Raw genomic sequence first — 57,671 nt, 5'->3', positions numbered from 1 at the left:
GCGGGTGATCAGTCCGGCGTGCTGGAGGCACGCGACCTGGTAGGTGAGCCGGGTCTTGGGACGGCCGAGGCGTTCGGCGATCTGCGTCATGCGCAGGCCGGTGGCGGGCCCGTCAGCCAGGAGGCACAGCACGAGGAACTCGTCGTGGGAGACCCCGAGCGTCTCCTTCACGCGGGCACGAAGCTGCTGCTCGATCGCGCCGGCCGCGGCCAGCAGCCCCATCCAGGCCCGCAGTTCGGGCGGCAGCAAAGGGGACTCGCCGGTCGCATCACGTCCGGGCAGGTCGTCGGGGACGGGGAGGGTGGCCATGGTGCCCCAGTCTACCTGTTGTTCAAATTTGGAGTATCGGCTAGCCTCCAGTCATCCAAATTTGGATGACTGGAGGGGAGGCGTCGCGCCCAGCCTCCGTTCCACTCACCTCAGGCATCCCATCAGGAGGACCGCATGTCCATGGCAGTCGAAACCGGCACCTGGCAGCTCGACCCCGCCCGTTCCACTGTCGGCGTCCGGCACAAGACGATGTGGGGCATGGTCACCGTGAAGGGCACCTTCACCGGTCTCACGGGTGGGGGTGAGGTCGACCCCGACGGTTCCGCCAGCGGTTCGATCACCCTGGACGCCACCTCCCTGGACACCAAGAACGCCAAGCGCGACACGCACCTGCGGTCCGCCGACTTCTTCGACGCGGACCGGCACCCCGAGCTCACCTTTGCCGTGCACAGCGCGACTCCCGGCGACGACAAGACGGTCCAGGTCGCCGGTCAGCTGACCGCGCGGGGCATCAGCCGTCCACAGTCCTTCACCGCGCACCTCACCGAAGCGAGCGCCGACGTGGTCACGCTCACGGCGGAGTTCACCGTGGACCGGGAGCAGTTCAGCATGGGCTGGAACCAGCTGGGCATGATACGCGGCCGCACCACCGTCACCGCATCCCTCCGCTTCGTCCGCGCGACATCCTGAGAGAGTCCCGCCTGGCCGAGGCACTGCTGTCGGCGTATCAGGTCGGCCGCCAGGTTGGCGTGCTACGTCGGCGGGCCAAGGATGCGCGAGGAAGCGGCCGCCTGTCGGGCAGGGGCGCGATTCATCCCGGTGACGGTGCCGCTCCCACTCCATCCCACGCCTGGAGGCGCTCGGCTATATCGATGCCGCCGTCAACCATCCGTTTCACGAGCGGCAGCGTCACGGCCAAAATGCACAGCCCTGCGATGACCGAGTCCGTGAGAAGGAGATCCAGCAGACTTCCACCGTCATCACCCGATGGTGCGAGAGCGAACAACTCAGAGCCTTCCCATGATCAGGGGCCACGAGTGTGGGGCGGCCGACTGCCGTCTCCCGCCCTGACAGCGTCGGCGCTACCGTAGCGGCTGATCCCGATTCCATACATGTGGAGGCTGATGCTCGGCAGCGTTGACCGGGCTGGGGCAGGGCTCCGTCATCGACGACGCCCAGAAAGACCACTGCTGCGCGATGCGGAACTGCCCCCGATGGGACTCCTTCGGGACAGTGCTGCCACCACGTTCTCCGAGGCCTTGCCCGGCCTCGTCGACGCGACCCGTGCGTTTGAGACGGCAGTCGCGGCGGAGGCTCGTGGCCGACCGGGCGTGCTGCGGAACCCTCTGCCCCGGGGATCCGCTGGGAGCCCGGTCGGGCCTGGGAGCGCTGCGGGCACCTGTCGAGTTTCTCCAGCCTGTCCGAGGCACAAGATGCTGGACAGCCGCCCCCGTGATTGCCTGGTGCCGATGGGCTGTTCAGGGTCTCTGGCCCCGCAGAGCCGGCATGAACCGCCACGAGGACACGCATCATGAAGCAGTACACACCGGACTACCCGGAAATGATCGTCCCGGTCGGCCATGTCGAGCCTGTTCCGCGCCGCATCCGCGGCTACGCGGCAAACCTTCCCGTCCTCGACACCGTGCGAGCACGATATGTGTGGCTGTGGCCCGGCTACCCGCAGTACTGCATCCCTCGGGAGGACATCCGGGACGGGGTGCTCCTCGACGAGGGCCGAAACGTGACACTACGGATCGGCACGGCGCGCCGCCACACCCTCCGGCTGGGCGCGCTCACCCGCTCGGGCGCGGCCTGGGAATGGGCTGACGACGCTCCACCCGCTATCGCCAGCTCCGTCAGCTTCCGCTGGGAGGCCATCGACGCATGGTTCGAGGAGGACGAGCAGGTCTTCGTCCACCCCCGCAGCCCCTACACCCGCGTCGACGCGCTGCGGTCGAGCCGCAGTGTCCGCGTCATGCTCGACGGAGCCGTGCTCGCAGACGCGCCGTCCTCGGTGATGGTGCTGGAGACAGGCCTCCCGACGCGCTACTACCTCGACCGCGTGCGCATCGACTGGACACGCATGCAGCCCACCGACACCGTCACCAGCTGCCCCTATAAGGGCAAGACCAGCGGCTACTGGTCTGTCACAACCGACATGGCCACCTACCCCGACCTCGCCTGGGCGTACGACTTCCCAACCCGGCAGGTAACGCCCGTCGCCGGACTGGTCGCCTTCTACAACGAACACGTGGACCTCTACCTCGACGGGCAACTTCTTCCACGCCCTGCCGCCGTCACCAGAGCCATCTGGGAGCAGGAACACCGCGTGTGACGGCCAGTGGTACCGGCACGAATATCGGTAGCCGCTCCCGCCGTCCGGACAGCCTCATCGGGTGCGAATCTGCGCGACAGCCACGCTCTGGAAACCCTGGTACGCGGGATACCGCCGATCCGCTCCCGCCGGGCCGCGGCGGCGCCGACCTGCCTGGTCGCGACGGTTGCTCATCTCCCCCCTTACCGGTCCCTGAATCGCCCTGGTCGGCGGGGGGCACGCGGCTACTGCGAGGGAGCAGACGTGGACATCCCTCAAGAGCGCGACGGCGCTCGTCCGCTTCCCGAGCTGCGCGTTCCCGCTCAAGGCGCCCGGTGCACTGCGCATGAGCGGCGTCCAGAAGAGGTGCGGCAGTTCTGCCGCGGGTGCTCACCACGCTGGCGCGCAGGTTCTCCCTGCCGTCCCCCGCCAGGCGCACCGCACCTGATACGTCGCGGTGCGAGTGAAACAACCGTCGACGACAGGGTGGGCGGCACCCTGGAGGAAGAGAAGGTGTGAAGGCGGGAGAGGAGGCGTGATGCGGACCAGCGACGAGATCTATCACCGGGTCCGCTGGGACCCGCGGTTCGACCCGGCCCGGTTCGTGCTGGGGATCAGCCAGCGCGGGGATGCCCTCAAACGCATCCCACTGCCTTCCTTCGTGCCCGGGGGCGACATCCCGTGGCACCGGGTGGTGTTCATCGAGGCGGACGGCGAGGTGGTCTGGGACCGGTCCACGGGTGTGGACCGCATCGACGCGTCGCGCGCCGGCCGGGTGCGGGACCGGCAAGCGGAGCTGAGCTCCGACACGAGCTCCGGCAGGGGCGAGCCCGCCGGCGTCCTCGACGTATCCCCGACGACCCGCACGGCGGTGGCCTGGATCCCGCCTGCGGAGCTGTGGCCGCCGATCCAGGACATCCGCCGGGATTACGATCCGCAGATCCACCGCTGGCCGCCGCACGTGAACGTGCTCTTCGGCTTCGTGCCGGAGTCCGACTTCGAGCGGGCGGCCCCGCTGCTCGCCGCGGCGACGGCCGAGACGCCGGTCTTCACCGCCCGGCTGGACGGGGTGCGCACCTTCCGGCACAGGGCGTACTTCACCGTGTGGCTCGACCCGACGGCGGCCGGCAAGGCGCCGTGGGCGGACCTGTACCGCGTACTGCAGCAGCGGTTCCCGCACTGTTGTGGGCCCGCCAAGAACTTCACCCCACATCTGTCCCTGGGCCGGACCCGGGATCCGCGGCGAGTCACCGCCGCCTGCGCCACCCGGCTCGACGCCATGACGGCGACGGTCTGGGAGCTCGTCCTGCTCTCACGCAGGGGCGACGGGCCGATGCGGCCACGGGCCACGGTCGCCCTGCGCACGGGCGAGGTCCGCCGGCTGCCCGCGCCCGCCTCCGAGGCGCCGGGCCCGGAGGACACTGCCTGGCTCTCCGAGATCACCGACAGGTGAGGCACATGGCCAGGCGAGGCAAAGCACCGCCCGGGTTTCAGGTCGCATGGGCGGAGCGTTCTGACACCTGCCGGAGATGCGTCGGCACCTGCCCCTCCCAGTAACCAACGGTGGCTCGCTCGGCAGGTCACCGGCGCCTCTTACCTCCCTTGCGAGCACCCCGGCCCCTGTTCTTGTTCTTGCCGGGCGACGACAAGAACGCCTGCCTCTACCCGCCGCCAGGCCCCAACCCTCCCCGCGTCCAGCAAGGCATCCACCTCGACCATCGTCGACCAGCGACAACCCCCTCAAAGGCTTCGTGGATGTCGTCACGGATCTCCCAGCGGATGCGCAGGTGCCGGAGTCAGTGCACCAGCGCGATCGCACCCTCCACGACCCAGTGGTGGACTCCGAGTCCGGAGACGTGCTCGGTGCCGCGTCGGGCGATGACCGGGTTGATCTTTAGCCTGCGGACCCGGTCGCGGTAGACGTCGTGGTCGTAGCCGCGGTCGGCGTAGATGCGCCGGGGACGGCGCAGCGGTTGGCCGCGCTTTCCGCGGATCGGTGGGACGGCCTGGATCAGCGGGATCAGCTCGGTGACATCGTTGCGGTTGCCGCCGGTCAGGGTCACCGCCAGCGGGATGCCGTGGGCCTCGACGATCAGGAGGTGCTTGCTGCCGGTCATACCCCGGTCCGCCGGGACCGACCGGTGGCCGGCCCGCCTTTCGTCGCGCGCACATGCAAGTAGTCGACGGCAGCGCGGGAGAAGTCGAGCATCCCGGCTGCGTGCAACTCGGACAGCAGCAGTTCGTGAAAGGCGCTGCCACACGCCGGTCTCGTGCCAGTCCCGCAGACGTCGCCGACACGTGAAGCCCGAGCCGAAGCCGAACTCTGGCGGCAGGTGCCGCCACGGGATGCCGGTGTAGAGGCACGAACAGGATCCCGCACAGCACTCGCCGGTCATCAAGCCGCCGACGCCCCGGGTACCGGAAGCGGCGCTCGACCACCGGCAGCAGCGGCTCGATCCGCCCCCACAGCCTGTCCTCGATCTGCCACGGCTTGCGCCCACCAAGTGTCTCGGCCGCACCCACCCCCTGTTCTGCAGACTTCCACGAGAACTGACGGGCCCTCATTCCCCGATACGGAGCGCCTCATTCTGATCCCAGTTCGCGGTACTCGAGGAAACGCCAGGCGTTCCGGGACTCGACCTGCCGGGGCTCGACATCGCCTCCGTGGCCCGCGGCTTCGGATGCCGTGCGGTCGACGTGGAGACCACCGAGGATCTGGAGCGGGAGTTCAAGGCGGCCCTGAGTGCCGACACCACCATGGTCATGGTGGTCCCCACACAACCCCGGAAAGCCATGTTGTAGGGCACGAGCCCGCACGACCTGACGGGGACACCAGCCATGGGCCTGGGGTCGAAGGACCGGGTGTACTTCGTCATCGGTGGCATCCGGGGGCCGAGTCGAGGCGACGGTTCCACGCTGTTGCCGGGATGCTGCCCACCTCGCGGCCGGCCGGGGCCACTCTGACCGGTGACGCCGACACCGCCCGCGCACGCAGCGGCTTCCAGTTGGATCCGCCGGTGACGGCATCACCGCGCATTTCAGGCGGGTCGGGTGCGAAGGAGTGTCGATCCGAGGTACTGAACGGCGCGCAGCGCGACTTCCAGATCGGTGTGCCCCTTCTGGACCGGATGCCCCATGATTTCCTCGGCCTTCCGGATGCGGTACTGCACGGTGTTCTTGTGCAGAATTTGGGCGCTGGCGGTAGCGGTGTAACTGCAGCCGGTGTCCAGGAAGATCTGTGCGGTCTCCCGAAGCCGTGCGGAGTTCTCGTCATCGACGGCCAACGGACCCAGGATGCCCCACACCCAGGCGCGCATGTCGTCGATGTTTGTGGCCATCAAGGCGATGGGAGCGACAGTGGAGAAGTCAGTGAACTGGGGGGCTGGACTGGCCGCTGCCGCAAGTTCCTGCGTGCGCAGTGCCTGCCGGTGCGTGGAGCGGAATCCCTCGATGCCGTAGCCCACGCCTCCAGCGCACATGTACACGGCAGGATCGCTGTGCTCGACGAAATTCGACACCTGTTTCCAGGAGACGTCGCCGTGCGAGCCGAGCGGCAGCCAGGCCCAGGACGCAGTTACATCGCGGGGAACGAACAGCGGCCTGTCAGGGCAGCCCAGCTTCCGGGCGATCTCGTCGGTGATCCGGTGGAGGCGAGCAAGTCTCTCTCCCCCACCCGTCAGTGTGGGCAACCAGGCCACCAGCCCGAGGTGATGCTGCCGGAGCCGGTAACCAAGGTCTGGTTCAGCCCAGTTGAGGTCGACGTCCTTCTCGGTGAGGATGTCTCGCACGCGCGCGGCGCGCGCGGCGGTCCGGCTGAGCAGCCAGTGATCGCGTTCCTGTTGGTAGACCACGATGACATGCTCGGTTACCCGGTCGATGTATCCGAAGCTCACCTGCAGCATGCGCCGGTTGGTCGCGGTCGCGAGATCCTCGTCGGCGTGCTGTCGGTTGAGTTCGTCCAAACACCACTCCAGAAAACGCCAGTGACCGATCCTGTAGGCCCTGACCATCGCGCTGAGCGAGATACCCCTCTGAGCCAGCCTCCTGGCGTACTCAAGAGCAGCTGCAGGACCCTCGATATTGTCCAGAGGAATGTCGTTCTCGAAAATGTGCAGCAGCGTGGCGACATTTTCCGCGACGCTCGCCTGCAGAATTTTGACGACGGCTGCGTCGCCCCTGAGCTCCGGGATCTCGGCAATAACATAATCCCCTACGCCGCGGCTGACCTCCGTGAGGTGTGACCCTACGTTCTCCGCGACCACAGACAGTTGTCTCGCGGCCTCGGGATGCTCCGCAGTCATACCTCGATCTTAGAGAGTGGTTTGTGATCCATCCGTTTCTACGGGACGCGACAGGCCGGACTCCGGCAAGTCTGTGCGATTACCGCCGACGGAATGGTCCACCAATTCCAACCCGAAGGTTGCATTGCGCGCCCAGTGAGATTTTCTCAGCGAATTGATCTTCGCAAGGCGGCGCAATTCGTGCGTGCGTGTGCAGGTCGGATGCGTGGGAGCCAGACGCGGATAGACCTGAAGCCTCTGACAGGACAGGTCTCACCACAAGATCATGTCCGCAACAACCAGGGGCGTCACGTTGGTTACCTATGTTGCCACGCTCGACGTTCCCCGCCACGTGGTGGAGTACCTCGCCCGTTTGCTCACCGCACACCGACGACACCTCGGGACGCCCCGGCGCTCCCGGGTGCTGGGGCCGTTTCGCCAGGCGGTGCCGGTCCGCCCGCCGCCACGCGCTACCCGCGCTGTACAAGGCAGCCGCCGAGGGAATGCCGACTTGGGCGGACAAGGGCTATATCGGTGCCGGCATCGGTATCCGGGTACCCGTCCGCCGTCCCAAGGGCCAGTCCGAGCAGGCCCTGCACGCCGACACCCGCGCAACGAACGCCCTGATCGGAAACGTCCGCGCCCTGGGCGAACGCACCGCCGCCGAACTCAAGCAACGCTGGCGCACCCCGCAAACTGAGAAGACGTCACTGACTGGCCCGTTCTTCGTAGGGCTCGGCACACGAGCCGGCTAACGCGCCACGCGGTAGCGGAGGTAGACGACTCTGGAGCTGAAGGTGCGGGTCTCGACGAGTTCGAGATCCACCCGGCGCTCGCGCTGGGAAAGAACGGGATGCCACCGCCAACCAGCACCGGGTAGACCCTGGCCCGGTACTCGTCGATCAGGCCCGACGCGGCCGCCTCGGCGGCGAGACTCGCGCCGCCGATCGCGATGCCCGGACCGCGCGTCGCGGTCCGGGCCCTGCCCCGTGCGGTGCCGCCCTGCGGCGGCGGTGCGTCAGCTCTGTGCGGTGTCGTCGCCCGCCTGCCCGGCGCCCTCAGCTGCGCCTGCCTTCTCGCGCATCTTGCGCACCAGCTCCGCCTTCTGGTCGGCTGCACCCTGGCGGTCGAGGTTGCGGTGCGGACCGTTGTTCTGCCGTTCGGCGCGGGACAGCCTCTTGCGCTGGCCGCCGCCCATGCCCACGGGGTTGTTGATGTTTTTGCTCACGGTCACGGGTTCTCCCGGTAATGAGGTGAAGTGATCTACGGATTCATCGGTGGGGGACGGGCGGCGACGTCGAAGGACGTCAGCAGGTGCCCATCACGCTCTCACTCGTAAATCGGCGTCTGGAAGAACCATGACAAAGACGTTACCCGGTTCCGTCGGCCCCGCACACCAACCTTTTCGGTTCCCCGGCGTCGGCCGGGCCTTCGGCGAGCGCCCGGGGTCAGCCGTTTCCTTCCGGGAATCTCAGCACCGCCAGCACCCGCCGGTGGTCGCCGCCCGCCCGGGGCAGGTCCAGATGGGCGTTACTGGGCCGCCGCGGGCGTAGTCAGTGGTCGCGAGCACACTGACGGCATGAGAGATCATCTCACCTGCGCCCCGCCGTTACGGGACAACCTTTAGCTTCGTGCATTGGCGGGATCGCCCCGCGCCCGTGCCCGTTCTATGGCGATCGGCCCGCATCCGTCCGTGCTCCGAGATCAGATCCACCCGAGGAGATGATCACCGGTGACCGACACCTTCCGAGGCATCCTCAGGAAGCCACAGAACACCCTTGAGGCAACCAATTCCGCAATCGCGATGGTTGACGCCGAGGGGCAGGTGGTCGGTTGGACGATCGCAGCGCAGCGGCTTGTCGGTTACTCGGCCAGGGAGGTGGTGGGCCTGCCCGGTTCGTGACGTGATTGATCTCGGTGTGGATCCGGGTGATCTCGGCGGCCAGGTCGCCCTTGGCACCGGCGCGCAGCGCTCCCTGGGCGGTGGTGCAGGTGTGGATGGGCACGTCGACTCCTGAGATGTGAGAGCTGTGGGCGTGCCCCCAAGGCATCGGGCGGCACGATTGCGTTGGGGATGGTCCGTGTGGAGGAGGCACCCCACGGGGCGATGGCTGGTGGCGGGGCTCTCGTGGTGTGTGGGGTGATCAGTTGCTGTGGCCGGTGAGGGTCTTGAGGTCGGTGACGATGTAGGCGAGATCGAAGTGGAATCCCTTGTGTCGTCCAGGACGGACATGACCAGCTCGTGGACGGCCGGCTTGTCGTGGCGACATACGACAGCAGCGACGGCAACAGCGCTGTTCCTGGATGGCCAGGGGCATGGTAGGCAGCACGCCGGAGAGCCCGTTGAGGTAAATCTCGTTCTGGTAGTCACCGAACGGCTCCTGAAACTCCAGATCCATCCCGATCACGCCCCTCACCTCATCGGCCCCGGACCATCCCGGACCCAGTACTTTCCACGGCACGAGGGGGATGAGACGGCGTCCAGGTCAAAAGCGCATGAATCAACACCAAGAGATTGTTACCGACACACAATGATCCGCTGGACGAGTGCGGGCTGCGATGTTGCAGCGCTGGATGTCAACGGTCACGTGCCCACTCGGTCGGCGGTGGGAGACCATCGGACACAGTGCGCTGATCCGCTCGTCGGCGGAGGCGTGCACGAAGTGCCAGGGCCTCGAAGGCGTCACCGCTCTCGGCGAGCGCCCGTTCGACCTCCTCGGACGTACGGTCCAGGACCAAGCAGAGGACCTCGCAGACGAGTGCGTCGCGGACGGGGAAGTTGCGTACGCCGTGGCGCTGCCGACGCCCGCCCGGCGGGCGATCTCATCGAACGCCACGTCGGTGCCGAACTCGACGAGCAAGTCCCGGGCGGCCCTCGACGCCTTCCCCGATCCGGTCTCCGGCGTCCTGGCGCATTGCGGCCGCGGCGACTCCAGCGGAGCCTACGTTCCCGGCCCGTGCCGCCGCCCCCGGGGGCGGCGGCACGGGCCGGGAAGAATCCGGCTTGGCCGGACCTTGTGCAGATCATGAAAGCAATCGTGTACACGGAAGGCGGCGGCCCTGAGGTGCTGCGCCTGACCGAGCGTCCCCTGCCGGAGCCCGGACCGGGCGAGGTGCGGGTACGGGTCAAGGTGTCCGGGGTGAACCCGACGGACTGGAAATCGCGCACGGCCGGGCCGCAGGATGAGGGCGAGCAGGTGCCCAACCAGGACGGCGCCGGACTGGTCGACGCGGTCGGGGAGGGTGTCGACCCGGCCAGGACCGGGCAGCGCGTCTGGATCTGGGAAGCCGCCTGGCAGCGCCCGGACGGCACAGCACAGGAGTACGTGGTGCTCCCCGATGAACAGGCCGTACCGCTGCCAGACAACGCCTCCCTCGACCTCGGCGCGAGCATCCCCATCCCCGCGATGACGGCCCACCGCGCCCTCGCCGTGCGGGACGGAGACCCGGCCCGGCTCGGCCCCGGCGCGCTCCGCGGCCGTACGGTGCTGGTCGCCGGCGGCGCGGGCGCGGTCGGCAACATGGCGATCCAGCTGGCGCGCTGGGCGGGGGCGACCGTGGTGGCCACCGTCAGCAGTCCCTTCAAGGCGCGTCTGGCCGAGGCCGCCGGCGCACACCACGTCGTCGACTACAAGGCCGAGGACGCGGCGGCGGCGATCCGCCGGGTGGCCCCGGACGGTGTCGACATCGTCGTGGAGGTCGCCATGGCAGCGAACGCGCGGCTCGCCGTCTCGGTGACCGCCCAGAACGCCGTCGTCGCGTACTACGACGACGGCGGTGCCGAGGTGACACTGCCCCGCTGGGAGACCTTCTTCGGCAACCTGCGCTTCCAGGGCGTGCTCGTCTACACCATGCCGACCGAGGCCAAGCGGGATGCCGTCGCCGCCATCACCGCCGCCCTCGCCGACGGGGCGCTGCGCGTGGGCGAGGAGGCGGGCCTGCCGCTGCACCGCTTCCCGCTGGAACGCACCGCGGACGCGCACACCGCGGTCGAGAAGGGAGCGGTGGGCAAGGTCCTCATCGACGTGTAAGCCCAGCGCCGCCGTTGCGCTTGTTCATCCTCTGAGTCCTCCGCCCGGTTGCGTTACGGCAGCGGCGGGCGCCGTCATGTGCGTCGGATGACCAGCACGGCCACGTCGTCGAGGTGGTCCACCGCGACCGCGGCGTCGAGGATGCGGTCGGCGGTCTCCTCGGCGTTCAGTCCGTCATGGACGGCCGCGCCGGCCAGTGTTCCGGCTCGCTCCAGTCCGGCTTCCAACGTGAGGCCCGGTCCTTCGACCACGCCGTCGGTGACCATGACCAGCGCACTGCCCCCGTCCAGGGTGAAGGTCTCCTCGAGGTACTCGGTGTCGGGCACGACTCCCAGGACCGGCCCGCCCGGCAGCTCGCGGATGCTGTGGCTGCCGTCCTTGCGCACGCACAGCAGCGGCACGTGGCCCGCGCTGGTGCCGGTGACCCGTCCGTCGTGTGGATCGATATGCAGGATGGTGCAGCTGGCGAATCGCGCGGGGTCCATCGTGACGAGCAGCTCGTTGGTGCGCGTCAGCACGGTTGCGGGATCCGGTTCGCGGGAGGCGATCGCGCGCATGGACAAGCGCACCTGTCCCATGAAGGCGGCGGCGTCCACGTCGTGCCCCTCAACGTCGCCGATCTCCAGGGCGACCGCGCCGTCGGGCATCACGAAGGCGTCGTACCAGTCTCCGCCGATGTCCAGCCCGTCCCGGCTTGGCCGATAGCGGGCGGCGACCTCCAGGCCCGCGAGGTGCTCGGGCAGCCTGGGGAGCATGGTCTGCTGCAGCGCCGTGGCCAGCTCGACTCGTGCCTGCTGCAACCTGATGCGCCGCAGTGCCTGGCCTGCCAGGTCGGCCAGCGTACCCATGAGGGTCCGCTCATCCAGGGACGGCCGGTATCCGCTGCGGTACGTCATCTCCCACGCTCCGAGTGCCAGATTGCCGCTCTCGCTGAGGGGCGTGATGGAGATGGTGTAGTCGGAGCCGAGCCGGGCGAGCCACGGCAAAGATGCCCCGTGCGGCCAGCGGCGGATGTAGTCCTCCTGGTCGGGGACGAACTGCGGCTTGCCGGTGCGGATCGCCTCGGGCAGCGGGCTCGGATGGTCCAGCGACATACCGTGCAAGACCTGCGCCTCCCGCATGGATATCCCGGCATCGGTGGACACACGCAGCCGGCCGTCGTCGACGAGTGCGAACAGGACGCCGGTGGCGCCGAAGGTCGCGGCGAGCCGGGTCAGGACGACCTGCTGCAGCTCCTGAACCGTGGTTGCGGCGATCAAGGCGGAGGAGAAGTCGGCGATCTCTTTCGCACGCTGCCGCTCGGCAGCCAGCGCGGCCTGCGCTTTCTCCCTGCGCTTCTCCAGCTTGGTGTCGTCGCGAACCACCCCGAAGATCCGCTCGGGGCCGCCGTACCCCAACTGGATCCGACGGGTCTGAGCGGCCAGTCGGTGCCAGCCGTCGTGCTGGGTGAGGCACCGATACCTCACCCAGGGGGACTGGGCGGGGGCCGAGCGCAGGAGCCGCCGAAAGGCCTCCCGGTCGTCGGGGTGCACTGCCGAGATCAGGCTGGAAAGCGGCACAGTGAGATCCGGGTAGAGCGCAACCAGGGCGGGCAGGCCACCGAGCCACTCCAGCTGGTGCTCATCGGGCGAATACATCCACAGGCCGAGGTCGGCGGCCGTGGTGGCCAGCCGGAACGGGATCACAAGGCTAGCCAGATCGTTCCGCGCATCCAGGGCGTGCACCCAGACCAGCTGCTCGTCACCGGCGGGATCCCTCACCGGCCGCGCCTCGATCAAGCAGGCAACGGACACTCCGCCCGAGCCGGGGAAGTCCAGCACCCGCATCGCGACCGTCTTCGTCCTGGCGGCGTGGACCACGAGACTCTCGGCCGACATCCGCTGGCTTGCGGGCCACAGATCACCGAAGTCACGTCCCAGACAATGCTCCGCCGTCCTGCCCAGCGCTGTGGCCATCGCAGCATTGAGGTTGCGGATGGCACCGTCCAGCGTCAGAAGAGCCGCCGGGTCAGTCCTACGAAGGAGTTCGTCCGAGGCGTCCATCTGTGGCTCCCTGGCGCATACCAAAACAGCCTGTTCATTAATTTTCGCGCATTTTGGCGCGATGTCTTGGGTAGCGCGTCCAGCACCGCACACGACCGCTCCCAGGACCGGCTGAACGCCGACGCCATGCCCATGGACACGATGAACGACGCGACGGCAAAGACCGTGCGCTGAGTCCCCGGAGTCACTGACGACAGCTCGGGGCTCACCGAACGGCAGCGCCGGGCCATCGAGGTGGTCCAGGATTCGGGAGCTCGACCGCGGTGTACGCCTCCTGGACCAGCTCGTCGAGGCCCGGCGGGTCGTCTTCATGCGTCCACCTGTGGAATGCCGTGCGGAACAGGACCAGGGCGACCTCGACCTGGGCGTGTGCTGCGAAGGCTGATCTTGAGCGTGGCCGGTCCCCTGATCCGGGTTTACGGGTTCGATGCGGTGGCCTCGTCGTGCTCGCGCAGCATCCGCATGACGGTCGCGGGCGAGGGGTGCTGTCCCTTCTTCGTGCCCGTGGTGATGACGAGCCGGGCGGCGATGTCGCGCAGGCTCATCTCCTGCTCGCGCAGGTGGAGGGCCATGGAAAGCATGTGGTCGTCGGTGACGCCCGCGCCGCCGATGGTCTTGCCGCGCTTGCGGGCGGACTCGTGGCCTTCGAGCGTGCGGTCGCGGATGTACTCGCGTTCCATGCCGGACAGAGCCGCCGGCACGGTGAACACGACGCCGGAGGGGTCGTGCGAGCCCTGGAGCTCACCGGTGAGGAACTGAAGGCCGACGTCACTGGCCTTCAGCTCTTCGGCCGGCGTCGCCAGTTCGATGCCGCGGCCGAGTCGCTTGTGCTCGTGGACGGCAAGCGTGACCCGGACGCCGGAGGCGCGCAGTTCGCCGACGACCTTGAGCCTTGTCCAGCTCGGGCCGCGGGGTGGCGCGGGTGGAGATCTTCTCGGAGAAGATCCGGGCCACGCCCGCCTCGGTCAACGAGTCGGGCTCGGAGCCCGGGGAAGCCCGACCGGCTCGGTGCCGGCACCCGCGGGCCGGGGCAGCTCGGTCCAGATGTCTCCGGGCTGTGCCCACATAGGCGCGGGCCGCGGTAGCCAGCCGCCGGAGAGCCGGGTTCAGTTCCCCACGCCGAGACTGGACATGAACGCGGACGGGTATCGGTCGCCGTGTGCCGCGCCCGGCGGCACCGCCTTCTCGATCTCGGCGAGGTCGTCCGCAGTGAGGTTCAGCTCCATCGCGGGCAGCGCTTCAGCGAGCCGCTCGCGAGTGCGAGCGCCGACCAGTGGCACGATGTCCTCGCCCTGTGCAGCCACCCAGGCGATGGCCAGCTGGGCGACGGTGCACCCCTTCGCCTCGGCGACCCGGCGCAGAGCCGCCACGAGGGCGAGGTTGTGTTCGACGTTTCCACTGGAGAATCGGGGACTGTGGCTGCGACTGTCGCCGGGGTCGGCGCTGTGCCCGGCCGTCCAGTGCCCGGAGAGGAGGCCGCGGCTGAGGACGCCGTACGCGGTCAGCCCGATGCCGAGCTTCCGCAGCGTAGGCAGAATGTCCGCCTCCACCGCGCGGGAGATCAGCGAGTACTCGATCTGCAGGTCGGCGACCGGGTGCACGGCGTGCGCCCGGCGGATCGTCGCCGCATCGACCTCGGAGAGGCCGATCTGCCGCACGTAGCCGGCGTCGATCATCTCCTTGATCGCGCCCACCGTCTCCTCGATGGGTACCGCCGGGTCCAGCCGGGCGGGACGGTAGATGTCGATGTGGTCGGTGCCCAGCCGGGTCAGCGAGTAGGCCAGGAAGTTCTTCACCGCCTCGGGACGGCTGTCATGGCCGCCGAACTGCGGGCCCGGCCCCCGCAGCATGCCGAACTTGACGCTCAGCTGGTAGCTGTCCCGGTCCCGGCCGCGCAGCGCCTCGGCGAGCAGCAACTCGTTGTGGCCCATGGCGTAGAAGTCGCCGGTGTCGATCAGCGTGACGCCGGCCTCCAGCGCGGCGTGCACGGTGGCGATGCTCTCCGCGCGGTCGGCCGCGCCGTAGGCGCCCGACATGCTCATCGCGCCCAGGCCCAGCGCGGAGACGGCCGGGCCGGTGCTGCCCAGGGTTCGTATCTGCATCGAGTTCTCCTTCGTCGTCGATCTGCCACCCACCTTGCGCCCGCACCGCGACGTACGGGAGCGGAGCGTTCATCATGGGAGAGCCGCTCCCTGGATCGGCTGGCCCCCGCGAGGGACCATGGGGCCATGCAGCGTGACCAGCTCGCCGACTTCCTGCGCCGCCGCCGCGAGGCCATCCGCCCGGCCGAGGTCGGCATCGCCGACGGCCCCCGCCGCCGCACCACCGGCCTGCGCCGGGAAGAGGTGGCCATGCTCGCCGGGGTGTCGGTGGACTACGTTGTACGCCTCGAGCAGGGCCGCAGCAGTCGGCCCTCGACCCAGCTGCTCGGGGCGCTGGCCCGGGCGTTGCGCCTCTCCGACGACGAGCGCGACCACCTGTTCCACTTGGCCGGCCACCGGCCCCCACCGGCCGACGGGTGGCCCGCCTGGCCCGCGCCGGCCTGATACGCATGCTCGACCTGCTCGGCGACACCCCAGCCCTGGTGCTGTCCGACCTGGGCGAGGTCCTCGCCCAGAACCGGGCCGCCCTCCTGCTCACGGGCGACCACACCGGTTTCTCCGGCGATCGCCGCTACGTCGCATACCGCTGGTTCACCGACCCCGCAGCCCGGGCCGTCTGCCCGCCCGAGGAGCAGGAGTACCACGCCCGCCAGCTCGTAGCCGACCTGCGCGCGGCCGCCGGCCGCCGGTCCGGCGACCCCACGGTCGCCGGGCTCGTCGACCGGTTGCAGGCCGCGAGCGCCGACTTCCGCCGGCTCTGGGCCGAGCACGAGGTGGCGGTCCGGCGCGCCGACCGCAAGACCTTCCTGCACCCGAGGGTGGGTCGCCTGCTGATGGACTGCGAGACCCTGGTCACTCCCGACCAGGGGCAGCAACTGCTGGTACTCACCCCGGCGGACGCCGAGGCCCGCGAGCAGCTGAAGCTGCTGCAGGTACTCGGCATCGAGGAATTTCCCACGGGGGTAACGGACACGCCCATACGGTGAAACGGCCGACCCACGGGGCACCGGCTGGGTATTCGGCGGTCCGGTCGGCGGACTGGCCGTCCCCGAACAGCAGGATTGCTGGGCGGCGGACTCGTGGGTCCGCGTCAGCCGGAACCGGAGGCCGCCAAGGCATCGACCGCGTGGCCGGCTCGGCGGCGGCCAGTGATCCGGCCACCGCCCGACGCCTGTGGACCAGCTCCGAGGAACCGACCGGCACCACCTTCCCCGAACCCGCCGTGGCAGCGCCTGTCGCGGCAGGTACTTCAAGCCCCAGCGCCTGCACGCGGACAAGGCCTACAACGTCCCCCACCTGCGGAAATGGCTGCGGGGCAAACGCATCGGCGTGCGCATCGCCCGCAAAGGCATCGAGTCCAGCGAACGATCAGGACGCCGACGATGGGTCATCGAGCGGACACTGTGCCTGGCTGACCGGCTACCGCAGACCCAATCACCGCTACGAACGCTATCCCGCAACTACCTGGGCTTTCCCGGCCTCGCCGCCGCCCTCTGCTGCTACAGACGCTTCCTCGAACTCACCACATAGGACACCGTCTGAGCAGTCAGGTGGCGGAGATCGAGTGGCAGCACAACGAGACGACGTCCGGCGCGTCGGCTATGCGCCCGGTGGCGGCTGAACTCTCCCGGGCGTCTGCGCGCTCACCACGGCACGGGTGTTCCGTCTCAGGAGAAGAATGCGCCGGTGGGGCCTTCGTCCGGCAGGAGGGTCAGTCGGACGGCTCCCCTGGCGGCGTCGGCCGGGTCCCCGTCGGCAGTGGCCGCCAGGGGGTTGAGGTCGGTGGCTCGCAGGCCGGGGGCGAGCGCGTTGACCTTGAAACCCTCCTCGGCAAGCGTTTGGGCGTAGAAGACGGTCAAGGCGTTGAGTGCGGCCTTCGACGATCGATAGGCGGCGGCGCCACCGTTTCCGGGGGTGAACTGAGGGTTGAGAATCGTGCTCCAGGTTAGCGATCCGGTGCCACTTGAGATGTTGACGATGCGGGGGTGGGGCGATCGGCGCAGGGCAGGCAGGAAGGCATTGGTAACCTCGACGACCGCGAACACGTTGGTTTCGTACGTGCGGCGGAATTCCTCGACAGCGGCTTCGGTCGGTGGGGTGAGCGAGACCGAGATGCCCGCGTTGTTGACCAGGACGTCCAGGCGGCCCACCTGCGCCGCGGCCTCGGTGATGCTGTGGGTGTCCGTCACGTCGAGGACCAGCAGGCGGGCGTCGCCGCCGATCTCCTCGACGGCCCGCTGCCCGCGCCCGACGTCGCGGGAACCCACGTACACGGTGAAGCCCTCTGCGACGAGTTGGCCGGCGATGTGCTTGCCAATACCTTTGTTGGCACCGGTGACCAGTGCTGTGCGATCGTTCATGACGCCTACGGTTCCCTGGCCGTGACCGTTCTGCCAGGGACAACCTGTACCAGGCAGCTGAAGGAGGCAGCATGGCGCGCGAGGAGCTGGCCCGCTTCCTGCGGGAACGCCGTGAGGGGCTGCGCCCGCACGAGATCGGCCTGCCGACGAGTACCCCTCGCCGCATACCGGGCCTGCGACGCGAAGAGGTGGCAGAGCTGGCCCACATGTCAGTCGACTACTACACACGACTCGAGCAGGCCCGCGGGCCCCGACCGTCGCCCCGGATCCTGGACGCGCTGGCCCAGACCCTGCGGCTCACCCCGGCCGAACGCAGCCACCTGTTCCGCCTGGCCGGATCATCCGCGCCGCCCGGCACCAACGCCGTGCAGCGGGTGCGCCCGCAGGTGGCCCGGATGCTGCGGCGACTGCCGGAGACCGGCGCGATCGTCACCGACGCGGCCTATGGCGTCGTCGCCTGGAACCCCCTCGCGCAGGCTCTGCTGGGCGATGACATCGGACGCGGGACGACAAACCTGGCCCAGCGCCGCTTCCTCGGTAAGGGGAGCATGTACGAGAGCTCCAGCGCAGAGGAATTCGGGCACATTGTGGTGGCGCGGCTGCGCCGGGCCGCAACCCGATACCCGCACGACGCGCAGCTCGCCGATCTGCTGACCGAACTGCACTCCGGCAGCGAGGAGTTCCGGCAGATCTGGGAGACTCGCCCCGTCCACGCTCCCGGGCACCGCACCAAGACCCTCGGCCACCCGGCGGCGGGCAAACTGCGGTTGAACTGCGACGTGCTGCTCGTCCCCGAGGACGACCAGGAAGTCGTCCTGATGACGGCGGATCCCGGATCGCCTTCCGCGCGGACCCTGCGCAGGCTCGCCGCAGGGGCAGCCCGAAGCAATGGGTGGCCTGACGCATAGACGGTCTCATTGACCGGCAACTCGCCTGGGTTTCGTGATCATTCGTACGGGATGATGGCGGTATGCATGGTGGGGATGGGCTGTTCGAGGTCGAGCAGGTCGAAAAGAAGCAGGCGCAGGGCCGTCCGGCGGCGGTGGACAAAACGTTTCGGGCGTTCGACCCGCACCAGGTCCTGCTGCTGCGATGACCGCCACCACCCGTTCGCCATCCTGCTGCTCGTGCTGCTGCCGCTGGTGCCCCGTGGCGGGCGGGCTCTCTGCCGGCTGGGCCTTCGAAGCCTGGCGCGCCGACTCCGGCAGGCGTCGCAGCGAGATGACCGAGGGCCTGGAGCCCGGAGGCGTGGACTACGCCCGAGCGGGTATCTCTGCCCGGAGCCACCGAGCGGCCCGAGCTGTGGCAGTGGGTCGTGGACGTCATTCGACGTGAGCCGCCCGACTACCTGCCCTGTTTCCTGCACCGGGACTTCCACCCCGGCAACGTCCTCTTCGAAGGCACCGGCGGCGACCTGCGGATCAGCGGCATCGTCGACTGGGTGGAGACCTCTTGAGGTCAGGCCGACCTGGACGTGACCCACTGCTCGACCGCGCCGGCTCTGCTGCACGGTGTCCCTGCGGGCATGAGCCTGGTCGACCGATACGCCGCAGCAGGATGGGCTTTGACCGAAGATCAGCCCGCACATCCGTACTGGCGATCGATGGACGCCTTGGCCTTCGCTCCGGACGCTGAGAAGGTTGCCGTCCCCTGGCGTGAACTGGGCTGTGCTGGTCTGCCCCCGACCATGCTGACGAATAGGTTGGAGGACTACCTCCAGGCCCTCTTCCCCCGATACGCGTAATCCAGCTCGGCCCCGGCCGACCGGAACCGCAGGCCAATGGGCGCATCAAGCTGCGAGTTCTCCGGAGCGTTCGACCACCTTGCCGTGTTCGAAGACGGCCCCAGCACGGGCCAATGGCACGAGGTGAGCGCCGTTGACCGCTCGCCGGCGGGCTTGGGCGGACTTGACCGACTCCAAGACCATCGTCAGTCCGGCGGCGCGGGAGCCGGCGCCCCTGGTCACCTTCGTGCGCAGGCGGACGGTGGCGATGCGAAGGTCGACCACTGATCCCGTCGCCGCCCCAGGAGCAGGCCTGTGTCCTCCGCGATCCAGTGGGGGCCGGTCATGGCGTCCGGACGTCTGGGTGCGCCTCGCGCCAGGCGGCCATCGCACGATCCCAGTCGTCGCCGGCCAGCGTCGTGAGCGAGGCGGGGAACAGGCCGTCCTCCTCCTTGGCGATGTGACGGTGCAGTTCGTCCACGGCGTCGAGGAACCTTTGACGGTCGTCCCTGTCGCCGAGATCTGCCGTCTCCAGAAACCGGTCCAGGTCGCGGTGTTCGCGCTCCAGGTCCTCGATGTACCGCGTGTACTCGTCGTCCTTGCGCATCACCGCGAAGAGGCCATTTTCCTCGCCCCGCCAGTGCGCCCGCAGCACCGTGGCCATGTCCCGCAGCAGCCCCTGGGCGGCGGCGATGTCGCCCCGTTTCAGGGCCCGTACAGCGCCCCCCGCCAGATCGGTCGCGCTCTCGTGCTCGGCGATGAAGTCCTTGATGAGGGAAATCTCGCGGCAACCGCAGTAATGGCACACCTCGGAACCTCCAGGATCGGACATCGCGCGCCTCCCGCCGCCAACCGCGGCAAGGCGGCGCAGCGTGACGGCCACCCCTGAGGCCTCATGCGACGACCATAGGTGCGCCCGTGCCCGCCCGCCCGGGGCGAGCGTCCGGACGGGTGGACACACTCCTTGGCGTCCCTCTGTGCTGATGTCCGGCCCCGGCACAGCGTTGATGCAGCACGTCCACAATCCCGCTTTCTCCCCGGAGCCCGGTTCCTGTGCCGTTCCGGCAGGGCCGGGGTGTGACAGGACTTCTGACACTCGTGCTCACAGCAACACTCCACGGTTTTGCCGGTGGCGGTGAGCAGGTCGAGGCAGGTCCGCTCGACGGGCTCACCGGGCGTCTTGCAGCGCAGACGGTAGGCAACTTGTTGTCGGTGATGGCCTGGGGCCGGCCACCGTGCTCGCGGCCCAGGAGTCGTCCCGGGCCGGCGCGCGGGCGCCGGCCCGGGCCGGACGGATGTCGGGTCAGCAGGCGCCGAGGTCCTGCCAGACTCCCCATTCGCCTGTGGTGCCGGGCGTCTCGTTCTGCGTCCACCACTTGGCCTTCCACGTGCGGCCTCCGTACGAGACGGTGTTACCGGCCGTGTAGACGGCGCTGCTGCTCCACGCGGCCGCGGTGCAGGTGCCGCCCGGAGGGGTGGTGGTCGGAGGGGTGGTCGTAGGCGGGGTGACGCCGGCGAACTTCACCGAGTACTTCGCGAAGTCCCAGTCCGACTGGGCCACGCTGCTGCACGTGCCGGAGGTCTGGCCGTTGTTGTCGGGCGGGGTGCACTGGCGGTCGCGGTTGAGGGACCAGAACGTGAAGCGGTCCATGTGGTGGCTGGTGGCGTAGTCCAGCACGGTCTGGAAGTCGGCCTGGCTGAAGTACTCCCCGGTGTCGCTGCGGCCGTTCATTCCGGAGAAGCCTTCGTGCGCGTACGCAGTCGCGACGTCCCAGCCGAAGGTGGACTGCAGGATGGAGTTGAAGTTCGTCAGGGCGCTCGTCTGTGCGGCCGCCCCGTTGAACCCGCCGTCGAAGGGCATGATGGAGAAGTTGTTCGGCGTGAAGCCCTGCGACTTGGCCTCGTTGAGCATTTGCTTGCCGAACCAGCCGGTACCGTCGGCGGTTCCCGCGGTGGTGACCGAGACGTAGAGGCCCGGGTTGTTCTGCTGGAGGATCTTGGCTGCGCCGATCTCGTGGGCGATGGCGGCCGTGTTCTCGTACTCCGGCTCCTCCAGGTCGAAGTCGATGGCCTTCAGCTGGTACTTGGTGATGACCTGTTGGTAGGCGGCCGCGGTGGATGCCGCGTCGGAGCACGTCTGGCCGAGCTTGGTACCCCCGTACCCGCCGATGGAGACCGACACGTCACCGCCCTTGGCGCGGATCGCGCTGATCACGGATGCCACGGCGGTGTCCGACGAGACCGGCGACGTACCGTCCCAAGTCGGGCTGCATCCGCCCCCGTTGGGGGCGAGGACGAACGCGAGCTGGAACGCCTTGAGGCCGGTGGCGTCCATGATGGCGCCCGCGTCCGGAGGATTGTTGTCGTGCGGCATCAGATAGGGCGCGGCGGCGTACCACCGGTTACTGAGCGCGGTGGCGTCGGTGGGCGCACCCGAAGCCTGCTGCGCGGCGAAGGCAGCGAGTCCTGCGGTGGCCAGCGCGGCGGTGGCGGCACCACAGAGCAGAGCGCGAAGACGCTTCATGGGGACTCCTGTTGGGAGAAGGTGCCGCCAGAATCGAGGGTTGACGCAGGCACGTCAATGAGTTGGCCTAGACCATTGCGGTTTCTTGAAGATTGACGCACCGGGGAGGCGGACACCAAGGGTGCGGCCTGCAGAGCGGCGGGCCTGGCCATGGTGTTCAAGCAGGTCGAGTTCACGCAGACTCGCCGGCGAGCGGTGAGTGCACCCCATCTCGCCGCCTCGTCCGCGGCGCAGCACGCTTCGAACGCGGACACCTCGTCAAACGCCCCAAGGCTCGCACAACCTGGCCCCGCGACGATGGGAAACCCGTCCCACCGACAACCGCAGCCTTCCTCGATGACGCGTGGGGGCAGACCCGCTCCGGCGACCACGGCTCACGCCCGGCGCGGTCCGGACTGACAGAGTCCGGGATCCTTGACACCCCGGAGCGGCAGGAGGAGCATCCTCACGTCGCTGACAACGTTGTCGGAGCGACGCCGTTCCGGAGTGGTCACGGCGCCCCCGCTCCCACCGCGTTGACCGTCCGTCACACATGAAGGGCAGGAACGGTGTCAGACACGCGCACCCGTCGGACGCACACCGGGCTCCGAGCTATCAGCTCCGTCGCGGTGACCGCCATGGCCACGCTGGGTATGGCTGCCACAGCCGCCCCCGCCTCGGCGGCTTCCCCGCACGGCACCGTCAAGGATCCGGCGTCGTACGTCAACCCGCTGATCGGCACGTCCAACGCGGGCAACACCTATCCGGGCGCCGTCCAGCCGTTCGGCATGCTGGCCTGGAGCCCACAGAACTCGAAGGGCAAGCAGGTCTCGACACCCGCTCCCGGCGGCTACCAGTACGACGCAACGAAGGTACGCGGCTTCAGCCTCACCCATCTCAACGGCGTCGGATGTTCCGGTGCGAACGGCGACATCCCGATCATGCCGTACGTGGGTGACGTCGACTCCTCGCCCACCACGGACGTCACCGATGCGAAGTATGCCAGCGCCTTCTCGCACGCCGATGAGACCGCCTCACCCGGCTACTACAAAGTCGGCCTGGCCAGTGGCGCGTCCGCGGCGCTCACCACGACCGCCCGGACCGGCTCAGGGCAGTTCGGCTTCCCGGCGGACAAGCCCGCCAGCATGCTCTTCCGCACCTCCAACTCGGAGAGCGGCAGCACGGGCGCCACCGTGAAGATCAACACGGCCGACCGGACCGTGACCGGCTCCGTCACCGCGGGCAACTTCTGCGGTCCGCAGAGCGCGAACAACCGCAAGCACCTCTACACGCTGTACTTCACCGCCCACTTCGACAAAGCGTTCGCGAAGGTCGGCACCTGGACGGACGGCGCGGTCGAGCCCGGCTCCACCTCGGCCTCCGGCGGTACGGGGTACAGCTCGTCCGGCAAGGCCGTGGAGGGCAAGGGCTCCGGCGCGTACATCACCTTCGCCGACGGAACCACCGAGGTCGAGGCCAAGGTTGCCGTCTCCTATGTCAGCCCACAGAACGCCGAGGCCAACCTCCGAGCGGAGAACGGGCCCCACAAGAGCTTCGACTCCGTCAGGACGCAGGCCGCCAAGGTCTGGAACAGCACCCTGAAGTCGGTCGAGGTGAGTGGCGGCACCGACGCCCGGCGCTCCACCTTCTACACCGCGCTCTACCACTCCATGCTGGAACCCACCCTGACCAGCGACGTGGACGGCCGCTATCTCGGCGCCGACCGCAAGCCGCACCGGCTCGCCCAGGGGCAGAAGGCGCAGTACGGCACGTTCTCCGGATGGGACCAGTACCGCGCGCAGGTGCAGCTGATGACGTTGCTCAACCCGAGGGCAGGCAGTGACTACGCGCAGTCCCTCTACAACTACGCGAGTCAGCGCGGCGGCGAGTGGGACCGCTGGCTGCTGGAGAACGGCAAGACGAGCGTGATGTCGGGAGACCCCTCGGACGCGGCTCTCGCCGGCATCTATGCCTTCGGCGGTCATGACTTCGACGTCGAGGGCGCGTTGAAGTCGCTGGTCGAGGCAGCGACCGTGCCGACGGCGAACGACTCGGACAGTTCGGGCTGCAACGTCGAGTGCGTGGGCCAGCGGCCCGCGCTCGACAAGTATCTGGAACTCGGGTACGTACCGGCGGACAACTGCCACTGCTGGGGAGGCGCAGCCGAGACGCTGGAGGACGCTGCGGCCGACTACGGCCTGTCCGAGCTGTCCCGGCAGACCGGGAAGACCGCCGACGCGAAGAAGTTCCTGGACCGTTCGGGGAACTGGACGAACGTCTTCGACGCCAACGCCACCCCGCAGGGCGGTTACATCCGCGACCGCAAGGCCGACGGCACCTGGGTGGGCACCTTCACGCCGGGCACCGGCAGCGGCTTCGTCGAGGGGTCCAGCGCGCGGTACACCTGGATGGTGTACTCGGACGTGGCGGGCCTCGCCAGTGCGATGGGCGGGAACGACCAGGCGCTGAAGCGGCTCGACGCCTTCTTCCGTACACCGGACGGGAAGTTCGACTTCTCGGCGCAGGACCCCACGCGTTACGACGCGACCAACGAGCCGGACATCAACGCCCCCTATCTGTACGACTACTTGGGGGCTCCGTACAAGACACAGGAGACGGTCCGCGCGGAGATGGACCAGCTGTGGAGCGACACCCCGGGCGGCATCCCCGGTAACGACGACGTGGGAACCATGTCGTCCTGGTACGTCTTCTCGGCGCTGGGCATGTACCCGCAGAACCCGAGCCGCGCCGATCTGATCCTCTCCGCTCCGCTGTTCCCGCACGCGGTGGTGCACACCGGGCACGGGAAGACGATCACGATCAACGCACCTGCCGCGTCTGCGGAGAACATGTACATCCACGGCCTGAAGGTCGATGGCAGGACGGCCGGCAAGCCGTGGGTTCCCGCCTCGCTCGTCGCCCGTGGCGGCACCCTGGACTTCGCCCTCGGCGCGACCGCGGACACCTCCTGGGGAAGCGCGGCGACCGACGCCCCGCCGTCCTTCCCCGGCGGCGGCGTGAAGTACTTCACCGGCGCCACGCCTGAGCAGCTGAAGGTCGAGCCCGGGTCGGGCAGCGCGGAGACGACCGTCAAGGTACAGACCCTCGAGACACAGGCCACCAACGTCCACTGGACGGCGAAGCCGCCGGCCGGTGTCACCGTCACGCCCGCGGAGGGCGACTTCACGGTTCCGGCACGCGGTTCGGTGAGCGCGAAGCTCACCGTATCGGCCGCGGCGGACACGGCCGAGGGTCACTACACGGTCCCGGTGACGCTGAGGTCGTCCGTCGGCGATGAACTCCCGAGGACGTCGGCCGCGGTGACCGTCGCCGGGAAGAACAGCATGCTGTGGAACCGCAACAGCACCGGTGTCTCCACCGACGACGACAATCCGCAGGCCAACTTCGACGGTGAGGGCTGGAGTTACTCGGCCAAGGCACTCGCGGCGGCGGGCGTGACGCCGGGCGGGACGGTCTCGTCCGGCGGCTTCGACTTCGGCTGGCCCAAGGTGGGCGTGGGCGACCCGGACAACATCGAGGTCGCGGGAGACAGCCCGCAGGTGCTGAACGTCGCGTCGGCGCCGGGAGACACGAAGCTCAGCCTGCTGGGCAGCGCGGCCGAGGGCTCGGCCAGCGGCCGGGCGACGCTGACGTACACCGACGGCACCACGCAGCAGGCGGAGATCGGCTTCAGCGACTGGACGCTGGGTGGCGGCACGCAGAATCCGTCGTTCGGCAACACGGTCGCGGTCCACACCACGTACCGCGATGTGCAGGGCGGCGGTAAGGACCCGGTGGGTACCGAGATCTTCGCCACCGCCCCGATCACGCTCCAGGCGGGTAAGCAGCTGGCGAGCGTGACCTTGCCGTCCACCACGGACGGCGGCGTGATCCACATCTTCGCGGTGGCCACCGCCTGACACACATGGTCGGAACGGGCCGTCGCGGCAGGGACACCGTCCTTGCCGCGACGGCCCGTTCGCCGTTCGGCTACCGGTCTGCCTGTGAGAGTGCAATCCGCGAAGGGGCCATGCAGTCGCTCCGGAGATCAGACGCCGGTGCTGCCGTCGATTCGCTCGCGGATGAAGTCGGCGTGCCCGTTGTGCCGGGCGTATTCAGCGGTCATGTGCGTGTAGATCCACCGCAGGCTCACCTCGCCGCCCATGAACGGGCTGGTGTCCTCCAGCCGCCGAGTGGCGCAGTTGGCGCGGGCGTGGGCGATCTCGTCCTGCCAGGTGGCCCGGGCCGTCTCGAAAGAGATGTTGTCGGAGAGGCCGAATCCGTCGTCGCGGCCGTCAGGGTCGGCCTGCGGACTGTGGATGGCCGGCACGTCCTCGCCCGTCAGCACGCGGCGGAACCAGTTCCGTTCGACTTCGGCCATGTGCTGGACGAGCCCCAGCAGCGTCAGCGGCGAAGGAGGCACGGAGGCGGTCCGCAGCTGCTCCTCGGTGAGGCCGTCGCACTTCATGGCCAAGGTGGTCCGGTAGAAGTCGAGCCAGCTCTCCAGATTCGTACGCTCGTCGGCGTTCAGGGGCGGCATCGGCCGTTCAGTGGTCGTCATGATCGCAGATCATGTCAGCGCGGTCCGACATCGCCTCCCTGCCCGCTGGCGCAAGAGCTCAGCGCTGCCAGGTAATGCAACTCATCCGCCGAATGAGGACCTCAGGAACACCAACGTGCCTCCACGAACTTGCGCGGAGCGGCCCTGGTACGCAAACAGCATGGGCCGGGCCGAAGTCTGCGAGCGCAGTATTACCGCGCGCAGGGCGTCAGTGGACGAGCCGGACCATGGGACGCAGTCGTGAGGTGAGGTCGGCCAGCATCTGTTCGGCCTGTGGCAGTACGTGGGGGCCGAGGGAGGCGGTGCCGACGGCGACGGCCACCCCGGTCCAGGCCAGTGGGCCCAGCGGCGTGCACCCGAAGAAGTGGCTGACGACGGGTGTCTGGACGAGGGCGATGAGCACTGCGGCAGTGCCGAGGACCGTGGCCAGGACCAGTGGGCTGTGGCGGCGTCCGACGACGGTCTGCGTGAGTTGGGCGCCGACCACACCGCACAGGGCCATGGTGCTGGTGCGTCGTGCCGTGCCGGGGGTGAGGGTGCCGATGAGCCATGCGGTGGCCGCGCCGATACCGGTGATCAGGCCACGATGGCGGATCTGGCGTGTCAGCGGTTGCCCGAGGACGGCGAGGCCCACGGGTACGGTGTCTGCTGTGGTGGGCTCACCGGTGGGTTCCGGGTCGTGGGGGGTGACCGCGACCGCCATCGCCGGGAACATGTCGGTGAGCAGGTTGACCAGCAGCAGCTGACGTGTCGACAGCGGTGACGTGCCGGACAGCAATGTGCCCAGTACGGAGAAGCCGACCTCGCCGGCGTTCCCGCCGAGCAGGATGCTGATCGCGTCGGCCACGCTGCGCCATAGGGCTCGGCCTTCGCCGATGGCATCGATGAGAACCGACAGTTCGTCGTTCGTGATCACGAGGTCTGCGGCGTTGCGTGCGGCTGCCGATCCGCGTGCGGCGATACCGACCCCGACGTCGGCGGCGCGGATTGCGGCGGCGTCGTTGGCGCCGTCCCCCACCATGCCCACGACGCAACCCGCCTCCCGGAGTGCCTCGACAACCTGGAGCTTCTGCTCGGGTGCGACGCGGGCCACGACACCGCAGTCCCGGAGCAGGCGGGCTCGTCCCGCCCGGTCCAGTGAAGCCAACTCGTTGCCGGTGACGACCGTGACATCCGCGGGCCAGCCCAGGGCGATGGCCACGGCGCGAGCGGTCTGCGGGTGGTCGCCGGTGAGCATGACGGGGCGCACGCCGACCTCTCCGAGACCGGCCACGAGCGGGGCGGAGCTGGGGCGGGGGGTGTCGGCCAGTGCCACGAACCCGATGAGCTCCAGCAGTTCGAGGGGCTTGTCCAGCGCTTCCCTCGCCTCGTCGTCCGTCGCGAGACGGCGCTGGGCGACGGCCAGGAGCCGCAGACCCTGGCCGGCGAGGGAGAGTGCCTCTTCGACGGCTGCCGGATCCGTATCCGGGCAGCAGGGCAGCACGACTTCCGGCGCGCCCTTGACGACCAGCAAGTTCGCGCCGTCCGCGTCTCTTCCGGTGGCGGCGGCGTATCCCCGGCTCGCCTCGAAGGGCTGGGCCTGCACAGTGGTCCACCCTGTCTCGGGCGGGGCTGCCACCAGGACCGCCTCGTCGGTGGCATGGGCGTGGGCGCCCGGCTGCTCGGCGACGCGGGGGCAGGCCCGGGCGGCAATGCGGAGGATCTGTTTCGTCTCGGGGGTGTCGGCCGGCTGGTCGGCGCCTGTGCCGGTGACCAGGCGGACGACCCGCAACCGGTTCTCGGTGAGGGTCCCGGTCTTGTCGAAGCACATGGTGTCCACGCGTCCGAGAGCCTCCAGGCTGCGTGGTGTGCGTACCAGGACACCGAGCTTGCTCAGCCGCCGTGCCGCGGCCATCTGCGCGACGGTCGCGACCAGAGGCATGCCCTCGGGCACGGCGGCCACTGCGACTGCCAGCCCACCCTGGAGGGCTGTGCGCACCGGACGGCCGCGCAACAGCGACAGGCCGGCCACCGCGGCGCCGCCGGCGAGGGTGAGTGGCAGCACCCGACGGGTCAGCCGGTGCAGTCGTGCCTGAACCCCCGCCGAGGTGGGGACCCGGGCGGCGAGGGACGCCGCCCGGCCGGCCTCGGTCTGGTCGCCCGTGGCCACCACCACCGCCCGGGCGTGGCCGGCCACCACCGTGGTGCCTTCGAACACGATGCAGCTGCGGTCGGCGACGGGCGCCTGCGGTACGGCGGCCACTTGTTTGCAGGTGGGCAGTGACTCGCCCGTCAGCGAGGACTCGTCCACCTCGAAGCCACTGACCTCCAGCAGCCGCGCGTCGGCCGGCACCACATCGTTGGTGCGCAGCTCGATCGCGTCGCCGGGCGCCAGTCGCGCGGCCTCGACGACAGACGCTTCCCTTGCTGACGGGTGAGCGAGTCGCCGGGCGTTTTGCCGCTGCCCGGTCACCAGTGCGGACAGCGCACGCTCCGCGCGCAATCGCTGTACCCCGCCGACCAAGGCGTTCACCGCCACGGCGGCGATGACCAGGAACGCGTCCACCGCGGAGCCCAGCAGTGCCTGCGCGGTGGCACCGACCACCAGGACCGGGGTGAACGGGTCGTCCAGTTCGGCCCACACGGCGCCGGCGAGACGTGCGCTCACCCGCGCAGGCGCGAAGGCCGGGTGCGTGGCGGCGGCGCCCGCGAGGTCGCCGACCCGGGTCCGTACCACCGTCACGGCGGTGGGCGGGGTGCGCGATGCCTTCGCCAGCCGGGTCATGACCTGCTCGGGCTGCAGGGCGTGCCAAGGCACCCGCGGAGTGGGGTGGGGGGTCGTACCGGCGGCTACACCGAGTGCGGCGCACCAGCCCATGACCAGGGCCGCGGCAGCAGCGATATTGACGGGGCTGAGCCGCACTTCGAGGGGGAAGGGAACCCGCTGCGACCGGGCCCCCTGGGTGAGTACCAGGAGCTCGGAGAGCGTGGCGCCCGCCTCGGCGCAGAACTTGGCACGCCGGCTGACCGCCCGCGCTGCGGGTACGGCTGACAGCAGCCGCCATACGCCCTCGAGTCCGCGCAGGGGCAGAAGGTCGGCGCCCCAGACGACAGCGCTGCGCTCGTCGGTGACGGCGACGGCGATGTCGCTGCGGAGCAGTCCGTCGAGTACGTCGTGGGCGGTGGCAGACAACTCCCGTTCGGCTGCCGCCCGGTCGTGCGGCACGCGCGCCACCGTGAGAACCGTTCGGCCCTCGTTCTGCAGGGCAGCCACCACCTCGGCCAACGGGATCTCGGCAGAGGAGAGTTGGTCGGCCAGGGTCCCGAACTCGCCGAGCGAGCAGTCGTCCACCACCACGACATGCAGACCGGCTCGGCGCGCTGCGTCCAGCGCCGCTTCGGCCATCGGATCGACCTCCCAGCCGACCAGAACGGTACCGACATCCCTGCCGCGCACCGAAGCGATCATCAGTCCCGCGTCCGGCGCCGTCTCGTCGGGCACCGGGCGAAGGCCGATGCCCGACACCTCGGACGGCGTTGTCGCGTCCTCGGGCGCGCTCAGGGCTGCGGTGGTTTCCTGCCACAACCTGCGGTGATCCCAGCCGGCCATGCTGGGGTGGACCTCGAGCACGGTGCGCCGAGTGCTGTGCAGTGCTGCGGGGTGGAGGACCACGGTGTCCACGAGCTCCAGTTGGCGCAGCCGCTCGGGGTCGCGGACCAGCACGTCCTCGCGTGCCAGGGCACTGCCGAGGGCCGCGGTGAAGGCCGCCGGGCCGTAGCGTGCGGCCTTGGGCGAACCGGCGAGTACAGTCTCGGCCGCCTCGTCGATGCTGCGGGTGAACAGGAGCTTGGTGGCGGCGCCGCCCAGCATCCCGTTGACCGCGGCGGCGGCATATTCCTCGCCCGGGCTCGGACGCAGCGGCGGACGTACGACGTCGGTGTTGGCCACAGTCAGCCGATCCGGGGCGCACAGCGTGTCGTGTACGGCGTCGAACGTCGCGAGCTGAGCCAGGGATTCCACCAACTGGGCACTCCGCAGTGCCGCGTCGAGCAGCAGCGGACTCGGCGACTGTCCGATCCCGCAGACGGCCGCATGGGCCGCGGCCAGCACCAGATCGGACGCGTCCGGGCCCAGCGCACGGCTCAGCACCGCGCGTACCCGCGAGTCCTCACGCATCACGACGACCGCGGCCACCATGGCCTCCGGGGCACGCTTCAGAAAGGCTGCCCGTCCCGCGAGTGCTACGCCGATGCCCGCCGCGTCGCATGCCAGGGCGACCGCGTTGGCGCGCACGCTCCCAGCGGCGCCCGGGTGCACGTGTTCCAGCACCTGATCGCCGACGTGCACAAGCCCGTGTTCGGCGGCCAGTTCGGACACCGTGTCCGCCACCTCCCCGCTGACCGCGTCCTCGGTCGTCTGCACGACCAGCCGGCCCAGGCCGCCGTCCCAGTAGGCGATCAGCACGTCAGGGTGCTCGGCCAGCTCGAGGGCCACTTTTCGGGCGGTGGCCTCGAGTCGCTCCACGGTTCGAACGGGCGCGTCCGGGTGGTGCTGGAGTGCGAGGTGCATCCGTGATCCGGCGTGCCAGTATCCGACCTGAGGAGTGATCGCGTTGCGGGCGGCCCTGCCGACCCGCAGCGCGGTCGCCGACACCGCCGCCGCCCCGTCCACCGCGCCGCGCGCACCGGCGTTCACGAGCTCAGCGGCCATCCGCGCCGCATCTGCGGTCGGCGTGGCGATCCGGCGGGTGGCCTCGACCGGCACAGCCAAGGCGCTCTGGAGGGCCACGGCGGGCAGCCCGGTCAGCAAGCGGAGCAGCATGTCTCACCTTCGCAGGCTTGCCGCACGGGGCCGGGGGCGGACGGTCCGTGACAGGCGCCGGGCTCGGAACGGTCGTAACAGCGGATGGGAGGCGGCCTCAGGACTTCTTCCGCCCACCGGCCTTGGTGCGCGAGGTGCTCGTGGCGGCGCGCTTGGACGAGCGGGCCTTCGCCGTCCCGGAGGCGGTCGACGCCTTGGCCGGGCGGGTCTTGGCCTTACCCGAAGTGGCCGATGCTTTTTTGGCCGGGCGGGTCTTCGCCGCTCTCGTGGTGGTCTGCGCCTTGGCCGACCGGGCGGCCTGCTTCGCCTGCAAACCTTCTGTTCGGGCCTCGCCGACGGCCTGGTCCCCCGCGGCATCCGTCGGACGCGGCTGCGTGAGCCACACCACCGCGGCGCCCGTCACGGCCACCGGCCACTCGACCACACCGGCTACACCGAGCAGCCCGGCACCGGTGTACGCCGCGACACGCCGAGCATGCGGCGAGACGATCCCGACGGAGTCCAGAACACCGTCGACGATCCCCTTGACCCGATCCGCGCCGGGGACCCTGTCCACTGCTGTCATCACCCGCTGCATGGGGTGCGCCAGTGCCTCCTGGACGGGATGCTGCACCTTCGTGTCCCCTGAACCAGACACACGGGAACTGTCAGTCATGGTCGCTCTCTCTCCGTCGGGCAGGTGAGACGGACGGCCCGCGGCCGTGACGTCTCTCACCTTTCAGCAACCTTGACAAGATCATGCAATTCCGGCAAGCCTGGACATATCCACTTACCGCCAAGTGGGGTAACAGACGGTGGACGCCTCGACGCCATGGGCCCGGCCCTCCGGCTGCGACAAGTCCGAGAAGACCAGCCACCCGGTCCCGCGGGCGGGTCGCCACGGATCGCCGACCGACACCCGCGCGTGTCCTGGCCGCGAGGAGTTGAGGACATGAGCGCCCGTCCCGGCCCGGAGCCGACTTCTCGAAGGTTCGCCCACCGACACCGTCACCGCCGGACCGCGACCCCGGCGCCCGTCGACTGACCCGCCTCACGCTGCACTCTGCCTGATCGGCCGGACTGTTCGGCATGTGCAGTGGCAACCCAACGTGTTCTGCAGGTGCCAGAACCCCCAGTGGAGGCCCGTTTCATGCGCATCGAACTGACCTGGCCGCGCTCTGGCGCCGAAGACCGGACCCTCACCCTCGCGCTCCCCCACCTTCCCGCCACCGGTCTGCTCGGCCCAGCTCTGCGGTACACGAGCCGGCTGTGCACGCCTGTTGCTCTCCGGCGCGCCGTCGCCTGCGCGGAGCCCCTCATCGGAGCCGCAGCCCACGCCGCCGGCGCGGACGCATTCACCCGGGCAGCCCTGCCGTACGCCATCCGGCTCACCCGGCAAGCACTCGACAGCGGCACGCCCGCCGCCATCCCGAGCCAGACAGCGCGAGCCATCCCCTCCGGATCGCACTCGCCGACTCCCCCACCGCCTGCGCTCTGAGCGACGCAGCAGGAATTCACCCGCCTGCGCAAGTGCGTGATCGTCGACGCACCCAGGCCTCACGTGGAGCCTCATCGTTCAGCTGCAGGTGACGACCGTGGCGAAACCGCCGGACGGACACGGTCGCCGGTATTCGTGGTGGGCACAGTCTCCGCATGGGAACCCTGGCGTCCGAACTGGGCTGACACCCACGACGGAACGCGTGCCGAACAAATGTTCCATGAATGGGTGGCGCGGGTGAACCTGTCACTCGTACGGAGGGGTCGGACTGCCGCAGCCTCCTCGTCGATGTTCCCTGGTATCAGGCATCACGGGAGGACTCAACATGACGCCCATCAGCGGCGGTGCACGACAGCGGACGGTACGCCGCGCCGCGTGTACAGCCCTGCTGATCGCGTTGATGACGTTGATGCACGGAGTGTTCACCCCAGCCCCCGCACCTTTCTCCAAGCTCGGCCTCGATCACAGCAGCCGTACCCTTCACGCAAGTCCGACGGTCAGCGGCGCTGTCATCGACTCCGCGTCATCGGAGCTGTCCTGCCCACCGGCTCCCAGCCGTCACAGCGACGACCACAGATGGCGGTCCGGAACAACCTCGTTCGGCAAGCCGCGCCACACCCCATCTGCAACTACCGCGGTGGCGACCGATCCCACGTTCGGCGCAGAGCCCACACCAACTGGGCGCCGTGCATGCACGCCGGCGCCTGTGGGCAGAGCGGGCTCGGCTGATTCTCCAACAGGTCTCGTGCTGCGCTGCTGATCGGCTCCGGCCGCACATCTCTCGTACACGTCGTGCTCTGCCGCGAGCGGCACGCGAGATGCGGCCTGCCGTCGTCAACACCTACGTCACGTGACCTCGCAGGAGAACCCGTCATGCCCGCAGATGTCTTCGCGGCCGTGAGCGCACTGGTGCGTGCCGAAGCGGCTCGTCGGCCCGCCCCGCCCTCCACGGCGCGGTTGTCGCCAGACAGTTCACATTCGCTCACGGTCTCAGAACGTCAACAGAGTTCCTGTGCCCCGAGCCCCGCACCGCCTCAGCCGAATCCCGCGTCCGCTCCGCCTCGGGCCGGCCTGCTGTCCGGCCTGCAGCGTCGGCTCCTGGCATTGCTCCACTGACGCCAGGTCAGTCAACCCGAGCGCAACCCCGTGGACCCGATCGTCATCCGTACTTCGCATGACCGTGCAGGAGAGACAAGCTGACATGCAGTCATTCAACAACCGTGCCCGCAGCTGCCACCGGAGTGTCGCCGCCCCAAGTCCCATCCCTCACAGATGCGAGGGGATCCACATCGGCTCCGAGCTCGCCCATCGGCGGGCCACTGGCACCATCCGCGCCCTGTGAAGGGCATCATCCACGACCCCAGCGGCCGACCCCGGCGGGGGAAGGCCCTCTGGCGCGGCGAAGAGGGTGTGTGCGGGGCAAGGGGTAGAGACGACTTCGCCGCATCCCTGGTGGTGTTCCTGGTCGCGCTCCCGCTGTGTGTGGGGGTGGCTGTCGCCTCCGGTGTTCCGGCCGAGCTGGGTCTGGTCACGGGAATCGTGGGAGGGCTGGTGACCGGATTGCTGCCGGGGAGCAGTCTCCAGGTCAGCGGCCCGGCGGCCGGCCTGACGGTGCTGGTCTACGAAGCCGTGACGGCTCACGGCCTCGCCGGGCTCGGTGTTCTCGTCCTCGCCGCCGGCCTGCTTCAGCTCCTCATGGGCGTACTCAGGCTGGGCCGCTGGTTCCGGGCCATCTCTGTGGCCGTCGTCCAGGGCATGCTCGCCGGTATCGGACTCCTGCTTGTCGCGGGCCAGTTGTACGTCATGGCCGATCGCGAGGCGCCGGATACCGGGCCTTCCAAGATCGTCGGTATGCCAGGCCTGCTGGCCGATGTGTTCGGTTCCGCCCAGTCGATGGTGGCTCTCGGGCTGGGCCTCGGGACGATCGCTGTCCTGGTCGGGTGGAAGCGCCTCCCTCCATCGATGCGGCTCGTGCCCGCTCCGCTGGTCGCTGTCGCTGTCGCCTCCGGTATCGCCGCGATCTGCGACACGCCTGTCGCGAAGGTCGAGGTACAGGGGCTGCTGGACGCCATCGAGCCACCGAGCGCGGACGCATTCGGGCTGTTGACTCAGCTCGGCGTCCTCGGAACGGTGCTCGCGTTCGCCCTGATCGCATCGGCCGAAAGCCTGTTCAGCGCGGCGGCGGTGGACCGCCTCCACGCGGGACCACGCACGGATTACGACAAGGAACTCATCGCCCAGGGCGCCGGCAACGCGGTATGCGGTGCGCTCGGCTCGCTGCCCCTGACCGCGGTCATTGTCCGCAGCGCGGCCAATGTCCAGGCGGGCGCACGGAGTAAGGCGTCCAGAGTGCTGCACGGGGTATGGCTATTGTTGTTCGCCGCGCTGCTGCCGTCGGCACTCGGTGTGATTCCGCTGTCCTGCCTCGCGGGCATCCTCGTCTACTCCGGCGCGAAGCTCGTCCCTGTCAAGGAGCTGATTGTGCTGTGGCGTGCGCACCGGGGCGAGGCAGTGATCGTGGTCGCCACGGCCGGGATGATCGTCGTGGCGAACATGTTCGAAGGCGTGCTGATCGGTGTTGCGCTCTCCGTGGCGAAGTCGGCGTGGGACACCTCTCACCTTCAGGTCGATGTCGCCGACGGAGGAGTCGGCGTGATCCGCGCGCGGCTGACGGGCAATGCGACGTTCCTGCGCCTGCCGGCGATACTCGACGCCCTGGAGGCGCTGCCGAAGGACCGCCCGATCGAGCTCGACCTGTCGGGCCTGCGGCATCTGGACCATGCGTGCCTCACTGCCCTGACCACCTGGGCGGACAGACACAACACCCCGGGCACCGCCCCGGTCAGATTGGTCCCCGCGGAACCCTGACCGACACGACTGATGACTGCGGCTCGGGCCGTGCGCCGGTGCAGGCCTCTACTGGTCGGCACCGCAGCCGGCCCCTGCCCCACCGTACGGACGTCGGGGCGCCGCCACCGGACGGTATGCACGCAAGCGACGGGTGTCCCCCGAGACGTCAGGGGACACCCGTCTTGCACACAACGTGTCAGTGGTCGTCCCAGTGCCCGTCATGACCGACGTGCCGGTGACCGTCGTGCACGTAGTCCACGTGGTCCCCGTGCGGCACCGCGACATGCCCGCACCCGTCGCCATGCTGGTGCGCGTGGTCGCCGTGAGCGGTGTGCCCGCCCGGTTCACACTCGTCCACATGGCCGTCGTGAACACGATGGAGGTGACCGTCGTGCACGTAGTCCACGTGGTCGTCGTGCGGGATGGCCACGTGGCCGCAGCCCTTGCCGTGCTGATGCATGTGGTCGGGATGGGGGGCATGTGCTGTGGTCATGACGTTCTCCGGTCGTTCCTCAGAAGCCGCCTGCGCGCATTCGGCTTGCGCCACTGGCTCGAACTCTCCCTCCAACGAGCACCGGTGCAGCTTGTCACCGTGGCGCGTCCGGTCGGGTGCGAAACGCGTCCGATGGGGTGACCGGGGCCTCGCAGAGCACGTCAGGGCTTCACCGGCACCCGTGTTCGTCGGCTCCGCAACGAGGCTTCCGGCCTTCGGGCCCGGCATGGCTTCCCCCTTTGTCAGCAATGATCCGAGGGGTGGTGTCACCGGGCCGGAAGGCACTGCCCCGCGATGGACGCGTTCATCACCGCGGGCGGGCCTGTGAGGGCTCGTGCGGTCGATGATCACGGCCCCGATGCGGCCAGTCTCGTCGAGGCACGCAACGCCCAGGAAGGCTTCCGCGGGAAGGCGTTGAAGGCCACTGTGAACAATGCAACGATTCCGCAGAGCCGGTCGGCACGGAAGGATTCAGTCGCGATGCATGATCGTAAGCGTCTTGCGGCCTCAGCGGCCTTCGACGCGCTGGGAGCCGAGTACGAGCGGGCTTTTTCCGAGTCGGCAGCCCACCATGCTTCGCTGCAGCGCCTGTTGGAACTGCTCGCGCCGCACAGCCGGGTATTGGACGTCGGCAGCGGGACAGGACGGCCGACCGCGCACATCCTGGCCGAGGCCGGCCACGAGGTGCTGGGTGTCGATGTCTCGCCCGTCATGGTGGAACTCGCGCGACGACAGGTGCCCGACGCCTCGTTCGAGTGTGCCGACATCCGCCATGTCACCCTGGAGAACAGCAGTTTCGACGCGGCGTGTGTCTACTTCTCCCTCTTGCAGATGTCACGCAACGACCAGTCCGAGCTCGTCCGGCGGCTCGGGCAGGTGGTGACCCGCGGCGGCCTACTGATGATTGCGACCGTACCGCTGGACGTGGAGGGCGTCGACGTCGAGTTCATGGGCCAGGACGTACAGGTGACCAGCTTCGCTGCTGCAGCGTTTGCCGAGTTGGTGATCGAAGCGGGATTCTCACTCCTGTGGGAGGAGAACACCCTGTTCACCCCGTCGTACCCCGGCGGGGTGCCCGAGCCTCAATTGTTCCTGCTCGGCCGACGGACCTGACAGCCCGTCCCAGCGGTGACTCGCCGCCACACCCCCTCTCGCACCCCTGTGCGGAGCGCCGCGGAGCTGTCTCATGCGCTGCTTTCCGGCCGAAGCGTGAACTTTCGCGTAAGAACCACCTCAGAAAAGCAGCAGGTCAGACGGTAGTTCGCAGTTGTACCACCGGATTTCGTCCACATGGTGGACACCACGCACGGGTCCCGCGCACCGCTTCCGAGCTGGCCGAACGACCATTCGGTTGATGCGCTGCCAGCGAGCCGGGCCGGAAAGAGCTGATCGATACTGCACTCACTGTCTGCATGCACGAGACTCCCGAACGCAATCGCACCCCCAAGCGAAGGAGATTCGCAAGTGCGCCACAACATTGGCAAATTGAGCATAATCGCTACGGCATCTGCACTGATCATGACGGGCATGGGCGCCGTGGGTGTCGCGCAGGCCCAGCCCGTGCAGTCGACCAGCCTCTACGCCCCGTCAGCCCTCGTGCTGTCGGTCGGCAAGAGCAACGGCGCCGCTGTCACCGTCCAGCGGGCCGTCACCCTCAGCTGCGCCCCGCGCCCCAGCGGCACTCACCCCTCGCCCACTGCGGCGTGTGCGGACCTGCTCGCGGTCGACGGGGAGTTCACCCAGCTGACCACGCCGCCTCAGCGAAGCTGCACGCGTGAGTGGGATCCCGTCGTCATCAACGCGAACGGTGTGTGGCAGGGCCGGAGCGTCTCCTGGTCGGCCACCTTCAGCAACGCCTGCGAGATGCAGGCGAGCCTGACCGAGGGATCGGTCTTCGGCTTCTGATCGACCCTCGGCGCATGCAATCGCACCCGATTCCCCGGCCCGACGGACGTGTGCCGACCGGCGCACGTGATCGGGGCGAGCGCATCCGTAGTTGAGCGACGCGGGGCCCCCGCCGGCGGGAAGCGTCCCTGTCCATTCCGTCGTGACGACGAGTGCGTCGTCACGACGGCAACTGCGGTCGGGGCATGCGCCGGCAGTCGCCGAACCTCACCCATGTGAGCCGCCCCACGGGCGAAGACCGATCATGGCGGTGCCGCTGCCAGCTCCACCGTCGTCGTGACGCGTACGAGAGCCGGGCGGCGGGGCGCGGAACCGAACCCGAATTCCACGGGTGGATCGAGCGGTGCCAGCGCCCCGAGTCCGGCTCCGCCGAGCACGGCGTCCGCAGCGAGAATGGGCCACAGGTCATGGGCTCCGTACCACTCCCGACGCCCCGGGGCGGCAGTACCCAGGGTGCGCACGCCAGGCATCAGCCGCGCAGGGATGTTGCACAGTGCCGCCCAGCGCCGGCTCCTGACCAGCGAGGTGGGCACGGCGCGCAGCAGCCACCCCAGCGGGGTCCGGGAGCCGGTACTCAAGTGCAGACTCAGCGGGCCGGCCTGAATGCTCCACTCGGATCCGCCCCGCCGGACCGTGACGGGAACGACCTCGACGCACTCGAAGCGGTAGGTGGTGGCGACGAAGTCAGCGACGGCAGCGGACGGTGCCAGCAGCAACCGCTCGCCGTTTGGGTGCTGGATCATCACATCACTGAACGACCCGAAGGGTGAACGGGTCCAGTGCCCTACCACCAGCCGAGTTCCGGAGGTCGTTCCCACGCCGGCGATCCAGCCGTCGAATCGCAACCGCTCACCTTTCACACCGCACAGCTTCTCCCACCATCGAGGGAATGCGGCCGATGTCGGCGGCGAGGGCGAAACATGTACCTTCCACCCGGTCTACCCGGTCGCGCGGATCACGGAGAATCGCTCGCCGACGGCACTTCCGTCCCGGGACGACGAAGAACGCTGGTGGTGTAGTCCGCCACGGCCGCTTCCAGACCGATGTCCAGCTGTGCGCGCTCGGACATGTACCACCGGTGTTCCAGCAGCTCGTGATAGAGCTCGGCCGGGTCCATGGTGCTCCGGAGTTCCTGCGGAACGGCACGTACCGTGGGCCTGAACACCTCGCGGACCCAGCGGTGGGCAAGCACCTCCGCCCGGGCGCCGAGCGGGTCGCCGGGCGCGTAGTCCTCCTGTGTCGCCATCCAGCTCTCAAGGTCGTTGAGGAGTCGTCGGGCTTGGTTCTCCTCGGCGTCGAGCCCGGTGAGGCGGAGCAGCTGGCGTTGGTGATGGCCTGCGTCGACAACCTTGGGGACGAACGTGATGGTGTCGCCGTTCGGGGAGTTGGCGATCTGCATCTCGGCGACGTCGAAGCCGAGGTCGTTGAGCCTGCGCATGCGACGTTCGATGTAGTGATACTTGCCCGCCGGATAGACCGAAGTACGAGTCAGCTCACTCCACAGCTCCTCGTACCGCTGGCAGATCTCGGCGCCGAAAGCGATCGGATCCACCGAGGGATGGAGAGCACCCGAGGCCTCCAGGTCCAGCATCTCCCCGCTGATGTTCACCCGGGCCAGATCGATGTCGTATTCACGCTGCCCTGTGCTGAGTTGGCTGTGCACCTCGCCGGTCTCCGCATCTACAAGGTAGGCGGCGTAGGCGCCGGCGTCCCGGCGGAAGAGTGTGTTGGACAGGGAGCAGTCGCCCCAGGCGAAACCCGCCAGGTGCAGCCGGACCAGCAGTACGGCGAGTGCGTCCATGAGCCGGTGCACCGTGGTCGGGCGCATCGTCGTCTCGAACATCGAGCGGTAGGGCAGGGACCCGTTGAGATGACGAGTGATCAGCACCGGCTCCAGCGGTTCCCCGTCGGTGCCGGTGCGCCCGGTAACCACCGCGAGTGGGTCCACCGCGGGTATCCCGAGCCGGGCCAGGGTGCGCAACAGCTCGTACTCGCGTACCGCCGGCCGTTCGGCGAGCTCCTTGACAGCCACCACGTCGGACCCCGCTCGTGCATAGCGCACGACGTGGCGGGAGATGCCGCGCGGCAGCGTCACCAGGTGCTTCTCCGGCCACTCCTCGAGCGGCAGGTGCCAGGGCAGCTCGAGAAGCAACGCGGGGTGTTCGGGATTGGTGGCGCTGAACTGCAAAGCCATCGGTCGCCTCGCTCGTACTTTCGGTGACGGGACCACCAGTGTGACGTAGCGAGCCGCGCACCCCGTGGCCCCAGGGAGGGAAGCCCGTGTTCCTGGCCGGCAGGTCCCTGCCGGGCGAGCGGCGGAGGAGACGGCCGCCCGCGCCGGCACCGGTCACCTCGACCCTGATGGGTACCCCGGAGCCGTTGCATCCAGGGCGATCGTGCGCACCGGCCAGCGGCTGCGCACACGCAATTCGATGATGCAGTGGATCAGGTACTGCTGTCGGGAGACGCCGTCCTCGGCAACGATATGCACGGTGGGGCGCTGCCGGCAGCGAGGCACCAACCTGAGCCGGCCTGCGACATCAGCGGGGCGTTGCGGTGGGTCACCGGGCTTCCCTCACGTCTGCGTGCGCGGCTCGCCTTCGGGAGGCGACGATGACGACGGCCGCGGTGCGAGGTTCGTTCAGGCCCACTGTCAGTGGGTGGGTCTACCGTGCGTGGACAGAGGAACCCAGCGTGAGTAAGGGGAGACCATGACCACACTCGAGAATCGGCCGCACACCGCACTTCTCGTCGTCGACGTGCAGAACGGCGTCGTCGAGGGGGCTCACGAGCGCGACGCGGTCGTCGCGAACGTCGGCCATCTTATTGAGAAGGCACGGCGGGAAGGGACACCCGTTGTCTGGGTCCAGCACTCCGACGAGCAGCTTGTGAGGGGGAGCGACGACTGGCGGATCGTCCCAGAGCTGACTCCGGGCGATGCCGAGCCGCTCGTCGAGAAGAACTACGGCGACTCCTTCGAGGACACCACCCTCGAGACCGTCCTGTCGGGCCTCGGGGCCGGGCGCCTCGTCGTCGTCGGCGCGCAGACCGATGCGTGCATTCGCTCGACGCTCCATGGCGCATTCGTCAGGGGGTACGACGTCACGCTCGTCAGCGACGCCCACACGACGGAGAACCAGACTGCATGGGGAGCACCGCCGCCGGACCAGGTCATCACGCACACGAACCTGTACTGGACCTACCAGGCGGCGCCGGGGCGGACTGCCGGGACGGTCGAGACCAAGAATGTCGACTTCGGCGACATGCCCTGAAGCGTGTGCGCCAAAGGCCGGAACGCCTCGACCGGCTGCCACTCCCACGGGTACGGGCCCGAGAAATCGGCGAACCGCCGCACCAGCGCGCGAAGTTGTGGAGCGGGATCGTCGGCAGGACGGCATCCGCGGCGGTCGGCTCGGCCGTCAGGCCGACGGCCGGTCGGCGCCCCGATCGGCCGGTCTCGTGCGCAGGCGTCGATGTTGTTCGACTGAGCGCGCTGCTGCGGGCGTGGCGGACCGGGTCATAGGCCCACGATGACCAGCGTGGTGTCATCGGTGGCACCGCCGGGCGGAAGGAGGTCGGCCAGCAGGGCGTCGGCGAGGCTTTCGAGGCCGACTGCATGGTGACGCAACGGATCGGGGCGTCAGTCGTTCCGGTCCTGCGGGCCCGGCCCAACTGCCTGGCGGCGACGCCGCACGTGCCATGCGATGAGCCCGCCCACCACAATCACCGCGACAGCAAGCGCGACGACGCGCCCGGCGACCGCCTCGACTCGCTGGTAGGCGGAGCCCGCGAAGTAGCCGAGCAGGGTGAAGCCGACTCCCCAGACCAGGCCGCCGAGGGCGTTGAAGAGGAGGAAGCGGCGGTAGTGCATGCGGGAAATGCCGGCGAGCGCGGGCATCATGGCGCGGAAGAAGGCGATGAAGCGGCCCAGGAAGACTGCTTCGGGGCCCCGGCGACGAATGAAGTCCTGTGCCTTCTCGATGCGTTGCTCGTGGTGGCGCAGCGGTCGTGTCGTCAAGATCCTTGGGCCGAAGTGGTGGCCGATCGTGTAGCCCACGGTGTCTCCGGCGACGGCGGCGAGTACGACCGTCAGCGCGAGCCAATAGACCGAGACCTGTCCCTGGTTGGCGAGTACGCCGCCCAGGACGACGGCTGTCTCACCGGGCAGGACGAAGCCGAAGAACAGCGCGTCCTCCGCGAACACGAGGGCGCCGACGACCGCATAGACCAGTGGGCCGGACAGGCCGCCGAGCCAGTTGGTGATCGCGTTCATGTGCGGTGTCCTCCGGGTCGTGGCCCCCGTGGTCCATTTCAGGAACTGGGGGCGGTACGTGTGTGGGGCGGCGGTGTCCGGCGTGGCGCTCGGGCGCGCGCCCCACACGCTTCAGCCGACGGTTACGCGTGGAGCGCTCCGGTCCCGAGCAGCGCGAGGAGCAGGACGCCGACGATGATGCGGTAGACGACGAAGGCGTTGAAGGAGTGTCGGGCGACGAATTTGAGGAGCCAGGAGATGGAGGCATAGGCGACGACGAAGGAGACGGCCGTCCCGACGACGAGGGGTGCGACGCCCACTCCGGCGCCGACTGCGTCCTTGAGTTCGTACAGGCCCGCGCCCGTCAGGGCGGGGATGCCAAGGAAGAAGGAGAGTCGCGTCGCGGCGACCCGGTCCAGGTCAAGGATCAGCGCGGTGGACATGGTTGCCCCCGAGCGGGAGAAGCCGGGGAAGAGCAGCGCCAGGATCTGCGAACTGCCCACCAGCATGGCGTCCTTGAACGTGGTGTCGTCCTCGCCGCGCTTGTGGCGTCCCATCTGGTCGGCCGCCCACATCACCCCGCTGCCGACGATCAGCGATACCGCCACGACCCAAAGGGACGCGAGTGGCCCCTCCACCAGCGGTTTCGCCGCGAGTCCGACGATCACAATCGGGATGGTGGCGTAGATGACCCACCACGCGAATTTGTAGTCGTGGTGGTACCGCTCATGCTTGTCGGTCAGTCCTCGGCCCCATGCGCTCACGATGCGCACGATGTCTTTGAAGAAGTAGACGAGTACTGCGGCGATGGCGCCGACCTGGATGACGGCGGTGAAGCCGACGACGGAGGTGTCGTCGACGGGGATGCCCATCAGCCCTTCAGTGATCTTGAGGTGGCCGGTGGAGGAGACCGGGAGGAATTCGGTGATTCCTTCCACGACTCCGAGTACGGCGGCCTGGCCGATGCTTATGACGCTCATGGGTTCCGTCTCTGGGTGGGGCGGATGGGGCGGGGATGTTGCTCAGGGGTGGCGGGGTTGGCGCAGGCGGCGCATGGACCCGTCGATGCGTGCGCGCCACCTGCCGCGTCCGCGCTGCCAGGCGCGGGAGCGGCGGGTCGCGCCGAGCTCGGTGAACAGTGCGTCGTAGGTCGCGGCGATGGGGGCGGGGTCGAAGCGCTTGGAGGCTCTCCGAGCTGCGTCTCCCATGCGGCGGCGGGCGCCTTCGTCGTCGATGAGGTCGAGCAGCGCCGCGGTGAGCGCCGCGGCGTCGCCGACCGGGACCAGGAGGCCATCGACGCCGTCGTGGATGATTTCGGCGGGGCCGAGCGGGCAGTTGGTGCTGACCACGGGGACTCCGCAGCGCATTGCCTCGACCAGGGTCATGCCGAACGACTCGGCGTCGGAGGCGCTCGCCACGATGGATGCCTGGGCGAACTCGGCCTCGATGTGTGCGGTCGCGCCCATCAGGCTTGCCCGCCCGGCCAGGCCGCGGTCGTCGATGAGGTCCTGAAGCCGGTCCTTGTCGGTGCCGGTGCCATAGATGCGCAGGGACCAGTCGGGGCGCTCGGCCGCGACCTTGGCAAAGGCCTCGATGAGCAGGTCGAACCGCTTGGCGCGGACCAGGCGTCCGGCCGCGGCGATGACCTGGGTGCTGCCGCCGGTGGGCGGCACGTGGGGTTGGGGCACGCTGTTGGCAATGGCCTGGATGTGCACGCCGGGCAGGCGCACCTTGGTCCGGTAGGCGGTGGCGTCCGCTTCGGTGGTGGTGATCACGGCATCCAGGCCGCGATAGTGCCGGGCGAGTTGGCTGCGCAGGCGTGTGCTGTGGGTGTCGTGGGTGAGGTGTTCCTGGGCGATGCGCAGCGCGTGGCGGGGTGCGAAGCGCGCCAGGTAGACATTGATGCCAGGGCGGGTTCCGATGATCACGTCGGCGTCGCAGGTGCGCAGGTACTCCTCAGCCCGCAGGTCGGTGAGGCGGCTGTATTGCTTGTGGCGCTTTTCCGCTGAGGGGAAGGACTCTGCTGGCTGGTGCAGCCGCGGGTCGGCCGTATCGGCGGCGTCCTTGCGCAGGCCGACGAGCGACACCAGGGTCATCCGCTCATCGATGGTGAACCGGGGGCTGGTCCGGTGGCGCAGCATCGAGACGATGGTCACCTCATGGCGGTCCGCGAGGGCCGAGGCAAGATTGAGCGTGGTGCGGATGGTGCCGCCGATGCCGTAAACGTTGTGGATCAGGAAAGCGATCTTCACTCGGCGGGGCCCCTTTCGTGGCCTGGACCGTTGCGCTTCGCCTGGGGGCGCATGGCACACTCGGAACACAACATCGTCTACACGGCCGTAGACGCTGAAGTTTTACACGACTGTAGAAGACGATTGAGGGAACGCCAAACCCATGAGTGCTGACGCCCGGGGACGGCCTCCCAAGCGGGCCAACGGTGAGCGGGTCGCCGAGGTCCTTGCCGTGCTGCAGCAGGCGGGCGAACCGCTGATCCCCGGCGAAGTCGCCGAGCGCCTTGGTGGCGAGCTGACCTACAGCACGGTGGTGACAATCCTCACGCGCATGTATGCCAAGGAGCTGCTCACCCGCACCTCACGCGGGAGGGCCTTTGCGTATGCACCGGTCACCGACGAGGACGGATTCGCCGCCCGCCGTATGCGCGGTGTTCTCGACGAGCGGCCGGACCGCGAGGCCGTTCTGAGCCGTTTCATCGACGAGCTCTCCAGTACAGACGAGGAACTGCTGCGCCAGCTCCTTGACCCCAACACCGGCCCCGGTCGGTAGGAGCCCGGTCGCGCATGCGTATCGCCGTCTATCTCCCGCTGTTGCTACCCCTGCTCGCCCCGCTCGGCGCTCGACAGCTCACCCAGCGCTGCGAACCCCGCCTGGCCACCTGGCTGCTGGCCGCCGCCTCGGTGGGACTCGGCGCGGCCAGCACACTCTCACTGGCCCTGCTCGCGGCCACCGCAGCGATCCGCATCCCACTGCTCGCCGCCCTTGGTCACTGGTCGGCGAACAGTGCGCAGAGCCAAGACCCCACCGAACTGTCCGTAGCACTGATCGCCGGGCTGCTGCTCGGCGGTGCCGTGCTCGCCGCGGCCCGGATGCTCTGGTGCCGCGCCCGCTCCCTCGCGGCGGCCGCCATCGACGCGGCGTGCATGCCCGCGCGCGACGGCCTGGTCGTGCTCGAGGACGAGGCCCCCGACGCCTTCGCGCTGCCGGGCCTGCCCGGCCGCGTCATCGTCTCCACCGGCATGCTCGACACCCTCGACCAGGCGGAGCACTCCATCCTGCTCGCCCACGAGCGGGCCCACCTAGCTGCGTACCACTACCTCTTCGTCGCCCTCGCCCAGCTGGGCGCCACCGCCAACCCACTACTCCGCCCGCTGGCCGCCGCGGTCACCTACACCATCGAGCGCTGGGCCGACGAAAACGCGGCCGACGCCACCGGCGACCGCACCCGCGTCGCCCGCACCGTCGGCAAGGCCGCGCTGGCCGCCCGGCATACCCTCGCCCGCACCCCCGGCGCGGCCCTCGGCATTCTCGGCCGCAACAAGGGACCGCTGGCTGGAGCCGGCCCGGTGCCGCGCCGCGTCGCGGCCCTCCTCTCCCCGCCGCTCACCCTGCACCGCGGACTCACCCTGGCCACCGTCGCGGTCCTCGCCGTCGCCGCATGGTCCAGCGCCGAAGCCGCCCACGACCTCCACCTCCTTCTGCACGCCGCCGGCGCCGCATAGCCACACAGGCATCCAGAAGGACTGGCCCGTCGGCACGCACCGGGCCCCGCACGCGCTAACCAGTCATCTCCCGGACGGATCCACTGGCCGGACGGTCGTCCCGGAGTGCGGGCCCGACGAGGAGGTCGGCGCGTTCGTCCTGCTCGACGACGGGTTCTGCATCGCCTGGGCCGGCGCCTCCCGCCTGCTACGGAGTTCGCGAACCGCGAGGGCACCACGGTGTTCTGGCGCGACGGTAAACTCCTCGCCGTCGACGCGGACCTGGCTTCGCACGCGTTGTTCGCAATGGAGGACGGCAGGCACGTGATGGGCCGCACGCTGCTGTTGGGTGACGGCCGCGTGGTTGTGTCCTTGGACAGTGAGGTGCTCGCCTTCCACAGCCCGCTGGGCCCCCTGGCTGAGGGCCCCTGGCCGTGCGGGGATGCGAATCTTCGGGGGAACCCTGTGATGGGCTGACGCCGCCCGGCGTGTTGAGTAGCGGACGGACAGGCCCCGTTGACGGGCAGCCGCGACTCCAGAAGTACACGGATCTGCGAGGCCTGAGCACATACTTGGCCAGCCGGGCCAACTACAGCGCTCCTTACCTTGTTGGCGGGTTGATTCCGGACCTTCGTGCGATCGGGAGACCCAGGGGCCTGGGTGTGGCTGAAAGCGCTCATGCCGTAGGTGTGGCTTTGACTGATTGGCCGCCCAGTGCCCCGCGACGACACGGCCACTCATTGAGTGTTCTCGCCCCGAGTACCGAACAACGAGGCTGAACTGCTGGAGCTGATGGGCGATGTCCTGACGTTGGCTCAGGACACCCCGGTGATCGACGGCGTCGCCCCCGCTCCATGGAGATCCGAGCCGAGGACTGCCGGCGCCACTGCTCGCGCCAGGCGTACTGCTCGCCCAGCGGTGCATCGTTCTTCGGCGGGGCGCTGACCTGGGCGGGGAACTCGTTGGCCAGGCCCCGGTAGCCTTCGTCGACCTCTGCCTTCACTTTCGGATAGTGGCGGAACTGCTCGGCGATGTGCACGGCCGTCTGGTCGTGCATCCGGCCCGGCCGCACCACCCCGCTGAACAGGGTGCGGCCCTTGCCCGTCGCTGACATTGGTGGTCTTGATGGTGTTCTCTGCTTCTTCTTGCCAAGGACGAAGGCTTTGCGGCCTGGGCGGTCCGCGAGCGGGCGTCTGGCCTGTACCTCATTCCCGTCCATGCACAGGTCCACACGCTCGGCGTCGGCGTAGGCGAACACATCCTCCCGCGTCCGCAGCCGTACGGCAGCGGGCAGCCGATCGACCGCGTACGTCAGACGCTCTTGTGGAACCCGGCGTCGACGGCGAAGTCGGCACCGATCGTGCTGGCCGACCGCGGTGAAGCCAGGAGCAGGATGGCGTCAGCGACCTCCTGTGGATCGATCAGACGGCCTGTCACCTGACCCATCATCTGCGGGGCTATGGTCTCCATGACGGTGTCACGGTCGGCGCCGGCCATTCTGGCGATGACGTCCGCGGCTCCCCCCTTCTCGGTCCACCACGCGGTCCGCACCGCACCCGGGGATACCGTGTTGACCCGAATCCCCTGGGGTCCGAACTCCTCCGACAGTGCCTTGGTGAGATTGGACAGCCCGGCCTTGGCGGCTCCGTACTCGATGTTGACACTCGCGGGCTGGCGGGCCATACCAGTGGAGACGTTGACGATGGAACCGCCACCGCGCTCGATCATCCGGGGAATGGCGGCGCGGGTCATACGGACGGTCGAGAACAGGTTGAACTCGAAAATGGCCTGCCACTCGGCGTCGTCACCGTCGAAGAATCCAGTGCGAGGCATGGTGATGCCAGGGGGCGGGCCGCCCGCGTTGTTGACCAGGATGTCCAGCGCACCGAAGTGCCCGACCCCGCGATCGACGATCCGGCCCGGCGCATCCGGGTCCATCAAGTCGGCCGACACATGGAGGAGGCCGACTCCCTCGAGGTCCTTCAGTTCCGGCGTCATCCGGCGAGAGACGGCCACCACTTTCGCGCCCTCTTCCAGCAGAGAACGGGTGACGGCCAGCCCGATGCCCTTGGACGCACCGGTAACGATGGCGACTCGGTCCAGAAGCTTCAGATCCACGATTCTCCTTCTTTTGAAACCGGATTCCCATCCCGCACGAAACAGGTAAATGGCCTGGTACTCACACTGTTCCGAGCGGGTTCGAGGACCATGGTGCTCGGTCTCCAAGGACCGTGCTGGCGCGATTCCGACATCACGTTCGGGGCAGTCCCAGGGGTCGGATACGCGAAGCCGTGCGCTGCCATCAGCGGGCGGACCTCCCGGATTACTGCGGAGACGGTGGAGCGGTCCACCCCGTACGGCTCTGCCATGGCAGCGTGGAGCTGTCCGAGCCAAAGGTGCACCGACGTGACCAGGAGCCGGAGGATGAAGCCATGTCACGTCACGTGCCGACCCACCTATTGCCATCGCCCCCGAGGTCGTTAGTTTGGGAAGAGGGAATTGATCCATTCCTCCTCGTCCGAGGACGTGCCCATGACTTCGAGGTCCGCCGGATCGCGTGCGGCGCGGGGGCGGGCCAGGGACGCCGCTGATACCGTCGGCCCGCACTATTCGTGGGTCGTGCTGTCCAACACCACGCTGGGTGTTCTGATAGCCACGATCAACGCGTCGATCATGCTTATCGCGCTGCCGGACATCTTCCGTGGAATCGGGATCGATCCTCTGCAGCCGGGGAACACGAGTCTGCTGCTGTGGTTGATCACGGGGTATTTGGTGGTTACAGCGGTGCTCGTGGTCAGCTTCGGCCGGATGGGCGACATGTACGGCCGGGTTCGCATGTACAACGCGGGATTCGCGGTTTTCACCGTGTTCTCGGTGTTGTTGTCAGTGACCTGGATGCATGGCACGGCGGGCGCACTGTGGCTGATCCTGATGCGTGTGGGCCAGGGCGTCGGCGGCGCGATGCTGATGGCCAACTCCAATGCGATCATCACCGACGCGTTCCCGCCCGACAGACGCGGCCTGGCGTTGGGACTGAACCAGGTAGCGGGCATCGCCGGCTCGTTCATGGGGCTGGTGCTCGGAGGGCTGCTCGCCCCGGTGGAGTGGCGCATGGTGTTCCTGGTGTCGGTGCCGATCGGGGTGTTCGGCACGTTCTGGTCGTATCGGAAACTGCACGACACCGGCATCCGGCGGCCCGCCCGGCTGGACTGGTGGGGCAATCTGACCTTCGCTGTCGGTCTGGTCGCGGTGCTGGCCGGCATCACCTACGGCATCCAGCCCTACCGCGGGCACACCATGGGCTGGACCAACCCGTGGGTGCTGTCCGCCCTGATCGGCGGCGTGGTCATGCTGGTGATCTTCGGCATCGTGGAGACCAGGGTCGCGGAGCCGATGTTCCGGATGAGCTTGTTCCGTATCCGTGCGTTCACTGCCGGGAACCTCGCAAGCCTGCTGTCCGGGATAGGACGCGGCGGGCTGATGTTCGTCCTGATCATCTGGCTGCAGGGCATCTGGCTGCCCCGGCGCGGCTACGGCTTCACCGAGACCCCGCTATGGGCGGGCATCTACATGCTGCCGCTCACCGTCGGTTTCCTGATCGCCGGGCCGATCTCAGGCTGGCTGTCCGACCGCTTCGGGGCGCGGCCGTTCGCCACCGGCGGCATGCTCGTCGCGGCAGGCAGCTTCGTGCTGCTGGCACTGCTGCCGGTCGATTTCCACTACGGGACCTTCGCCGCGATCCTCCTGCTCAACGGGATCGGGATGGGACTGTTCGCTTCCCCGAACCGGGCCGGGATCATGAACAGCCTGCCCGCGGACCAGCGCGGGGTCGGCGGCGGCATGAGCACCACCTTCCAGAACTCTGCGCTGGTGCTGTCGATCGGGGTGTTCTTCAGCCTGATCGTCCTCGGCCTGGCCGGGACACTGCCGCACTCCCTGTCCAGCGGCCTCGTCGCCCAGGGCGTCCCCGCCGGCGATGCGGACCGACTGTCGGCGCTGCCACCGGTCTCGGTGCTGTTCGCCTCTCTGCTGGGCTACAACCCGGTCCAGACACTGCTCGGTCCGAATGTGCTGGATCAGCTGCCGGCGAGCCACGCGGCCTACCTGACCGGCCGTGGCTTCTTCCCCGCCCTGATCTCCGGGCCGTTCGCGAACGGCCTGGACGCCGCGTTCATGTTCGCCATAGCCGCCTGCCTCGTCGCCGCCGTCGCCTCCTGGCTGCGCGGCGGCAAATACGTGCACACTGACAAGCCGACCACCGTCGGCACCACCGACTATTCCTGCCCGGCACTCCGGGGCCCGGAGGCGGCACACCACAGCTCCGTGACACCGGACCGAGCGGCCGTCTTCCCCGTCGGAACCCACGGGCTCGCCTCGGGCGTCGCACACTCCACCCCACCGAGGGTCGGCCCCGACACCGCTCGGGCCAGTCCGCCCGGACTGCGCGAAGACCGACCTCACCGCACCAGGGACTCCGCCCTCGATGCGTACGCACTGATCGTCACGGCACATGGCTACCGCTCGGTCACTTACTCGATGACGACCGGCGGCAACGGCCAAGCCGCCGCTGCAGAAGCCGCCCCTCGGACGAACGGGCAGATCGCCGGCGTGGTCCGCGCGGCGAGCCCGGACCGCCCACTGCCCGGGGCGGTCATACGCGCCGTCGACGCGACGGGGAAGGTCGTGGCACGCACCACCACCGACCGCGACGGCAGGTTCCGGCTGACCCGCCTGCCCCGCCACCCGTACGCAGTGACCAGGGCACCGAGCCCGATGACACCGCCGGATGGCAATGGCTCGGCCGGCGCCATCTTGCACCTCACCCTGGACGGCATGGGGTCATGACCGAACCGAAGCGAGCCCTTGAGCGGATCACCGAAATCCTGGGCATCACCAAGAGGTTCGACGAGATCGACCAGGACATCCCTCGTGACCACCGCCGAACTTGCCCACCCAGTCGTCCGCCCTGACCTCCGTCGACTCCGGTGACCGACGAAAACTTCCTGGCCCTGCTTACCAAGCTCACCGACATCGCCCCCGGAACGCCCGGCGCCTGGATCCCACCCGTGGTGCCGTTCGGCAGGTCATGTCTGCGGTGAGAGACCGTCGTCCACGGGCACGTCCTGGGGGGTCAGCGTGATGCCGGAGTTCCTGGCCTGTTCGAGGATCAAGGTGGCGAAGTCCTCCTCGACGTGCCCCGCGCCGATGGCACCCGTGACGAGCTGAGCGGTGGCGGCCGCGAGTGGCATGGGTACCTCCAGCTCGCGGGCCGCGGACAATCCCAGGTCGAGGTCCTTCCGCAGCAGCGGCATGGTGAACGTCGGTGTGAAGTCCAGGTTCACCAGCGCGGGCGACTTGTAGCGGGTGTAGTCCGAGCCCATCACGGAGTCGTTGAGGAATTCCAAGAAGGCGGCACGGCCGACCCCGCCTTTTTCTGCGAGGACCGTGATCTCGGCGAGCGACTGGGTGACGACACCGAGGAAGACGTTGTGCGCAATCTTGACGAGACGGGCGACTTCGCCCGCGCCGACGTAGGTCACCCCGCGCCCGAGCAGAGCCAGCAACGGCTCGACCTGGCCGAACACCTCGCGCGAGCCGGAGACCGCAACCGTCAGCTTCCCTGCGGCGATCACCTTCGGGTTCCCACTCACCGGGGCGGCCAGGAAGTCGGTCCCACGCTTGGCGGATTCGCTGCGGATCAGCGCGGACATCGGGATTGACACCGTCGAGCTGTCGATCAGCACCCCCGGAGCGGCATCCGGCGAGGTCAGCACGCCAGCGGAGCCCGTGGTGACCGCCTCCAGGTCAGGTGAGGCAGAGACCATGGTGAAGACAACATCCCGGTCGGCTACATCGACCGGCCGGTCGACGAGCGTCGCTCCCCGTTCCGCCAGCGGTTCGGCCTTGGACCGGGTTCTGTTGTAGACGGCTACGTCGTGCCCCGCATCCAGCAGCCGGGCGGCAAGTTGGAAGCCCATGCGGCCGGCACCGACCCAGCCGATCCGCGGGCGGCTCTGGGCGACATACGTCATTCCTCTACCTCAATCCTGGAAGCCGGCATCCGCTTGCATGAGCACCGTCGCCCTGCCGGACACTGTGTCGACCGAAAGCGTGTCGCCTGCCGACTGCAGCGCTCAGCGTCTCTGTCAATGCGGGGTAACGGCTGCGGTGGTGCGAACAGGCCCAGCAGAACGCTGTGAAGTCCTGCAACCACCTGATACTCCATCACCCAGCCCCCGCCCTTCCTGGGTCAGAACCAGCCACCGTCGGCCTGGATGGTCCGGCCGGTGATGAACGAGGCGTCGTCCGACACCAGGAACGAGACGACCGCGGCGATTTCGGAGGGCTCCGCCATCCGACCGAGCGAACTGGCGGTGCGGATAAGAGCGCGGAAATCAGTGTCGACGTCGGGATGGACGTAGTGGGAAGCCGCGTGAGCGGACATGTCGGTGACGGTTCCCCCGGGCGCGATGGCGTTGATGGTGATGCCGCGCCGGCCGAGTTCGGGGCTGAGGTTGAGCGCGATGCATTCGACTGCGGCCTTACTCGACGCATAGAGGGCGTGGTAGAAAACCGCCTTGTGGGCACTCTGCGATGACGTCAGTACGATCCTCCCTCCTCCGTCCATATGCCGTGCGGCGTTCTGTACGGCGAAAAACTGAGCTCGTGTGTTGATGGCGAAGACACGGTCGAAGTCGGCGGGGGTGACGTCGTCCAGCTTGCCGAAGTACTCAATTCCGGCGTTGCTGGCCAGAATGTCGAGTCCACCAAGAGCTTCGGCGGCCTCATCGGCCAGCCGCCGGATCTGGTCCGGGTCGCTGACGTCCGCCTTGATCGCGACCACGCGACGGCCGACGGCGGTGATCTCGGCGGCGAGCTCCTCCGCCGCGTCACCGCTGCTCCGGTAGTTGATCGCCACGTCTGCCCCGTCAGCGGCGAGCCTTCGGGCCACAGCCGCGCCGATCCCTCGTGCGCCACCGGTGACCAAGGCCTTCCTGCCCGTCAGCCTTCCGCTCATCAGTCTTCTCCCGTCCACGGGAATCCGGCAGTCATGCCGAATACGGGTAACGCGGCCTGCGAATCCCACAACTCATGGCAGCGGATGACTTCTTCACCTCGCCTACGCAGTAGTGGAGGACTGCCGTGATCGTCCTCGTCACGGTGGGCGCCCTGCCCAGGGGTGGCCCGTCGGTCAACTCGACCCGTTGGGGTGGAGGACGACCTTGGTCCAGCCGTCGTCACGGGCGTCGAAGTGCTGGTAGCCGGCGGGGGCCTGGTCCAGCGGCAGCTCGTGGGAGACGATCCACGAGGGCTTGGCCTTGCCCTGCTCAATCAGGGCGCACAGCTGTCGGTTGTACGCCTTGACGTTGGCCTGACCGGTTCCCATCGACTGGCCCTTGAACCAGTACAGGCCGTAGTCGAAGGCGACCTCGCCGTCCTCCTTGTACAGCTTGTCCGGGCTCCCCGGGTCGTGCGGCACGAAGACACCCACGACACCGATCGTCCCGGTGAACTTCACCGAGTGCACCAGGTTGTTGAGCGTCAGGTTCGGGTGTTCGACACCTTGAGGGTCGTGCGCCTGGTAGCCCACGCACTCACACCCACGGTCCGCCCCCAGACCGTTGGTGAGCTCGTTGATCTGGTCGATCGGCGAGGCCTTGGAGTCATCGATGGGAATCGCACCGATCTGCTCTGCGAGCGCGAGCCGGTCGGGGTGACGGTCGACGACCATCACCTTCGCGGCGCTCTTGAGATTTGCCGACAGCGCCGCCATCAGACCGACCGGGCCCGCGCCATAGATGACAACGGTCTCGCCCGGCTGCACGCCGGCCAGCTCCGTGCAGTGCCAGCCGGTAGGGAAGATGTCGGACAGCATCACGTAGTCGGTCTGCTTCTCCCGCGCCTCCTCCGGCAGCACCAGGCAGTTGGAGTCTCCGTACGGAACCCGCAGGAACTCTGCCTGACCGCCGTTGTAGGGGCCCATTCCCGCGAAGCCGTATGCGGCACCGGCCATCGTCGGATCCACCGGCGTGGTCAGGCAGAAGGCCGTCAGTCCGTTGTCACAGTTGCGGCAGAACCCGCAGCTGATGTTGAACGGCAAACAGACCAGGTCCCCCACCCGCACACGGTCCACGCCGTCGCCGATCTCGATGACCTCCCCCATGTTCTCGTGGCCCAGGACACGCCCCGTCTCCATGTCCGTGCGCCCCTCATACATATGCAGGTCCGACCCGCAAATGTTGGTGGAAGTGATCTTCACCAGCACATCCGTCGGCCGCTCGATCCTCGCGTCCGGCACGTCCTGCACGTTCACCGAACGCGGCCCGTCATACACCAGAGCCTTCATGGGGATTCTCTCCTCCTGTCCGACTTTTCCGAATCTCGAGGGAAAGAACAAAATTCACGAATGAACCGCGTGAAACGCGCACGCGGAACGCCTGTGGCGACGAGCGCATGTACGCACTGACCGACACAACTAAGAGGATTCGCAAGATACTCAACGGGGAGTCGTACAGGCCAATGGCTGGGCCGGCGCCGCTTCCCGTTACCTCTCCAGCCGCATCAGTGGGCACAGCGGACACAGCGGACGCGCCCCGCCGATCACTCAGTTCAAGCCTCCCACCGGGACACTGCATGTCAACTGGAGACTGGCGAGGAATATTTGGTCATCCCAGCTGCAGCGCCAGCTGTGACGAAACTGCGGGAAATTCCATGTCACGGCACTGTCGCCAACCGACGGAAATTGAATCACCGAGAGGCCTGCATGGTCAGCGTTGCACTACTCGTACGTGTCGAGGCGAAGTCCCGTGAATAACAACAGCTCACCCATTGAACCCTTCTCGGTGACGTCTTGTGACAATTCGTGATCTTCGTTCTGGTGGTGCGTCCGTGTTCGAGCTGGAGCAGCGCAGGACCAACACACCCTGCTTGAAGGGGCACGGACGGCACAGGCGGCACGAACCAATACTCTGAGTCCCGTCCGCACTATCTGGGAGAGTCATGACAAGTAGGTTCACCGAGTTGGCCGTTGACTGCCACGATCCGGAGAGACTCGCGGCCTTCTGGTGCGAGGTTCTGGACTTCAAGGTGATCGACCGGGGCGAGGGCAAGGTCGAGATCGGCTCCTGGATGCCGACCGTTGAGGATGTTCGGGCCCGCCAGATGTCGCCCACCCTGCTGTTCGTTCAGGTGCCCGAGGGAAAGACCGTGAAGAACCGGCTTCACCTCGACGTCAGCCCAATCGACGGCAGCACCGACGACGAGGTGACCAGATTGCTCGGCCTCGGCGCCACCAAGACGGACGTGGGCCAAGGCTCAGACCGAAACTGGGTGGTCATGGCAGACCCCGAGGGCAATGAATTCTGTGTCCTACGCACCCTGGCACCGCAGAATTAGGTGTATTGGTCACGAGCGTTGTTGACACTCAAGGACTTGATCAAGATGAAGACCTCCGCATCTCCCGGCCAACGGCCCATAAGTGGGTGAGCCGTTGGCGGGCGGAGGGTGAGGCGGGGCTGCAGGACCGTCCTGGCCGGCCTCACACGACCCCGCACCGCAGGCGCACGCGCTGGTCGACGTCGAACCTCAACTGACGCGCATCTTGACCGCACTGCTGCAACTGCCTGCTGCCCTCGGGCAGCAGGCAGCGCACTGGCTGCACCGCCGGACGTTCCTCCTGGCCATACCCCGGAGTCATCCTGTCCGGCCGTGTGGGCCAGGGCCCGTCACTCCTCGTCGGTCGCGTGAGCCCGTCAGGGCCATCAGGGCGAGCGGCTTGTAAACGTCGCTGGACCGCACTGCAGCTGGGCCACCCGCTCGGTCGACCTCGCCTACGCGGGCATCGCCGACAGCTTGATCCGACCGAAGACCCGAGTGGCCGAGCGCCTGATCGAGAAACCTTCACCGCACTGAACGAGCAGACCGTCGTCGTTACCGGCACGGACGGCCGCGCTGTACTCCGACGCCCTCAACGCGCCATCAGGGCTGCTCTCGCCGTCGCGCGCTCGACGGACCACGACCTCGGATCCGCGTCGGCGATGGAGGGGCTTCACCAAACGGCGTCTCTCCAGTGGCGCAAGCGCGCACGTCCAATAAATTACGTTTTACGAAACATTTATGTCACTGGTGGCAATCCCGACGCTGGTTGGGCTGCCGCACGCGGTCGCGCGCCTTGTGGGCCGGGGCCGGCTCACGGAGTCCGATCACGGCGGCACTGTACGGATTGCCGCCTGGATCCTTGCCTGAGGGGAACCATGGCTGACGAGACATCCGCGACCCTGGAGGAAGGGTGGAGCGGCGAAGGGTGCCCGGCGAGTGCGTTTGCCCGGCGGTCGTTTCTTCACGGGGCCGCCGCGGGCCTGGCCGGAGCGGCGGGCGCGACCGTCTTGGGCAGCAGTGCCGCGAGCGCCGACCCGGTGGTCGAGATCAAGGCGGAACCGAAATCCCGCACGATTCCCTTTCATGGCTATCACCAGGCAGGCATCGCCACTCTGCCGCAACAGGACGCAATTTTCGTCTCGCTCGACGTGACCGCCTCCAACCGCGCGGAACTCACCAAGCTGTTCCGCACGCTGACTTCGCGAGCCCGCTTCCTCACGGCGGGCGGCAGGCCACCGAAGGTGCCCCCGACCGCAACGCCGTCGGACAACGGCATCATGGGACCGACATTCGTGGCGGATGGTCTCACCCTGACTGTCGGAGTGGGCGCGTCCCTCTTCGACAGCCGCTACGGATTGAGCAAGCGCAAGCCGGTCCAGCTCGTCAAGATGTCGCCCTTCCGCCATGACGACCTGGACCCCGCGCTGAGCCAGGGGGACCTGCTGATCCAGATCTGCGCCGATCACCGCGACACGACGGTGCACGCATTGATCGACATCCTGATGCACACCAAGTCCGCGGCGAAGCTGCGCTGGCGCATTGACGGCCAGCGCAATCCGGAGCGTCCCGTCGGTGTCCGGCGCGACTGGTTCGGCTTCAAGGACGGAATCTCCAACCCGACCCTCTCCGACGAGGCCCAGATGAATCAGGTGGTCTGGGTCCAGCCGAAGAGCGCCGAACCGGCCTGGGCCGCAGGCGGCACGTACCACGTGGTGCGTATCGTGCACTTCTTTATCGAGGCGTGGCAGAAGGTGCCCATTGCTCAACAGGAGCGGATCTTCGGCCGCCGCAAGGCGAGCGGCGCTCCCATGTACGCCGTGGATGAGAACGCCACGGATCTCCTCGATCCCATCTACACCAACGACCCGCAGGGCCTGATCACCCCGCTGAACTCTCATATCCGCCTCGCCAATCCCCAGACTCCGCAGACCGCGGCGACCAGCACGATCCTGCGTCGGAGTTACGACTACGACCGGAGCTTCAACCTGCCGGAACTCGACATGGGCCATGCATTCGTCTGCTTCCAGCAGGAGCTGAACACTTACATCGCCATGCAGACCCGGCTGGAAGGCGAAGCACTAGTGCCGTTCATCAGCCCACGGGGCGGGGGTTACTTCTTCGCGCTTCCCGGTGTTCGGGACGAGAAGGACTACTACGCCCGCGGGCTCCTGGCCTGATCCTGCCCTGTCACCGGGCGGCGTCGGCGAGACGCCGCGCCGCCCGGCCCTGGACCGAACCATCGCAAATACACACAGGAGGCGAGATGTACTCTGCCCTGCGGACCCGAGCCGGCAGCGGCCGCCGGCGACCCGGCAGGACGCTCCGACCGGTACTCGCGGCGGGCATCGGGATCCTGTTGATCTCCTGTACGCCCGCCCCCTCAGTCCAAAAGCACTCCACCGTGCCGGTCGCTCCCGTCCACGCCGGTGCCAGTGGCCGCGTGTATGTCACGAATCAGCAGGACAACACGCTCTCGGTGATCGACGCCGGTACCTACAAGGTCGTCGCAACCGTGCCGGCCGGCGTGGCGCCCGAAGGCGTCGCGGTCACCGAGGACGGCAAGCGCGTGTACATCGCCAACAGCGGCTCGGCCCGGGTCTCGGTCCTCGACAC

General features: G+C 68.5%; 45 protein-coding genes and 7 pseudogenes (2 of these 52 running past the window's edge). 26 read left to right on the top strand and 26 right to left on the bottom strand.

The window, feature by feature from the left end:
* A protein-coding gene (locus ACWCP8_RS07960; RefSeq protein ID WP_352263564.1) for a MarR family winged helix-turn-helix transcriptional regulator crosses the window boundary here: on the bottom strand, positions 1–309 show its 5' portion. Its footprint begins 180 nt before the window's first position; only the first 309 of its 489 coding nucleotides appear in the window; it begins with the start codon at positions 307–309; its stop codon lies off the left edge, out of view.
* Between the two features lie 135 nt (positions 310–444).
* Between ACWCP8_RS07960 and ACWCP8_RS07955 the strand changes: the two genes are divergently transcribed.
* From ACWCP8_RS07955 to ACWCP8_RS07945, 3 genes are all read left to right on the top strand, one after another.
* Complete coding sequence (locus tag ACWCP8_RS07955) at positions 445–960, top strand: YceI family protein (RefSeq protein ID WP_451114844.1); 516 nt, start codon at positions 445–447, stop codon at positions 958–960.
* A gap of 841 nt (positions 961–1,801) precedes the next feature.
* Complete coding sequence (locus tag ACWCP8_RS07950) at positions 1,802–2,605, top strand: DUF427 domain-containing protein (RefSeq protein ID WP_451114842.1); 804 nt, start codon at positions 1,802–1,804, stop codon at positions 2,603–2,605.
* A 517-nt stretch (positions 2,606–3,122) separates the two neighbouring features.
* Entirely contained in the window at positions 3,123–4,037 is a 915-nt protein-coding gene (locus ACWCP8_RS07945) for an RNA repair domain-containing protein (protein WP_451114840.1), read from the top strand.
* A 343-nt stretch (positions 4,038–4,380) separates the two neighbouring features.
* Here the strand turns inward: ACWCP8_RS07945 and ACWCP8_RS07940 are convergent, their stop codons facing one another.
* The gene (locus tag ACWCP8_RS07940) at positions 4,381–4,980 is read right to left on the bottom strand and encodes an IS5 family transposase (RefSeq protein ID WP_451114838.1); all 600 of its coding nucleotides are present in this window, start codon (positions 4,978–4,980) and stop codon (positions 4,381–4,383) included.
* Between the two features lie 244 nt (positions 4,981–5,224).
* Between ACWCP8_RS07940 and ACWCP8_RS07935 the strand changes: the two genes are divergently transcribed.
* On the top strand, positions 5,225–5,386 hold the full coding sequence (locus ACWCP8_RS07935; protein ID WP_352263780.1) for a thiamine pyrophosphate-dependent enzyme: 162 nt from the start codon (positions 5,225–5,227) through the stop codon (positions 5,384–5,386).
* 236 nt (positions 5,387–5,622) lie between these two features.
* On the opposite strand, the gene ACWCP8_RS07930 is transcribed toward ACWCP8_RS07935, so the two are convergent.
* On the bottom strand, positions 5,623–6,885 hold the full coding sequence (locus ACWCP8_RS07930; RefSeq protein ID WP_451114836.1) for a PucR family transcriptional regulator: 1,263 nt from the start codon (positions 6,883–6,885) through the stop codon (positions 5,623–5,625).
* A gap of 449 nt (positions 6,886–7,334) precedes the next feature.
* Here ACWCP8_RS07930 and ACWCP8_RS07925 point away from each other — a divergent pair.
* Positions 7,335–7,619: pseudogene (locus ACWCP8_RS07925) on the top strand (transposase family protein); the annotation flags it as partial.
* Here ACWCP8_RS07925 and ACWCP8_RS07920 read toward each other — a convergent pair.
* Both ACWCP8_RS07920 and ACWCP8_RS07915 read right to left on the bottom strand, forming a co-directional pair.
* Positions 7,616–7,830 (bottom strand): annotated as a pseudogene (locus ACWCP8_RS07920) (dihydrofolate reductase family protein); the annotation flags it as partial. The pseudogenes ACWCP8_RS07925 and ACWCP8_RS07920 sit on opposite strands and share 4 nt — an antisense overlap.
* 52 nt (positions 7,831–7,882) lie before the next feature.
* Positions 7,883–8,098 (bottom strand): DUF6243 family protein, encoded by a 216-nt coding sequence (locus ACWCP8_RS07915; protein ID WP_030988248.1) that lies wholly within the window; start codon positions 8,096–8,098, stop codon positions 7,883–7,885.
* Positions 8,099–8,596: 498 nt separating this feature from the next.
* Here ACWCP8_RS07915 and ACWCP8_RS07910 point away from each other — a divergent pair, with 498 nt between their 5' ends.
* Positions 8,597–8,767, top strand: coding sequence for a PAS domain-containing protein (locus ACWCP8_RS07910; RefSeq protein WP_352263556.1), 171 nt, complete (start codon positions 8,597–8,599; stop codon positions 8,765–8,767).
* A gap of 241 nt (positions 8,768–9,008) precedes the next feature.
* Here the strand turns inward: ACWCP8_RS07910 and ACWCP8_RS07905 are convergent, their stop codons facing one another.
* The gene (locus tag ACWCP8_RS07905; RefSeq protein WP_352263555.1) at positions 9,009–9,272 is read right to left on the bottom strand and encodes a hypothetical protein; all 264 of its coding nucleotides are present in this window, start codon (positions 9,270–9,272) and stop codon (positions 9,009–9,011) included.
* A 618-nt stretch (positions 9,273–9,890) separates the two neighbouring features.
* On the opposite strand from ACWCP8_RS07905, the gene ACWCP8_RS07900 reads away from it, so the two are divergent.
* Positions 9,891–10,895: an NADPH:quinone reductase gene (locus ACWCP8_RS07900; RefSeq protein ID WP_451114833.1), complete on the top strand. Its 1,005-nt coding sequence runs from the start codon at positions 9,891–9,893 to the stop codon at positions 10,893–10,895.
* Between the two features lie 74 nt (positions 10,896–10,969).
* Here ACWCP8_RS07900 and ACWCP8_RS07895 read toward each other — a convergent pair whose 3' ends face one another.
* From ACWCP8_RS07895 to ACWCP8_RS07885, 3 genes are all read right to left on the bottom strand, one after another.
* Positions 10,970–12,937, bottom strand: a complete 1,968-nt coding sequence (locus tag ACWCP8_RS07895; RefSeq protein ID WP_451114831.1) for a SpoIIE family protein phosphatase — start codon at positions 12,935–12,937, stop codon at positions 10,970–10,972.
* Between the two features lie 416 nt (positions 12,938–13,353).
* On the bottom strand, positions 13,354–13,809 hold the full coding sequence (locus ACWCP8_RS07890) for a recombinase family protein (RefSeq protein ID WP_451114920.1): 456 nt from the start codon (positions 13,807–13,809) through the stop codon (positions 13,354–13,356).
* A gap of 234 nt (positions 13,810–14,043) precedes the next feature.
* On the bottom strand, positions 14,044–15,039 hold the full coding sequence (locus tag ACWCP8_RS07885) for an aldo/keto reductase (RefSeq protein ID WP_352263550.1): 996 nt from the start codon (positions 15,037–15,039) through the stop codon (positions 14,044–14,046).
* A 126-nt stretch (positions 15,040–15,165) separates the two neighbouring features.
* Between ACWCP8_RS07885 and ACWCP8_RS07880 the strand changes: the two are divergent.
* Positions 15,166–16,025: pseudogene (locus ACWCP8_RS07880) on the top strand (helix-turn-helix transcriptional regulator).
* Between the two features lie 250 nt (positions 16,026–16,275).
* A pseudogene (locus ACWCP8_RS07875) lies at positions 16,276–16,569 on the top strand (transposase); the annotation flags it as partial.
* A gap of 137 nt (positions 16,570–16,706) precedes the next feature.
* Here the strand turns inward: ACWCP8_RS07875 and ACWCP8_RS07870 are convergent.
* The gene (locus ACWCP8_RS07870; protein WP_451114829.1) at positions 16,707–17,399 is read right to left on the bottom strand and encodes an SDR family oxidoreductase; all 693 of its coding nucleotides are present in this window, start codon (positions 17,397–17,399) and stop codon (positions 16,707–16,709) included.
* A gap of 71 nt (positions 17,400–17,470) precedes the next feature.
* Here ACWCP8_RS07870 and ACWCP8_RS07865 point away from each other — a divergent pair, with 71 nt between their 5' ends.
* From ACWCP8_RS07865 to ACWCP8_RS07855, 3 genes and pseudogenes are all read left to right on the top strand, one after another.
* Positions 17,471–18,307 (top strand): helix-turn-helix transcriptional regulator, encoded by an 837-nt coding sequence (locus tag ACWCP8_RS07865; RefSeq protein WP_451114827.1) that lies wholly within the window; start codon positions 17,471–17,473, stop codon positions 18,305–18,307.
* 62 nt (positions 18,308–18,369) lie between these two features.
* Positions 18,370–18,495 carry a hypothetical protein gene (locus ACWCP8_RS07860; protein ID WP_352263794.1) on the top strand — a complete coding sequence of 42 codons (126 nt, stop codon included), beginning with the start codon at positions 18,370–18,372 and terminating at the stop codon, positions 18,493–18,495.
* A gap of 129 nt (positions 18,496–18,624) precedes the next feature.
* Positions 18,625–19,143, top strand: a pseudogene (locus ACWCP8_RS07855) (phosphotransferase); the annotation flags it as partial.
* A 45-nt stretch (positions 19,144–19,188) separates the two neighbouring features.
* On the opposite strand, the pseudogene ACWCP8_RS07850 reads toward ACWCP8_RS07855, so the two are convergent.
* The 3 genes and pseudogenes from ACWCP8_RS07850 to ACWCP8_RS07840 form a co-directional block, all read right to left on the bottom strand.
* Positions 19,189–19,392 (bottom strand): annotated as a pseudogene (locus ACWCP8_RS07850) (IS256 family transposase); the annotation flags it as partial.
* A gap of 73 nt (positions 19,393–19,465) precedes the next feature.
* Entirely contained in the window at positions 19,466–19,954 is a 489-nt protein-coding gene (locus tag ACWCP8_RS07845; RefSeq protein WP_382840028.1) for a hemerythrin domain-containing protein, read from the bottom strand.
* A gap of 471 nt (positions 19,955–20,425) precedes the next feature.
* Positions 20,426–21,646 (bottom strand): chitinase, encoded by a 1,221-nt coding sequence (locus tag ACWCP8_RS07840; protein WP_352263542.1) that lies wholly within the window; start codon positions 21,644–21,646, stop codon positions 20,426–20,428.
* Between the two features lie 617 nt (positions 21,647–22,263).
* On the opposite strand from ACWCP8_RS07840, the gene ACWCP8_RS07835 reads away from it, so the two are divergent.
* The gene (locus ACWCP8_RS07835) at positions 22,264–25,545 is read left to right on the top strand and encodes a GH92 family glycosyl hydrolase (protein ID WP_451114824.1); all 3,282 of its coding nucleotides are present in this window, start codon (positions 22,264–22,266) and stop codon (positions 25,543–25,545) included.
* A gap of 128 nt (positions 25,546–25,673) precedes the next feature.
* On the opposite strand, the gene ACWCP8_RS07830 is transcribed toward ACWCP8_RS07835, so the two are convergent.
* From ACWCP8_RS07830 to ACWCP8_RS07820, 3 genes are all read right to left on the bottom strand, one after another.
* Positions 25,674–26,186 (bottom strand): DinB family protein, encoded by a 513-nt coding sequence (locus tag ACWCP8_RS07830; protein WP_451114822.1) that lies wholly within the window; start codon positions 26,184–26,186, stop codon positions 25,674–25,676.
* Positions 26,187–26,394: 208 nt separating this feature from the next.
* Positions 26,395–30,987 carry an HAD-IC family P-type ATPase gene (locus ACWCP8_RS07825; protein WP_451114820.1) on the bottom strand — a complete coding sequence of 1,531 codons (4,593 nt, stop codon included), beginning with the start codon at positions 30,985–30,987 and terminating at the stop codon, positions 26,395–26,397.
* Positions 30,988–31,084: 97 nt separating this feature from the next.
* Positions 31,085–31,624 (bottom strand): hypothetical protein, encoded by a 540-nt coding sequence (locus ACWCP8_RS07820; RefSeq protein WP_352263536.1) that lies wholly within the window; start codon positions 31,622–31,624, stop codon positions 31,085–31,087.
* A gap of 492 nt (positions 31,625–32,116) precedes the next feature.
* On the opposite strand from ACWCP8_RS07820, the gene ACWCP8_RS07815 reads away from it, so the two are divergent.
* Both ACWCP8_RS07815 and ACWCP8_RS07810 read left to right on the top strand, forming a co-directional pair.
* Positions 32,117–32,464 carry a hypothetical protein gene (locus tag ACWCP8_RS07815; RefSeq protein ID WP_356004771.1) on the top strand — a complete coding sequence of 116 codons (348 nt, stop codon included), beginning with the start codon at positions 32,117–32,119 and terminating at the stop codon, positions 32,462–32,464.
* Between the two features lie 1,410 nt (positions 32,465–33,874).
* Positions 33,875–35,332: a SulP family inorganic anion transporter gene (locus tag ACWCP8_RS07810; protein WP_451114918.1), complete on the top strand. Its 1,458-nt coding sequence runs from the start codon at positions 33,875–33,877 to the stop codon at positions 35,330–35,332.
* A gap of 178 nt (positions 35,333–35,510) precedes the next feature.
* On the opposite strand, the gene ACWCP8_RS07805 is transcribed toward ACWCP8_RS07810, so the two are convergent.
* Complete coding sequence (locus ACWCP8_RS07805) at positions 35,511–35,807, bottom strand: hypothetical protein (protein ID WP_451114818.1); 297 nt, start codon at positions 35,805–35,807, stop codon at positions 35,511–35,513.
* Between the two features lie 480 nt (positions 35,808–36,287).
* On the opposite strand from ACWCP8_RS07805, the gene ACWCP8_RS07800 reads away from it, so the two are divergent.
* Positions 36,288–36,920: a class I SAM-dependent methyltransferase gene (locus tag ACWCP8_RS07800; protein ID WP_352263776.1), complete on the top strand. Its 633-nt coding sequence runs from the start codon at positions 36,288–36,290 to the stop codon at positions 36,918–36,920.
* A gap of 351 nt (positions 36,921–37,271) precedes the next feature.
* On the top strand, positions 37,272–37,712 hold the full coding sequence (locus ACWCP8_RS07795; RefSeq protein ID WP_451114816.1) for an SSI family serine proteinase inhibitor: 441 nt from the start codon (positions 37,272–37,274) through the stop codon (positions 37,710–37,712).
* 242 nt (positions 37,713–37,954) lie between these two features.
* Here the strand turns inward: ACWCP8_RS07795 and ACWCP8_RS07790 are convergent, their stop codons facing one another.
* Positions 37,955–38,572: a hypothetical protein gene (locus ACWCP8_RS07790; protein WP_451114814.1), complete on the bottom strand. Its 618-nt coding sequence runs from the start codon at positions 38,570–38,572 to the stop codon at positions 37,955–37,957.
* Positions 38,573–38,667: 95 nt separating this feature from the next.
* Complete coding sequence (locus tag ACWCP8_RS07785) at positions 38,668–39,906, bottom strand: DUF4032 domain-containing protein (RefSeq protein ID WP_451114812.1); 1,239 nt, start codon at positions 39,904–39,906, stop codon at positions 38,668–38,670.
* Between the two features lie 517 nt (positions 39,907–40,423).
* On the opposite strand from ACWCP8_RS07785, the gene ACWCP8_RS07780 reads away from it, so the two are divergent.
* Positions 40,424–40,984: an isochorismatase family protein gene (locus ACWCP8_RS07780; protein WP_451114810.1), complete on the top strand. Its 561-nt coding sequence runs from the start codon at positions 40,424–40,426 to the stop codon at positions 40,982–40,984.
* A gap of 368 nt (positions 40,985–41,352) precedes the next feature.
* Here the strand turns inward: ACWCP8_RS07780 and ACWCP8_RS07775 are convergent, their stop codons facing one another.
* The 3 genes from ACWCP8_RS07775 to ACWCP8_RS07765 form a co-directional block, all read right to left on the bottom strand.
* Positions 41,353–41,985 (bottom strand): DedA family protein, encoded by a 633-nt coding sequence (locus tag ACWCP8_RS07775; RefSeq protein WP_356005257.1) that lies wholly within the window; start codon positions 41,983–41,985, stop codon positions 41,353–41,355.
* Between the two features lie 122 nt (positions 41,986–42,107).
* Positions 42,108–42,944, bottom strand: a complete 837-nt coding sequence (locus ACWCP8_RS07770) for an undecaprenyl-diphosphate phosphatase (protein ID WP_451114807.1) — start codon at positions 42,942–42,944, stop codon at positions 42,108–42,110.
* 42 nt (positions 42,945–42,986) lie between these two features.
* Positions 42,987–44,216, bottom strand: coding sequence for a glycosyltransferase family 4 protein (locus tag ACWCP8_RS07765; protein ID WP_451114805.1), 1,230 nt, complete (start codon positions 44,214–44,216; stop codon positions 42,987–42,989).
* Positions 44,217–44,358: 142 nt separating this feature from the next.
* Between ACWCP8_RS07765 and ACWCP8_RS07760 the strand changes: the two genes are divergently transcribed.
* On the top strand, positions 44,359–44,748 hold the full coding sequence (locus ACWCP8_RS07760; RefSeq protein WP_451114803.1) for a BlaI/MecI/CopY family transcriptional regulator: 390 nt from the start codon (positions 44,359–44,361) through the stop codon (positions 44,746–44,748).
* Between the two features lie 14 nt (positions 44,749–44,762).
* Positions 44,763–45,701, top strand: a complete 939-nt coding sequence (locus ACWCP8_RS07755; RefSeq protein WP_451114801.1) for a M56 family metallopeptidase — start codon at positions 44,763–44,765, stop codon at positions 45,699–45,701.
* 1,290 nt (positions 45,702–46,991) lie between these two features.
* On the opposite strand, the gene ACWCP8_RS07750 is transcribed toward ACWCP8_RS07755, so the two are convergent.
* Positions 46,992–47,906 carry an SDR family NAD(P)-dependent oxidoreductase gene (locus tag ACWCP8_RS07750; protein WP_451114799.1) on the bottom strand — a complete coding sequence of 305 codons (915 nt, stop codon included), beginning with the start codon at positions 47,904–47,906 and terminating at the stop codon, positions 46,992–46,994.
* A gap of 306 nt (positions 47,907–48,212) precedes the next feature.
* On the opposite strand from ACWCP8_RS07750, the gene ACWCP8_RS07745 reads away from it, so the two are divergent.
* Together ACWCP8_RS07745 and ACWCP8_RS07740 are read left to right on the top strand one after the other, a co-directional pair.
* Entirely contained in the window at positions 48,213–50,525 is a 2,313-nt protein-coding gene (locus tag ACWCP8_RS07745; RefSeq protein WP_451114797.1) for an MFS transporter, read from the top strand.
* Positions 50,522–50,650, top strand: a complete 129-nt coding sequence (locus ACWCP8_RS07740; protein ID WP_352263515.1) for a hypothetical protein — start codon at positions 50,522–50,524, stop codon at positions 50,648–50,650. Before ACWCP8_RS07745 ends, ACWCP8_RS07740 begins: the two co-directional genes overlap by 4 nt.
* Positions 50,651–50,764: 114 nt before the next feature.
* Here ACWCP8_RS07740 and ACWCP8_RS07735 read toward each other — a convergent pair whose 3' ends face one another.
* From ACWCP8_RS07735 to ACWCP8_RS07725, 3 genes are all read right to left on the bottom strand, one after another.
* Positions 50,765–51,712, bottom strand: coding sequence for an NAD(P)-dependent oxidoreductase (locus ACWCP8_RS07735; protein WP_451114795.1), 948 nt, complete (start codon positions 51,710–51,712; stop codon positions 50,765–50,767).
* Positions 51,713–51,930: 218 nt separating this feature from the next.
* Positions 51,931–52,698, bottom strand: coding sequence for an SDR family NAD(P)-dependent oxidoreductase (locus ACWCP8_RS07730; RefSeq protein WP_352263512.1), 768 nt, complete (start codon positions 52,696–52,698; stop codon positions 51,931–51,933).
* Between the two features lie 174 nt (positions 52,699–52,872).
* Complete coding sequence (locus tag ACWCP8_RS07725; protein ID WP_390005932.1) at positions 52,873–54,027, bottom strand: glutathione-independent formaldehyde dehydrogenase; 1,155 nt, start codon at positions 54,025–54,027, stop codon at positions 52,873–52,875.
* Between the two features lie 653 nt (positions 54,028–54,680).
* On the opposite strand from ACWCP8_RS07725, the gene ACWCP8_RS07720 reads away from it, so the two are divergent.
* The 4 genes and pseudogenes from ACWCP8_RS07720 to ACWCP8_RS07705 all read left to right on the top strand — a co-directional run.
* Positions 54,681–55,076, top strand: coding sequence for a VOC family protein (locus ACWCP8_RS07720; RefSeq protein ID WP_352263511.1), 396 nt, complete (start codon positions 54,681–54,683; stop codon positions 55,074–55,076).
* Positions 55,077–55,126: 50 nt separating this feature from the next.
* Positions 55,127–55,237 (top strand): annotated as a pseudogene (locus ACWCP8_RS07715) (helix-turn-helix domain-containing protein); the annotation flags it as partial.
* 858 nt (positions 55,238–56,095) lie between these two features.
* Positions 56,096–57,235 (top strand): Dyp-type peroxidase, encoded by a 1,140-nt coding sequence (locus ACWCP8_RS07710; protein WP_451114792.1) that lies wholly within the window; start codon positions 56,096–56,098, stop codon positions 57,233–57,235.
* 86 nt (positions 57,236–57,321) lie between these two features.
* Positions 57,322–57,671, top strand: the 5' end (the start) of a protein-coding gene (locus ACWCP8_RS07705; protein ID WP_352263508.1) for a YVTN family beta-propeller repeat protein. Its footprint extends 697 nt past the window's final position; the window shows 350 of its 1,047 coding nt (coding positions 1–350); it begins with the start codon at positions 57,322–57,324; its stop codon lies off the right edge, out of view.

It is taken from the genome of Streptomyces sp. NPDC002206 (assembly GCF_053593595.1).
Note: the sequence above shows the minus strand (reverse complement) of the source record. Positions and strands in the feature narration are given on the sequence as shown.

Bases quoted from the DNA above. Each gene is read 5' to 3' on its own strand.
- ACWCP8_RS07955 (WP_451114844.1), top strand. From the start codon at position 445: ATGTCCATGGCAGTCGAAACCGGCACCTGGCAGCTCGACCCCGCCCGT.
- ACWCP8_RS07950 (WP_451114842.1), top strand. From the start codon at position 1,802: ATGAAGCAGTACACACCGGACTACCCGGAAATGATCGTCCCGGTCGGC.
- ACWCP8_RS07945 (WP_451114840.1), top strand. From the start codon at position 3,123: ATGCGGACCAGCGACGAGATCTATCACCGGGTCCGCTGGGACCCGCGG.
- ACWCP8_RS07940 (WP_451114838.1), bottom strand. From the start codon at position 4,980: ATGACCGGCGAGTGCTGTGCGGGATCCTGTTCGTGCCTCTACACCGGC.
- ACWCP8_RS07930 (WP_451114836.1), bottom strand. From the start codon at position 6,885: ATGACTGCGGAGCATCCCGAGGCCGCGAGACAACTGTCTGTGGTCGCG.
- ACWCP8_RS07900 (WP_451114833.1), top strand. From the start codon at position 9,891: ATGAAAGCAATCGTGTACACGGAAGGCGGCGGCCCTGAGGTGCTGCGC.
- ACWCP8_RS07895 (WP_451114831.1), bottom strand. From the start codon at position 12,937: ATGGACGCCTCGGACGAACTCCTTCGTAGGACTGACCCGGCGGCTCTT.
- ACWCP8_RS07885 (WP_352263550.1), bottom strand. From the start codon at position 15,039: ATGCAGATACGAACCCTGGGCAGCACCGGCCCGGCCGTCTCCGCGCTG.
- ACWCP8_RS07870 (WP_451114829.1), bottom strand. From the start codon at position 17,399: ATGAACGATCGCACAGCACTGGTCACCGGTGCCAACAAAGGTATTGGC.
- ACWCP8_RS07865 (WP_451114827.1), top strand. From the start codon at position 17,471: ATGGCGCGCGAGGAGCTGGCCCGCTTCCTGCGGGAACGCCGTGAGGGG.
- ACWCP8_RS07860 (WP_352263794.1), top strand. From the start codon at position 18,370: ATGCATGGTGGGGATGGGCTGTTCGAGGTCGAGCAGGTCGAAAAGAAG.
- ACWCP8_RS07845 (WP_382840028.1), bottom strand. From the start codon at position 19,954: ATGTCCGATCCTGGAGGTTCCGAGGTGTGCCATTACTGCGGTTGCCGC.
- ACWCP8_RS07840 (WP_352263542.1), bottom strand. From the start codon at position 21,646: ATGAAGCGTCTTCGCGCTCTGCTCTGTGGTGCCGCCACCGCCGCGCTG.
- ACWCP8_RS07835 (WP_451114824.1), top strand. From the start codon at position 22,264: ATGGCCACGCTGGGTATGGCTGCCACAGCCGCCCCCGCCTCGGCGGCT.
- ACWCP8_RS07830 (WP_451114822.1), bottom strand. From the start codon at position 26,186: ATGACGACCACTGAACGGCCGATGCCGCCCCTGAACGCCGACGAGCGT.
- ACWCP8_RS07825 (WP_451114820.1), bottom strand. From the start codon at position 30,987: ATGCTGCTCCGCTTGCTGACCGGGCTGCCCGCCGTGGCCCTCCAGAGC.
- ACWCP8_RS07815 (WP_356004771.1), top strand. From the start codon at position 32,117: ATGCGCATCGAACTGACCTGGCCGCGCTCTGGCGCCGAAGACCGGACC.
- ACWCP8_RS07805 (WP_451114818.1), bottom strand. From the start codon at position 35,807: ATGACCACAGCACATGCCCCCCATCCCGACCACATGCATCAGCACGGC.
- ACWCP8_RS07800 (WP_352263776.1), top strand. From the start codon at position 36,288: ATGCATGATCGTAAGCGTCTTGCGGCCTCAGCGGCCTTCGACGCGCTG.
- ACWCP8_RS07785 (WP_451114812.1), bottom strand. From the start codon at position 39,906: ATGGCTTTGCAGTTCAGCGCCACCAATCCCGAACACCCCGCGTTGCTT.
- ACWCP8_RS07780 (WP_451114810.1), top strand. From the start codon at position 40,424: ATGACCACACTCGAGAATCGGCCGCACACCGCACTTCTCGTCGTCGAC.
- ACWCP8_RS07775 (WP_356005257.1), bottom strand. From the start codon at position 41,985: ATGAACGCGATCACCAACTGGCTCGGCGGCCTGTCCGGCCCACTGGTC.
- ACWCP8_RS07770 (WP_451114807.1), bottom strand. From the start codon at position 42,944: ATGAGCGTCATAAGCATCGGCCAGGCCGCCGTACTCGGAGTCGTGGAA.
- ACWCP8_RS07760 (WP_451114803.1), top strand. From the start codon at position 44,359: ATGAGTGCTGACGCCCGGGGACGGCCTCCCAAGCGGGCCAACGGTGAG.
- ACWCP8_RS07755 (WP_451114801.1), top strand. From the start codon at position 44,763: ATGCGTATCGCCGTCTATCTCCCGCTGTTGCTACCCCTGCTCGCCCCG.
- ACWCP8_RS07745 (WP_451114797.1), top strand. From the start codon at position 48,213: ATGACTTCGAGGTCCGCCGGATCGCGTGCGGCGCGGGGGCGGGCCAGG.
- ACWCP8_RS07740 (WP_352263515.1), top strand. From the start codon at position 50,522: ATGACCGAACCGAAGCGAGCCCTTGAGCGGATCACCGAAATCCTGGGC.
- ACWCP8_RS07735 (WP_451114795.1), bottom strand. From the start codon at position 51,712: ATGACGTATGTCGCCCAGAGCCGCCCGCGGATCGGCTGGGTCGGTGCC.
- ACWCP8_RS07730 (WP_352263512.1), bottom strand. From the start codon at position 52,698: ATGAGCGGAAGGCTGACGGGCAGGAAGGCCTTGGTCACCGGTGGCGCA.
- ACWCP8_RS07725 (WP_390005932.1), bottom strand. From the start codon at position 54,027: ATGAAGGCTCTGGTGTATGACGGGCCGCGTTCGGTGAACGTGCAGGAC.
- ACWCP8_RS07720 (WP_352263511.1), top strand. From the start codon at position 54,681: ATGACAAGTAGGTTCACCGAGTTGGCCGTTGACTGCCACGATCCGGAG.